74 protein-coding genes, 1 pseudogene and 1 other annotated feature (1 of these 76 running past the window's edge) are annotated in these 55,339 nt (G+C 35.4%); of the genes and pseudogenes, 15 read left to right on the top strand and 60 right to left on the bottom strand.

What is annotated here, in order from left to right:
- Positions 1-123: 123 nt before the first annotated feature.
- The 9 genes from JR050_RS09595 to JR050_RS09635 form a co-directional block, all read right to left on the bottom strand.
- Positions 124-888: a beta-ketoacyl-ACP reductase gene (locus tag JR050_RS09595; RefSeq protein ID WP_204203277.1), complete on the bottom strand. Its 765-nt coding sequence runs from the start codon at positions 886-888 to the stop codon at positions 124-126.
- A 202-nt stretch (positions 889-1,090) separates the two neighbouring features.
- Entirely contained in the window at positions 1,091-1,837 is a 747-nt protein-coding gene (locus JR050_RS09600; RefSeq protein WP_204203278.1) for a hypothetical protein, read from the bottom strand.
- Positions 1,838-2,401, bottom strand: coding sequence for a sigma-70 family RNA polymerase sigma factor (locus tag JR050_RS09605; RefSeq protein WP_239454247.1), 564 nt, complete (start codon positions 2,399-2,401; stop codon positions 1,838-1,840). It abuts the gene before it with no gap.
- Between the two features lie 20 nt (positions 2,402-2,421).
- Complete coding sequence (locus JR050_RS09610; RefSeq protein WP_204203279.1) at positions 2,422-3,444, bottom strand: ABC transporter permease; 1,023 nt, start codon at positions 3,442-3,444, stop codon at positions 2,422-2,424.
- Between the two features lies 1 nt (position 3,445).
- The gene (locus tag JR050_RS09615) at positions 3,446-4,309 is read right to left on the bottom strand and encodes an ABC transporter permease family protein (protein ID WP_204203280.1); all 864 of its coding nucleotides are present in this window, start codon (positions 4,307-4,309) and stop codon (positions 3,446-3,448) included.
- Entirely contained in the window at positions 4,306-4,821 is a 516-nt protein-coding gene (locus JR050_RS09620; protein WP_204203281.1) for a hypothetical protein, read from the bottom strand. Before JR050_RS09620 ends, JR050_RS09615 begins: the two co-directional genes overlap by 4 nt.
- Before the next feature lie 27 nt (positions 4,822-4,848).
- Complete coding sequence (locus JR050_RS09625) at positions 4,849-5,355, bottom strand: hypothetical protein (RefSeq protein WP_204203282.1); 507 nt, start codon at positions 5,353-5,355, stop codon at positions 4,849-4,851.
- A gap of 562 nt (positions 5,356-5,917) precedes the next feature.
- Positions 5,918-6,094: a hypothetical protein gene (locus JR050_RS09630; RefSeq protein ID WP_204203283.1), complete on the bottom strand. Its 177-nt coding sequence runs from the start codon at positions 6,092-6,094 to the stop codon at positions 5,918-5,920.
- 58 nt (positions 6,095-6,152) lie between these two features.
- Positions 6,153-6,677, bottom strand: a complete 525-nt coding sequence (locus JR050_RS09635; RefSeq protein ID WP_204203284.1) for a type 1 glutamine amidotransferase domain-containing protein — start codon at positions 6,675-6,677, stop codon at positions 6,153-6,155.
- A 94-nt stretch (positions 6,678-6,771) separates the two neighbouring features.
- Here JR050_RS09635 and JR050_RS09640 point away from each other — a divergent pair, with 94 nt between their 5' ends.
- Positions 6,772-7,008, top strand: a complete 237-nt coding sequence (locus tag JR050_RS09640) for a glutaredoxin family protein (RefSeq protein WP_204203285.1) — start codon at positions 6,772-6,774, stop codon at positions 7,006-7,008.
- Positions 7,009-7,052: 44 nt separating this feature from the next.
- Here the strand turns inward: JR050_RS09640 and JR050_RS09645 are convergent, their stop codons facing one another.
- Positions 7,053-7,505, bottom strand: a complete 453-nt coding sequence (locus JR050_RS09645; protein ID WP_204203286.1) for a DUF2512 family protein — start codon at positions 7,503-7,505, stop codon at positions 7,053-7,055.
- 117 nt (positions 7,506-7,622) lie between these two features.
- Here JR050_RS09645 and JR050_RS09650 point away from each other — a divergent pair, with 117 nt between their 5' ends.
- Together JR050_RS09650 and JR050_RS09655 are read left to right on the top strand one after the other, a co-directional pair.
- The gene (locus JR050_RS09650; protein WP_204203287.1) at positions 7,623-7,925 is read left to right on the top strand and encodes a hypothetical protein; all 303 of its coding nucleotides are present in this window, start codon (positions 7,623-7,625) and stop codon (positions 7,923-7,925) included.
- Between the two features lie 98 nt (positions 7,926-8,023).
- Entirely contained in the window at positions 8,024-8,776 is a 753-nt protein-coding gene (locus JR050_RS09655) for a YqcI/YcgG family protein (protein WP_204203288.1), read from the top strand.
- Between the two features lie 28 nt (positions 8,777-8,804).
- Here the strand turns inward: JR050_RS09655 and JR050_RS09660 are convergent, their stop codons facing one another.
- From JR050_RS09660 to JR050_RS09675, 4 genes are all read right to left on the bottom strand, one after another.
- The gene (locus tag JR050_RS09660) at positions 8,805-9,104 is read right to left on the bottom strand and encodes a hypothetical protein (RefSeq protein ID WP_204203289.1); all 300 of its coding nucleotides are present in this window, start codon (positions 9,102-9,104) and stop codon (positions 8,805-8,807) included.
- 97 nt (positions 9,105-9,201) lie between these two features.
- A complete protein-coding gene (locus JR050_RS09665) occupies positions 9,202-9,387 on the bottom strand; it encodes a hypothetical protein (protein ID WP_204203290.1) in 186 nt (61 codons plus the stop codon).
- Between the two features lie 12 nt (positions 9,388-9,399).
- Positions 9,400-9,927, bottom strand: a complete 528-nt coding sequence (locus JR050_RS09670) for a DinB family protein (RefSeq protein ID WP_204203291.1) — start codon at positions 9,925-9,927, stop codon at positions 9,400-9,402.
- 489 nt (positions 9,928-10,416) lie between these two features.
- Positions 10,417-10,851: a hypothetical protein gene (locus tag JR050_RS09675; RefSeq protein ID WP_204203292.1), complete on the bottom strand. Its 435-nt coding sequence runs from the start codon at positions 10,849-10,851 to the stop codon at positions 10,417-10,419.
- Between the two features lie 338 nt (positions 10,852-11,189).
- On the opposite strand from JR050_RS09675, the gene JR050_RS09680 reads away from it, so the two are divergent.
- On the top strand, positions 11,190-12,074 hold the full coding sequence (locus JR050_RS09680; RefSeq protein ID WP_204203293.1) for a YitT family protein: 885 nt from the start codon (positions 11,190-11,192) through the stop codon (positions 12,072-12,074).
- Positions 12,075-12,352: 278 nt separating this feature from the next.
- On the opposite strand, the gene JR050_RS09685 is transcribed toward JR050_RS09680, so the two are convergent.
- The 3 genes from JR050_RS09685 to JR050_RS09695 all read right to left on the bottom strand — a co-directional run bounded on the left by JR050_RS09685 (position 12,353) and on the right by JR050_RS09695 (position 14,857).
- A complete protein-coding gene (locus tag JR050_RS09685; RefSeq protein WP_204203294.1) occupies positions 12,353-12,622 on the bottom strand; it encodes a hypothetical protein in 270 nt (89 codons plus the stop codon).
- A 128-nt stretch (positions 12,623-12,750) separates the two neighbouring features.
- On the bottom strand, positions 12,751-13,398 hold the full coding sequence (locus JR050_RS09690; RefSeq protein ID WP_204203295.1) for a metallophosphoesterase family protein: 648 nt from the start codon (positions 13,396-13,398) through the stop codon (positions 12,751-12,753).
- 88 nt (positions 13,399-13,486) lie between these two features.
- Positions 13,487-14,857: an MATE family efflux transporter gene (locus JR050_RS09695; protein WP_204203296.1), complete on the bottom strand. Its 1,371-nt coding sequence runs from the start codon at positions 14,855-14,857 to the stop codon at positions 13,487-13,489.
- Positions 14,858-14,960: 103 nt separating this feature from the next.
- Between JR050_RS09695 and JR050_RS09700 the strand changes: the two genes are divergently transcribed.
- Both JR050_RS09700 and JR050_RS20305 read left to right on the top strand, forming a co-directional pair.
- Positions 14,961-15,074, top strand: a complete 114-nt coding sequence (locus tag JR050_RS09700) for a TlpA family protein disulfide reductase (RefSeq protein WP_204203297.1) — start codon at positions 14,961-14,963, stop codon at positions 15,072-15,074.
- 105 nt (positions 15,075-15,179) lie between these two features.
- Positions 15,180-15,725, top strand: a complete 546-nt coding sequence (locus tag JR050_RS20305) for a thioredoxin family protein (protein ID WP_346726736.1) — start codon at positions 15,180-15,182, stop codon at positions 15,723-15,725.
- Between the two features lie 24 nt (positions 15,726-15,749).
- Here JR050_RS20305 and JR050_RS09710 read toward each other — a convergent pair whose 3' ends face one another.
- From JR050_RS09710 to JR050_RS09755, 10 genes are all read right to left on the bottom strand, one after another.
- A complete protein-coding gene (locus JR050_RS09710; protein ID WP_239454248.1) occupies positions 15,750-16,226 on the bottom strand; it encodes a DinB family protein in 477 nt (158 codons plus the stop codon).
- Between the two features lie 418 nt (positions 16,227-16,644).
- A complete protein-coding gene (locus JR050_RS09715; RefSeq protein WP_204203298.1) occupies positions 16,645-16,965 on the bottom strand; it encodes an antibiotic biosynthesis monooxygenase in 321 nt (106 codons plus the stop codon).
- 471 nt (positions 16,966-17,436) lie between these two features.
- Positions 17,437-18,303, bottom strand: a complete 867-nt coding sequence (locus tag JR050_RS09720) for an alpha/beta fold hydrolase (RefSeq protein ID WP_204203299.1) — start codon at positions 18,301-18,303, stop codon at positions 17,437-17,439.
- A gap of 223 nt (positions 18,304-18,526) precedes the next feature.
- Positions 18,527-18,727, bottom strand: coding sequence for a hypothetical protein (locus tag JR050_RS09725; RefSeq protein WP_204203300.1), 201 nt, complete (start codon positions 18,725-18,727; stop codon positions 18,527-18,529).
- Between the two features lie 263 nt (positions 18,728-18,990).
- Positions 18,991-19,572 (bottom strand): hypothetical protein, encoded by a 582-nt coding sequence (locus JR050_RS09730; RefSeq protein ID WP_204203301.1) that lies wholly within the window; start codon positions 19,570-19,572, stop codon positions 18,991-18,993.
- A gap of 10 nt (positions 19,573-19,582) precedes the next feature.
- Positions 19,583-19,987 (bottom strand): DUF5412 domain-containing protein, encoded by a 405-nt coding sequence (locus tag JR050_RS09735; RefSeq protein ID WP_204203302.1) that lies wholly within the window; start codon positions 19,985-19,987, stop codon positions 19,583-19,585.
- Between the two features lie 252 nt (positions 19,988-20,239).
- Positions 20,240-20,416: a hypothetical protein gene (locus JR050_RS09740; protein WP_204203303.1), complete on the bottom strand. Its 177-nt coding sequence runs from the start codon at positions 20,414-20,416 to the stop codon at positions 20,240-20,242.
- A gap of 279 nt (positions 20,417-20,695) precedes the next feature.
- A complete protein-coding gene (locus tag JR050_RS09745; RefSeq protein WP_204203401.1) occupies positions 20,696-21,187 on the bottom strand; it encodes a GNAT family N-acetyltransferase in 492 nt (163 codons plus the stop codon).
- Between the two features lie 398 nt (positions 21,188-21,585).
- Complete coding sequence (locus tag JR050_RS09750; protein WP_204203304.1) at positions 21,586-22,614, bottom strand: ABC transporter permease; 1,029 nt, start codon at positions 22,612-22,614, stop codon at positions 21,586-21,588.
- A complete protein-coding gene (locus JR050_RS09755) occupies positions 22,611-23,342 on the bottom strand; it encodes an ABC transporter ATP-binding protein (RefSeq protein WP_239454249.1) in 732 nt (243 codons plus the stop codon). The genes JR050_RS09750 and JR050_RS09755 overlap by 4 nt, the downstream gene beginning before the upstream one ends.
- A gap of 216 nt (positions 23,343-23,558) precedes the next feature.
- Between JR050_RS09755 and JR050_RS09760 the strand changes: the two genes are divergently transcribed.
- On the top strand, positions 23,559-24,194 hold the full coding sequence (locus tag JR050_RS09760; RefSeq protein ID WP_204203305.1) for a TetR/AcrR family transcriptional regulator: 636 nt from the start codon (positions 23,559-23,561) through the stop codon (positions 24,192-24,194).
- A 284-nt stretch (positions 24,195-24,478) separates the two neighbouring features.
- Here the strand turns inward: JR050_RS09760 and JR050_RS09765 are convergent, their stop codons facing one another.
- The 14 genes and pseudogenes from JR050_RS09765 to JR050_RS09830 form a co-directional block, all read right to left on the bottom strand.
- On the bottom strand, positions 24,479-25,051 hold the full coding sequence (locus tag JR050_RS09765) for a flavin reductase family protein (protein WP_204203306.1): 573 nt from the start codon (positions 25,049-25,051) through the stop codon (positions 24,479-24,481).
- A gap of 140 nt (positions 25,052-25,191) precedes the next feature.
- The gene (locus tag JR050_RS09770) at positions 25,192-27,270 is read right to left on the bottom strand and encodes a DUF4179 domain-containing protein (RefSeq protein ID WP_204203307.1); all 2,079 of its coding nucleotides are present in this window, start codon (positions 27,268-27,270) and stop codon (positions 25,192-25,194) included.
- 138 nt (positions 27,271-27,408) lie between these two features.
- The gene (locus JR050_RS09775; protein WP_204203308.1) at positions 27,409-28,173 is read right to left on the bottom strand and encodes an alpha/beta hydrolase; all 765 of its coding nucleotides are present in this window, start codon (positions 28,171-28,173) and stop codon (positions 27,409-27,411) included.
- A 19-nt stretch (positions 28,174-28,192) separates the two neighbouring features.
- On the bottom strand, positions 28,193-28,996 hold the full coding sequence (locus tag JR050_RS09780; RefSeq protein ID WP_204203309.1) for a PP2C family serine/threonine-protein phosphatase: 804 nt from the start codon (positions 28,994-28,996) through the stop codon (positions 28,193-28,195).
- Positions 28,989-29,474, bottom strand: a complete 486-nt coding sequence (locus JR050_RS09785; RefSeq protein ID WP_204203310.1) for an HIT family protein — start codon at positions 29,472-29,474, stop codon at positions 28,989-28,991. Before JR050_RS09785 ends, JR050_RS09780 begins: the two co-directional genes overlap by 8 nt.
- Positions 29,475-29,478: 4 nt before the next feature.
- Positions 29,479-29,699, bottom strand: a binding site (T-box leader).
- Positions 29,700-29,764: 65 nt separating this feature from the next.
- Positions 29,765-30,406, bottom strand: coding sequence for a nucleoside deaminase (locus tag JR050_RS09790; RefSeq protein WP_204203311.1), 642 nt, complete (start codon positions 30,404-30,406; stop codon positions 29,765-29,767).
- Between the two features lie 13 nt (positions 30,407-30,419).
- Positions 30,420-30,911 carry a cysteine hydrolase family protein gene (locus JR050_RS09795; protein ID WP_204203312.1) on the bottom strand — a complete coding sequence of 164 codons (492 nt, stop codon included), beginning with the start codon at positions 30,909-30,911 and terminating at the stop codon, positions 30,420-30,422.
- A 150-nt stretch (positions 30,912-31,061) separates the two neighbouring features.
- Positions 31,062-31,361, bottom strand: a complete 300-nt coding sequence (locus tag JR050_RS09800) for a spore coat protein (protein ID WP_204203313.1) — start codon at positions 31,359-31,361, stop codon at positions 31,062-31,064.
- 16 nt (positions 31,362-31,377) lie between these two features.
- Entirely contained in the window at positions 31,378-31,572 is a 195-nt protein-coding gene (locus JR050_RS09805) for a hypothetical protein (protein WP_204203314.1), read from the bottom strand.
- A gap of 16 nt (positions 31,573-31,588) precedes the next feature.
- Complete coding sequence (locus JR050_RS09810) at positions 31,589-32,725, bottom strand: zinc-dependent alcohol dehydrogenase (protein WP_204203315.1); 1,137 nt, start codon at positions 32,723-32,725, stop codon at positions 31,589-31,591.
- An 18-nt stretch (positions 32,726-32,743) separates the two neighbouring features.
- Complete coding sequence (locus JR050_RS09815) at positions 32,744-33,112, bottom strand: spore coat protein (protein WP_204203316.1); 369 nt, start codon at positions 33,110-33,112, stop codon at positions 32,744-32,746.
- A gap of 16 nt (positions 33,113-33,128) precedes the next feature.
- Positions 33,129-33,374 carry a spore gernimation protein GerQ gene (locus JR050_RS09820; RefSeq protein WP_204203403.1) on the bottom strand — a complete coding sequence of 82 codons (246 nt, stop codon included), beginning with the start codon at positions 33,372-33,374 and terminating at the stop codon, positions 33,129-33,131.
- Positions 33,375-33,538: 164 nt separating this feature from the next.
- Positions 33,539-34,573 carry a cytochrome d ubiquinol oxidase subunit II gene (locus JR050_RS09825; RefSeq protein ID WP_204203317.1) on the bottom strand — a complete coding sequence of 345 codons (1,035 nt, stop codon included), beginning with the start codon at positions 34,571-34,573 and terminating at the stop codon, positions 33,539-33,541.
- Positions 34,574-34,587: 14 nt separating this feature from the next.
- Positions 34,588-35,953, bottom strand: a pseudogene (locus tag JR050_RS09830) (cytochrome ubiquinol oxidase subunit I).
- A 144-nt stretch (positions 35,954-36,097) separates the two neighbouring features.
- Between JR050_RS09830 and rluF the strand changes: the two are divergent.
- Positions 36,098-36,805 carry a 23S rRNA pseudouridine(2604) synthase RluF gene (rluF, locus tag JR050_RS09835; RefSeq protein ID WP_204203318.1) on the top strand — a complete coding sequence of 236 codons (708 nt, stop codon included), beginning with the start codon at positions 36,098-36,100 and terminating at the stop codon, positions 36,803-36,805.
- 28 nt (positions 36,806-36,833) lie between these two features.
- Here rluF and JR050_RS09840 read toward each other — a convergent pair whose 3' ends face one another.
- Positions 36,834-37,925, bottom strand: a complete 1,092-nt coding sequence (locus tag JR050_RS09840; protein ID WP_204203319.1) for a copper resistance D family protein — start codon at positions 37,923-37,925, stop codon at positions 36,834-36,836.
- Positions 37,926-38,471, bottom strand: coding sequence for a copper resistance CopC family protein (locus JR050_RS09845; RefSeq protein WP_204203320.1), 546 nt, complete (start codon positions 38,469-38,471; stop codon positions 37,926-37,928).
- 169 nt (positions 38,472-38,640) lie between these two features.
- Here JR050_RS09845 and JR050_RS09850 point away from each other — a divergent pair, with 169 nt between their 5' ends.
- Both JR050_RS09850 and JR050_RS09855 read left to right on the top strand, forming a co-directional pair.
- Complete coding sequence (locus JR050_RS09850) at positions 38,641-39,213, top strand: YdcF family protein (RefSeq protein WP_204203321.1); 573 nt, start codon at positions 38,641-38,643, stop codon at positions 39,211-39,213.
- A 10-nt stretch (positions 39,214-39,223) separates the two neighbouring features.
- A complete protein-coding gene (locus tag JR050_RS09855; RefSeq protein ID WP_204203322.1) occupies positions 39,224-39,625 on the top strand; it encodes a hypothetical protein in 402 nt (133 codons plus the stop codon).
- A gap of 52 nt (positions 39,626-39,677) precedes the next feature.
- Here the strand turns inward: JR050_RS09855 and JR050_RS09860 are convergent, their stop codons facing one another.
- The 5 genes from JR050_RS09860 to JR050_RS09880 all read right to left on the bottom strand — a co-directional run bounded on the left by JR050_RS09860 (position 39,678) and on the right by JR050_RS09880 (position 43,535).
- Positions 39,678-40,004 carry a MazG-like family protein gene (locus tag JR050_RS09860; RefSeq protein WP_239454251.1) on the bottom strand — a complete coding sequence of 109 codons (327 nt, stop codon included), beginning with the start codon at positions 40,002-40,004 and terminating at the stop codon, positions 39,678-39,680.
- A 120-nt stretch (positions 40,005-40,124) separates the two neighbouring features.
- Positions 40,125-40,544 carry a VOC family protein gene (locus JR050_RS09865; RefSeq protein ID WP_204203323.1) on the bottom strand — a complete coding sequence of 140 codons (420 nt, stop codon included), beginning with the start codon at positions 40,542-40,544 and terminating at the stop codon, positions 40,125-40,127.
- A gap of 359 nt (positions 40,545-40,903) precedes the next feature.
- Positions 40,904-41,656, bottom strand: a complete 753-nt coding sequence (locus tag JR050_RS09870) for an SDR family oxidoreductase (RefSeq protein WP_204203324.1) — start codon at positions 41,654-41,656, stop codon at positions 40,904-40,906.
- Positions 41,657-41,658: 2 nt separating this feature from the next.
- A complete protein-coding gene (locus JR050_RS09875) occupies positions 41,659-42,921 on the bottom strand; it encodes a neutral/alkaline non-lysosomal ceramidase N-terminal domain-containing protein (protein ID WP_204203325.1) in 1,263 nt (420 codons plus the stop codon).
- Positions 42,921-43,535 (bottom strand): Type 1 glutamine amidotransferase-like domain-containing protein, encoded by a 615-nt coding sequence (locus JR050_RS09880; protein ID WP_204203326.1) that lies wholly within the window; start codon positions 43,533-43,535, stop codon positions 42,921-42,923. Before JR050_RS09880 ends, JR050_RS09875 begins: the two co-directional genes overlap by 1 nt.
- Positions 43,536-43,643: 108 nt before the next feature.
- Between JR050_RS09880 and JR050_RS09885 the strand changes: the two genes are divergently transcribed.
- Together JR050_RS09885 and JR050_RS09890 are read left to right on the top strand one after the other, a co-directional pair.
- Positions 43,644-44,390, top strand: coding sequence for a VOC family protein (locus tag JR050_RS09885; protein ID WP_204203327.1), 747 nt, complete (start codon positions 43,644-43,646; stop codon positions 44,388-44,390).
- Positions 44,391-44,446: 56 nt separating this feature from the next.
- Positions 44,447-44,593 (top strand): hypothetical protein, encoded by a 147-nt coding sequence (locus JR050_RS09890; protein ID WP_204203328.1) that lies wholly within the window; start codon positions 44,447-44,449, stop codon positions 44,591-44,593.
- Positions 44,594-44,743: 150 nt separating this feature from the next.
- Here the strand turns inward: JR050_RS09890 and JR050_RS09895 are convergent, their stop codons facing one another.
- The 9 genes from JR050_RS09895 to JR050_RS09935 form a co-directional block, all read right to left on the bottom strand.
- Complete coding sequence (locus JR050_RS09895; RefSeq protein WP_204203329.1) at positions 44,744-45,196, bottom strand: pyridoxamine 5'-phosphate oxidase family protein; 453 nt, start codon at positions 45,194-45,196, stop codon at positions 44,744-44,746.
- A 104-nt stretch (positions 45,197-45,300) separates the two neighbouring features.
- Complete coding sequence (locus JR050_RS09900) at positions 45,301-46,140, bottom strand: oxidoreductase (protein ID WP_204203330.1); 840 nt, start codon at positions 46,138-46,140, stop codon at positions 45,301-45,303.
- Positions 46,141-46,302: 162 nt separating this feature from the next.
- A complete protein-coding gene (yiaA, locus tag JR050_RS09905; protein WP_204203331.1) occupies positions 46,303-46,773 on the bottom strand; it encodes an inner membrane protein YiaA in 471 nt (156 codons plus the stop codon).
- A gap of 142 nt (positions 46,774-46,915) precedes the next feature.
- Entirely contained in the window at positions 46,916-47,452 is a 537-nt protein-coding gene (locus JR050_RS09910; RefSeq protein WP_204203332.1) for a histidine phosphatase family protein, read from the bottom strand.
- Positions 47,453-47,464: 12 nt separating this feature from the next.
- The gene (locus JR050_RS09915) at positions 47,465-47,734 is read right to left on the bottom strand and encodes a hypothetical protein (protein WP_204203333.1); all 270 of its coding nucleotides are present in this window, start codon (positions 47,732-47,734) and stop codon (positions 47,465-47,467) included.
- Positions 47,735-47,860: 126 nt separating this feature from the next.
- Positions 47,861-48,136, bottom strand: a complete 276-nt coding sequence (locus JR050_RS09920; protein WP_204203334.1) for a hypothetical protein — start codon at positions 48,134-48,136, stop codon at positions 47,861-47,863.
- Positions 48,129-48,602, bottom strand: coding sequence for an NUDIX hydrolase (locus JR050_RS09925; protein WP_204203335.1), 474 nt, complete (start codon positions 48,600-48,602; stop codon positions 48,129-48,131). Before JR050_RS09925 ends, JR050_RS09920 begins: the two co-directional genes overlap by 8 nt.
- Before the next feature lie 99 nt (positions 48,603-48,701).
- Entirely contained in the window at positions 48,702-48,905 is a 204-nt protein-coding gene (locus JR050_RS09930; RefSeq protein ID WP_204203336.1) for a hypothetical protein, read from the bottom strand.
- 2 nt (positions 48,906-48,907) lie between these two features.
- Complete coding sequence (locus tag JR050_RS09935) at positions 48,908-49,606, bottom strand: aspartate/glutamate racemase family protein (protein WP_204203337.1); 699 nt, start codon at positions 49,604-49,606, stop codon at positions 48,908-48,910.
- Between the two features lie 136 nt (positions 49,607-49,742).
- Here JR050_RS09935 and JR050_RS09940 point away from each other — a divergent pair, with 136 nt between their 5' ends.
- A complete protein-coding gene (locus JR050_RS09940; RefSeq protein ID WP_204203338.1) occupies positions 49,743-50,513 on the top strand; it encodes a GNAT family N-acetyltransferase in 771 nt (256 codons plus the stop codon).
- Positions 50,514-50,533: 20 nt separating this feature from the next.
- Here the strand turns inward: JR050_RS09940 and JR050_RS09945 are convergent, their stop codons facing one another.
- On the bottom strand, positions 50,534-50,953 hold the full coding sequence (locus JR050_RS09945; RefSeq protein WP_204203339.1) for an HIT family protein: 420 nt from the start codon (positions 50,951-50,953) through the stop codon (positions 50,534-50,536).
- Positions 50,954-51,129: 176 nt separating this feature from the next.
- Here JR050_RS09945 and JR050_RS09950 point away from each other — a divergent pair, with 176 nt between their 5' ends.
- On the top strand, positions 51,130-52,812 hold the full coding sequence (locus JR050_RS09950; protein ID WP_204203340.1) for a M3 family oligoendopeptidase: 1,683 nt from the start codon (positions 51,130-51,132) through the stop codon (positions 52,810-52,812).
- Between the two features lie 581 nt (positions 52,813-53,393).
- Here the strand turns inward: JR050_RS09950 and JR050_RS09955 are convergent.
- Together JR050_RS09955 and JR050_RS09960 are read right to left on the bottom strand one after the other, a co-directional pair.
- Positions 53,394-54,446, bottom strand: coding sequence for a DUF4367 domain-containing protein (locus tag JR050_RS09955; protein WP_204203341.1), 1,053 nt, complete (start codon positions 54,444-54,446; stop codon positions 53,394-53,396).
- A complete protein-coding gene (locus JR050_RS09960) occupies positions 54,418-54,981 on the bottom strand; it encodes a sigma-70 family RNA polymerase sigma factor (RefSeq protein ID WP_239454252.1) in 564 nt (187 codons plus the stop codon). Before JR050_RS09960 ends, JR050_RS09955 begins: the two co-directional genes overlap by 29 nt.
- Positions 54,982-55,153: 172 nt before the next feature.
- On the opposite strand from JR050_RS09960, the gene JR050_RS09965 reads away from it, so the two are divergent.
- Positions 55,154-55,339, top strand: partial view of a group-specific protein gene (locus JR050_RS09965; RefSeq protein WP_204203342.1) — the 5' end (the start) only. The gene runs 186 nt beyond the window's last position; 186 of the gene's 372 nt are visible here — the first part of the coding sequence; it begins with the start codon at positions 55,154-55,156; its stop codon lies beyond the right edge, outside the window.

Genomic DNA, 55,339 nt, shown 5'->3' on the forward strand with positions numbered 1-55,339 from the left:
TCAGTCTTATTTTGGCAATGATGCATTTATGTATGATTTTGAAGCATATTTCCTAAAAATGAAGCATATCTACTTTATTTTGGTACTTATATCCAAAAAACGACGTATAAACAAACACACAGCTTAATTCTTCGGTCCACCCGCTACATACAACACTTGACCACTAACAAATCCTGACCTCTCATCAGCAAAAAACGCAACTGCGTTTGCAATATCTTCCGGTTTCCCGCTTCTTCTTACTGGGATTTGACTCACACTAGCCTCAATAAGTTGGACGAATGTAATTCCAAGTCTCTTTGCTGTTGTCATCGTCATATCAGTTTCTATGAAGCCTGGCGCAACCGAGTTTACCGTGATTCCATATCTTCCGAGTTCAATAGATAACGTTTTCGTAAATCCCTGTAAACCCGCTTTCGCAGCAGCATAGTTTGCTTGCCCACGATTACCTAGAGATGAGGTTGAAGAAATGTTGATCATCCGACCATATCTTTGTTCAACCATATATTTCTGCGCAGCACGTGCCATGTTAAATGAGCCCTTTAAGTGGACGTCCATGACTAAATCCCAATCCGAATCTGTCATTTTAAACAACAAATTATCACGAATGACTCCAGCATTATTCACTAAAATATCGAGCGATCCAAAAGTTGTATGTACTTCTTTTACAGCATTTTCTACTTCCTCACTTTTCGTTACGTCGACAACCTTCGGAAATACCTCATACCCCAATTCACGGAATTCACTTACCGTTTCTATTAATGCTTCCTCATTTATATCGAATAGGGCAATTTTCGCTCCTTCTTTTGCAAATCGTTCACTAATTGATTTGCCAATCCCGCGACTTCCTCCCGTAACTAATGCGACTCTGCCTTTGAACTGATTCGACATGTTCGTACCTCCTCATTTCTTTAGATCAATTCTCAACTAGGGGTTTGCTATAACATTGCTAGCATTATGCTAACTCTTATTTCACCTTTGTTTTATAACGATTGTATAGACTTGTATATTGTAAATACAACTTCCTTATCTCCTCACTTCAACAAAAAGTGCAGAAATCCTCCTGCGATTTCTGCACCTTTGTTATGTCTCATTATTTATATATGTTTGAAAAATAGTGAAAAGAATCAATATTAATTAATGAAGTTGTTTGTATTTCTGTTAAATAACTGGATCTAAGAAGACCTAACTTCTCATACACTCGGTAAATTTTGAACTCAAATTGAAAGAAGGACAAGTCGGATTCAACACCGTCTCGAGGGTAATTTAGTTCTTCATTAATTTGTATTCTCACCCACTGATCTATTTTCATAAGTTCATTACTTCTACTCATATAAGACTTCCTTAAGTAATATAAACTTTCCTTCAATTCCGGTTTATACATGTTCAGCGTTTCAGGGATTCGCATTGACCCAATTTCTTTTGACACTTCTAACGAATTTTTTGCTGCCTTAACTTTAAGTTTGTTAATCTCATCAATCGTATAATCCTTACTATTAATCTTTTCTATGAGTTCTTTTTCCACTCTAACTTGTGATTTCAATGTAGAGACAATTTCAGAATGAAGCTTTAATAATTCTACTTGTTGTGATTTTTCATTATAGCCAGATGTTTGAGAGTTGAGGATAGATGAGCCAATGACAAAAAGTAGAAATAATGCTGCTATACTTGCAAAAACAGTTTTCACATTCCACTTTTTTTGTACGTAACGTACCTGCTGATTCGTGTTCTCATTCGAGATATCTTTCAATATTTTCCCTTTCAGCTTCTGGTTCATTTGGATATCTTTTAAGACAGTATCGTCCATGCTTTCTTTTAAACGATGTAAATGCTTATCCATTCAATCAAGCCTTTCCTTTGAATAGTGAAGTTTTAGCTTTTCTCTTGCTCTCCTCAACCTTGTACGAATCGTATCTTCATTTAGTTGTAATATGTCCTTTATTTCATGAACGGAGTAATCTTCATAATAGTGTAAAATAATAACTTCACGATACTTGATTGGCAGCTGCAACACGGCATTTGCAAGATTTCTTTTTTCATACGTATCTAACACATAATCTAGTACACTAGTTATAGATGTACTTTCGATGTCCAACCTTTCAAACGTAAAAAGCCTTCGGTATGACCAGCTCCGCAAATAATCTTTACATAAATTCGCTGTAATGGTGTAAATCCATGTTTTAATAGATGCATCGCCTCTAAATTGATCAATATGTTTATAACAACGAAGAAACACTTCTTGCGTGATATCTTCAGAAATCTTTTCATCTTTCACATACGTAAACGCTAGTCTCATAACCTTTGTTCCCATTGCATCAATCAACTCAGAAAAAACTTCTTCTTTTTTGAGTTCGGATAAATCCAAAGGAACGGTATAACGATTTTCTATTTTGTTCGGATTCATTTTCTTCCCCCTAGAAGAAATTAACGAGAATGTAAAAACGCAAACGGGTTTGTGCTAGCTTGTTGCTGACTGTTACATTCTAACTTTACTTCTGATACACTACTATCCTTCCTCACCCATTGTCGATTGTACGTATCTGTGATATAACTTTGAATAGTATTTGTCATCATATTAAATGACAGAACCGTAATAGAATAAAAGATTAATGGAATATAAATCATCCATGGTGTTATAAATAAATCTCTAAAATGCTTCCCAATGTCTCCTGCCCATTCATTGGTTGTTGAATACTCCTTTGTCACTCCATCAAATATTTCGACACTTACACTACCGCCTAAGAAAACCGATAAAAATCCTAAGTGAATAATAAGCATCAATACTTCTACCGTACGCTGAGAGTATTGCAAAATGAGCCTTGGAAACATAAACGGAATAATATGTTTTTTAAATAAACTAAATCGACTTGCTCCGAGCGTTTTAGAAGCTAATATATATTCTTCTTGCATAACTTTTTGAATGTCTTTCACCAGCAGTAACACAAGTGGTGGAATCCCAATAAAGATTAAGACGACTAATTGTATTTGAATAAGTCTTAAGATTGCCTCTAAACTGCTATCCACCGAGTACATAAATCCCAGAGACATAAAGGCAACAATGGTTGCAGGTACATATAGCTGTGACTCGACGATCCCTTCAAAAAATTCCTTTAAGAATTTCGGAAAACTGAAGTAAAAGAGCGAGATGATAAACGCAATGATTACTTGTAACAAACCTATTATTAAGCCTGTCAAAATTGTATACTTCGCTCCTTGAATAATCTTTGCTACTATGGGTGTACCTGCACGATCCGTTCCAAAAGGTGGATACTGACTCGGTGTAAATGGTGTCGATACAATGACTTCTCCATTTTCATCATAGATTGTTTCCAACTCCCATTCAACATTACCATAAAATGGTTCAAACAGAAAACTTACTAACAATATCCCTACAATGAAAGTAAACGATAAGACAAACTTCCAATCTCTAAAAATATATCGAATCATGTTATACACTCTTCCTCTCACCTATAAACGATAAGACAAGCTTTTCCGTTACGGTAAAATATATGAAAAATGGCATGAAGATAATTGTCGTGGTTATAATAAATTCTGCTCCTCTTGCAATAAGTAAAAATTGAAGTGCTCCGTACATATTAAATAGATACTCGATTATTAAGAGATTCGAAAGCATAAACGAAAAGATAAGCTTTGACCGATAAAACAAGCTATATAGTACATTTCTGAAGATGTGTACAAACATAATTCGAAAATCACTCAAACCTATTGTTCTAGCTAGTTCAACATAACGTTTTGTCTCTTCTTCCTTTATAAAGAATAGCGTACTTTTGAATAAGAGAATAATAGGAATAATACTTAAACAAATAACAGGCAACAGATAAATATCATTTTGATATACGGCAATTTCAGCTAATAGAATATTTGTCTTTTTGAAAAACAAGATGATGCCTAATTGTAGGCTCACAATAATGAACACATCTGGTAGTGACTCCAACAAATGAGTGAAGGAATACACGAATTTCCTTAGTTTTTTAGGCAACAAATGAACGAAAACTAAAAAGATATACGTTACGACAATTCCGATCACGAGTGAAATCGCAAATACTTTCATTGAATAAAAATACCGTTCCCACAATATCGGGAATAATGGATACGTCTTCTGATCCATACCAGTTCCCATATAAAACTCCCAGCTGTAAGGAACAAACAGTTCTTTTACATTCACAATAGCCAATTGAAAAAACTGAATGAAATGTAAAAAACCCTTTTCACCAAGGAACAAACCAGGCGTCGCACTAATGAGAACAAACCCAATTATGATATAAATGAAGTTTCTTACAATTCTCATCATTTGCAATCCTTCCCTTGGCATGCGTTGTATAACACTTCTTGTACGCCGCCTTTTTGGTCCCAGATTTCCTCCGCTACTTTACTTAATAAAGCGTACGCTTCAACTGTAGTGTAAGTTTCTCCATCTACTTCGTATTCAACAAGTGTTCCCTGTAAGTTTTCACCGTGTTTCCCATATTTCTTCATTAATTCTTCAGTTTGTCTTCGGGGATCTAATCTAATGATTAATTGCCCCTCTTTACTGTTATCTCGATAAAACATTGCTTTAAAATATCCCCGTGGTTGAACCTTTACTTCTCGTTCAAATTCTTCTCCCTCTATTAATAGAGTAAGAATCGTTCCAGCTTCTAAATTACTTTCACCATTGATATACACTCTTTGTAGTTCTGAATGATATTGAGAGTCACCAGATATTTGGACGTTTATCTTTTCCTTTGGCATTACCATTTTTGTATTACAACCGACGATTAGAATCATGAATAAAGAGATAAATACATAACTTGATAGTTTCATAATCTGCCTCCTTTTTATTTTTAGACCCTATTTCTTGTCACTGAATAATATTTCATAAGGATCTCCTCTTTGATCCCAAAAGTTCGTTTGCTCTACACTTAGCCATGCATAGGACTCAATTGTTTTATATGTTTCACCATTGTCTTCGTACTCAATACTTATCCCTTGTAAATATTCACCATGTTCTCCGTAAATATCTTTAATCTCTTTGCTTTGTTTTTGAGGATCTAGTTGTAAAACTAACTGTGCCTGTTTCTTATTATCTCGAGGAAATATCGTCCTAAAGTATCCTTTCGGCAAAACCTCGATATCCTTTTCAAATTCTTCACCTTCTATTTTTAGAGTAAGAATCGTACCAGGTTCTAAATTACTTTCACCTCGGATAAACACTTTTCCTTGAACAATCATATACCCGACATCACCAGATATCCGCACGTTCACCATTTCCTTTTTTTCACTTTTACCTAAATTTGCACACCCTACTAACAAACTACCTATGATCACCATTGCTATTACGAAGTTTATTAATCTCATAGATGCTCCCCCTAATTTCTATCCCTTTTTTCTTTTGACGTAAGAGCCATAAATAATTGTTCAAAATAATATAAATAATTTTAAAATGTTCCTTGGGGTGGGCAGTGAGCTTCCGTATTAGTCAAACACATTCGACTACAATGAACTATTCTTTAAAATCAACATAGAAAAAAGCCTATACATACAAGTTGGAAAACTGTACGTATAAGCTTTTTTTATTATTTAGGCTCTGTTAAAGAATAATGTTGATTTCCGTAGAAGGCACTCCCTTTCATTGGTGCTACGGGTGCCTCCTCGTCGCTATGCTCCTGTGGGGTCTCACCTGTCCCGCTTCTCCCGCAGGAGTCTCGCACCTTCCACTACAATCAACATATAACTAATATCAACAATGTACTTTAACAGAGCCATTCTTTATGTAATTGATGCCATTCTCTTAAAGAAAGGAAAACCTGCTCGATATCATCTCCCCCAAAAAGTCCTATTTTCTATTATTTTCTCTAAAAAGCAAAAAACCCCTTTTTAAACCAGTACAAAAATCGAGCTTGCACTGGTTGCAAGGAGTTTATTTTTTATAGTGATCTAGAAATTGATTATGATGTTTATAAAACTGAGCATCTCCCAAGTCCTTAGAATCTGTTAGTCGATCCGCCTTAGAGTACTTGAATCGTTTCTTCTTTACGTCATGTAAAAAGGCAATCGAAATGATGAACAGTAGGATACTACCTATAAAAAACCACATAAGCACACCTCCAGTTCGAGCATGTGTAACTAACTTACGTTTTGGAAATACTAAAGTTTCAATTATTAGTTAGGACCTTAATAAATTCTCTCATGTAGTCAGGTAAATCTGGCGGACGGCGACTTGAGATAATATGTCCATCGACAACAACTGCCTCATCGTGCCAAATAGAACCTGCATTTATCATGTCATCTTTTATTCCTGGTGTACTTGTTACATTTACTCCATTCAAAATCTTTGCTGAAATTAACACCCACCCCGCATGACATATTTGACCAATTGGTTTCTTGTGTTCATCCATGTGCTGCACCATTTGAAGCACTTGGTCAAAACGACGCAATAAATCTGGTGACCATCCACCAGGAACTAAAATGGCGTCATACTCGCCCGGATCAACATCCGAAAATGCAAAATCAGACATTATCGGCACGCCATATTTGCCTATGTATTTTTCACCGGCTTTCTCTCCTACAATATCGACAATCGCACCTTCTTCACGCAAACGTAATACAGGATACCAAAGCTCTAAATCTTCAAAATCATTACTTACAAGCTGAATAATTCGCTTATCTTTTAACTTCATCTTAATCCCTCCAAAACTTTTGTTTAACCTATTTTCATGATACTCTAACAGGTAGGATGAATCAAAGTGACCGTATAGTAAGGAGGTTTTATATATGAAAAAAGTGATTGTCTACTCGATGGACGAGTGTGTGGAATGTACGTTTGTTAAAAAAATGTTAACAGAAGAAGGTATTGAGTTTGAGGTTCGAGATATTACAAAAAATGAGGACTATAAAAACGAAGTCGAGAAATATGGTTTTCTAGGTGTACCCGTTACGGTATGTGGTGATCGTGCTGTCAAAGGTTTTAATCCTGAACTGATGGAAATTGTAGAGCTAAGTAAATCATAATGGTAGAAGCGAGCCTCGGATTTAATTCCAAAACTCGCTTTTTTCTATTCTTTTTTATATTTACTTCCATTCAAGCCTTTTGTATCAAATTCTTCTGCAAACTCCGTTGCAAGTGTTGCAAGCGGCCTCGTGAATATAGGATTACGATCACGTTCACCCGCTCTACTTCCAACCATTAAATGTAAGATCACTTCTGCAGTTGTAATGATAATCGCTGAGATAATACTTCCCCATGCGATTTGTAAGTAACTTTCTAATAAGACACTGCCGAAGATCCAAACCGTCAAATAGGCTAACAGAAAATCAGCGACATTAGCTGCTCGTTTTCCTAATAAAGGTAAGATAACTCGCTCACCAACTACATAAGAAGCTAGTGTTAAAAATATACTAAAGGAAAGAATATGAGCAAAGGTTGCATCAAAAAACAAATCTAAACCAATGGCAAAAGCAATGATACACGTCACAAACTTAATGGCTAACACCTTCATCATTTTCATTGCCTAAACCTCCCTTTTTATCAATAGTCTTTGTCAAAACTGATTGTGTATACATCTAACCACAATTTGTTAGTTACGATATAATGATATTGATAACGTTCAAAGGAGATTTACATCATGCAACCAAAAGATTTAGAAGAAAAAATTATAGAAAACTACAAAAATGAAGAAAACATGATGATTCTTGTATTTGCGCAATGGTGTGTGAATCTTGATTTAGAGCCTGAGGAAATCTATACAAGAGCCTATCCTACACAAAAAGCGAACCCTGCACTAAAACAAGCGATTGAACTAACTGTTCCAAAAGAGGAAGCTGGTGATGTATCAGATGATACAGTACTTGGCGTTTTGTCGCTTTTTGGAAATGAGGATCTTGCGTTTATTGTGACAGAGGAAATAGAGAAGAGAAAAAAGAAATAGTAAGAAACACATTCATTTACCCCAGTTGCCCTCTGGACATTCACCTTCCTGACTACTCTTTGAATAGTATGTAAGAGCCTTCGGGAGGTGCTAAGGCAATGGGATTATATACAGCTGCACAACATGATGAATACTCCCGCTTGAGCTGGGAGAGAGATGCACTACAAATATTCCATCAAAAAATGACTGACAAGGAGTATTTGTTTCCGTGCATTCCTGCAACACAAGGTCATTCTCTTGATCATTTTCGATACGGATTCGTAGGTGATCCACGAAAGAATTCTACCGTAAACGAATTTGCAAAATTACTCAAGGAATACACCGAGAAATCAAAACAAATTGGTAAATATACATCTTTAATTGTATTTTTTGAAACACCTATAGAGTTGTCTCAAGAATACGATGTCGAACAATTTGAACAGATCTTTTGGCAATTACTTTCCGACATAAGTTCCATTGATGAAAAAGAATGGCCGAAAAACATCCCGGTAGATCCACATAATCCAATCTGGGAATATTGCTTTCATCACGAACAATATTTTATGTACTGCGCTACACCTGCACACAAAAATCGAAATAGCCGACACTTTCCATACTTTATGATGGCCATCACACCGAGATGGGTGTTAGAACAATTTAACGAAAACAAATCATTCGCAGCTAAAATTAAAGAAAATATTCGCAAGCGTATTGTAGCTTATGATTCTGTTCCAATTCATCCAGACTTAAACACCTATGGAAAAGAAGACAATTATGAGTGGAAGCAATATTTCCTGCACGACGATGAATCAAGCCTATCAAAATGTCCGTACCATCGATTTCTAAAATTGATTGGGAAGGAGAAAAAGTAAAAAACAGCAGTGGTTTCCACTGCTGTCCTCAATCAAACCGTTCTGTTTCTAGACCATCTACTAAGTCCTCTAACTCTGTAATGAAGTTCAATTGAACAGGATCGGGAATTTGCTGCATCCACTTTCTTATTTCAGGTAGCTCCTCAAGCTCTTCTATACTTGTCGGTTTTGAATCAAGGGTTAACCACCACTTCTTTAACTCATCAATAAATTCATAAAAATAACGTTCAAAGCGTTCTGCCCACTCTGCTCCTTCATCATCTGAAGTTTTCTGCATCATTGACCATGCTTCTATTGCTGTTTCAAAGTAATCATCAATTTTCTTCATTATAACTCCCCTCTATAAGTGCCTATTAAATTCATTTCTTACCTAAATTAATGATGTTTTACTATAGTTTAGGCACAAGATTCCACTTGCCAAACTATTACATTTGCCCTCCACCACCAGGCGGATTATGATGGCTGTGATGATTTTGGTATGAGATATGTTCACTTTGCAGCTGGTTTTGAGATTTTTCAGGTGGTTTGCTTTTAAATTTCTTTTCGAGTATAAATCCGGTAGCGATAATAGTAATAATCGCACCCCAAAAAATATAGCCTAATGCTGACATTTCATTTCCCCCTTATTCATTTGTTGACAATATCCGCAAATATCCCTTCCATGGACCAACGTCATGACGATATCGTTCTGCCATTACTCTCATAATCTGACTTAAGTGAGTTAAGTCATGAATAACCCAAGTGGAAAGCAATTCTCTTAGTTTTACATGTCCAAACTCTGGATGAATACCAGTTTTTTCAAAGCTTTCAGGCTGAATAAGTTCATGAAGCTTTCGTATATTTTTCATTCTAACTTCTTTGAATACTAGCAATCTCTGTTCAATCGAATCTTCTTTTTCTCGTTTCATATGGGCAAAACGATCGAACGAAGGAAAAGTTTGTTGTTCACCAAACTGAAGAATTGTCTCTAACCTTGGTATCCAGTTTGTATGCTCTGCTTCAATTAGATGATCCACAATTTCCTTCGCATTCCATGTATCTTTACCTTCGTTGCAACTTAACCAATCATCAGACAATCCTGTTAAAAAACTAATTAGCGTTTGTGGCGTCCGCTCTAATACTTCGATAGCTTCATCCAAGTTGAAGTTCATGTAACTACTCCCCTTAATCAAACTTCATCACATCACTGATTCTATACACTCTCTCTTCTATAACACCATTAAGATTCTTCCATGACAATGAGTAAATGACATCCTTGTATGCATCCTTTATTTCTTGATTTGTTAAACCTCTCGTAAAGATGACAAATTCATTAGAGTATTCTACAATCTCTTCGTCATTTCTTTCTGAGCTACTACCATACCAATATCTCTCATGTTCATCAATTTCATTAATTTTTCTTTTCCAATTTGACTCTGGAATGACAACTTTTAAATCAAACTCAGGTGATTGTTTAATATAAAGGGAGAAATCGACCTTTCTAAAGTCATCCTTTTTAATGTTTTCTAAGCCGTGAGTTCCGACTGAAAGTTACTCCTCATCTGTCAACTTTGTCACTTTTGCATCAATTGTAATTTGTGGTTCCTGCAAAGGGACACAACCAGTAAAAATAACAGTCAGAATGAAAACAATCATATATTTCATACACGTTTAACTCTTTTTTCTAGTAAGCTATCAAGCAAAATATAGCCAAAAAGTAATCCTGTAATCGTCGTTAAGTTTGAACTCGATACTTGAGCTAAATTAGCTGCAAAAGGCAAATAGTCACCGATTGCGGTATAGTACAAAACGGGAGAAACTGTCAAATAGAAGGCAGGTAAACCGAACGTAAGCATTTTCTGCCAATGAAATTTCCAACTTATACTTCGTTTACGGATCAACTCTTTTACAATATTTGGTAGACCTAATAACATCCCCATAAAAATAGGAAACAACATGGAGAAGATCATATAGGGTATCAAATAATCAAACGTCTCCTTATAGCTCTTTTCTAATTGCAGTTGTATCTTCATACCAATTGCAAAGAAAGTCCATATGACAATTGCCCAAATTACATAATTTAATAATCCTTTCATATAACACCTCTCAATGATCTATAGTTATTTTACGAAAGAATGTAAAAATGGTTTCAATTTACTTTTTTCTCTTTATTTACCAAGTGAAAATTGAGGAAATAAATGATACCTCCATTATAACACCCATTACCTTCCAATTCAGAATTATTTCACAACTACAGAATCCTTTATCATGACGATTTTGGCTTGGTACTTTATAAACAAGCCATTTTATGGAGTTTATTTCACGGTGCAGTTAGCAAAAAAATAGCATTGACTTACACGAGTGCAAAAATTTGTTCACAAATTAACTTTTAGGTTATGATTATATTATATAAAACAAGCAGAGGAGATATCTTATGGTAGAGACAGAAATCCAAAAAAGACAACACCGCGGGCTATCTAAATTAAAAATTATACAACGTACAATTACGATCACAATCGGTGCTTTGTTAATGGCGGTTGGGCTTGAGATCTTCCTAGTTCCAAATCAAGTAATTGACGGTGGGGTAACAGGTATTTCTATCATGCTCTCCCACATTACAGGTATAAAACTTGGTATCTTTCTATTAATATTAAACCTTCCATTTGTCTATTTAGGATACAAACAGTTCGGAAAAACATTTGCGATTTCTACGATTTATGGAATTATTATGCTAGCGCTGTTCACAATGTTTCTCCACCCAGTCCCGCCTTTCACAGACGACATTCTACTTGCTACAATCTTCGGTGGTATATTTTTAGGTATTGGGGTTGGACTAGTTATACGTAACGGGGGGGCACTGGACGGAACAGAAGTTCTTTCTATTGTTATTAGTAAAAAAGCCCCCTTTTCCGTTGGTGAAATTGTCATGTTCATTAACCTGTTTATTCTAAGTTCAGCAGGATTCGTATACTCATGGGATCGTGCGATGTATTCGATCTTAGCTTATGTTGTGGCTGCAAAGGCAATTGACATTGTCATCACAGGTATGGAAGAGTCCAAATCAGTATGGATTATTAGTGATGTAGCTACAGAGCTTGGCGATGCAATCAATCATCGTCTTGGTCGTGGAGTTACCTATTTAAATGGAGAAGGTGCATTCTCTGGAGAAGATAAGAAGGTCATTTTTTGTATAATTACACGACTAGAAGAATCAAAATTAAACACAATTGTGGATGAAATTGATCCTTCTGCCTTCCTTGCAATTGCCGATATAGCTGAAGTACGTGGTGGACGATTTAAAAAGAGAGCAATCCACTAATAGAAGCCACCTCCCATCATGAGAGGGGCTTATTTTTTATTTGATAAAAAGTATGCTATTCTTCCAAAAACCAGGCAAGCTAGTACTCCTTACACCACCCAACAACTATCCAAATTGTATAAGTAATTCAATATCCTTAATGGAATACGAGAACACCACGTTTTTTTAATCTCTTTATTGAATCATATAAAAAAGCCTTACGATGATCGTAAGACTTTGCGTATACATTCGATTATTCTTAATGAATTTCCTGCTAATTAACCTGAGGTCTAATTTAACTATCTTCTTTGTGATTCCTGTCTTTTTTTGACTAAATGTCCTGACTGATTAACAAAGCTAACAATGATAATACCGAAAAACCATACTTGGAAGTATTCCATTTCAATTGTTAGTCCCCACAAATATAAAGGTACCAATATTGCTGCTGCACCTATAATCATCAACACTTTTTGAAACGTCTTTTCACGATCAAAAATCGTTGTAATTCCAATGGACATTAACATCGAGAAAATATATACAAGCACTAAATTCCCTATCATTTCTAACACAATAATACCTCCAATAATATATGCTACTTTTAGTATAGCATGTTATAGATATTTATTGGACTATTCGAGGTGGTTCCTTCTAGAATTACGGATAAATATGACAGATCCTAGCATCTTGTTCTTTTTACTTACTTATCTCTCAAATCCGTATTTCCCCTAACAAATTCTATTACTCTACCTAGTGAATCAATCTTAACACCAGTTAAATAACCAGAGTACGCTGCAGCTGTGTCAATATTCCACGAGTTGCTATTTTCGTCGTATGAGGGATTTCTACATGGAGTATGTCCAATAATTTGTAACTTCCCTATGTTCTTTAATCGACTTCGATTCCAAATTACACTGTATTCATCATCTTCAAGAAATGGATCCGAGGCTTCTTCTGCTATTCCGGCATGACTAATAAACAAATAATCATTTTCCCAGAATAACGGCAAGTCTTTCATCCATTTCACATCACTTTCACAATCACGATTCGCCACTTCATATTGCCTTAAGGTTTCTTCGCCACATTGTCTTAACCAATTATGATTTGGTTCTTTCGTAAAGTGTTCGATCATTTCAAATTCGTGATTTCCCCTTAAAAAGAATACCTTTTCCGAGAAATTGCCATGTAATTCTCTAGCGTACTCGACCATTTGTGGTGATTTTTTTCCACGATCAATTAAATCTCCTAGTTGAATAAGTATCTCTTCGTTGTGGTTCCAATGTTTTTCTAACATATTTTTAAACGTATGAAAACATCCGTGTATATCACCTATAATAAAATATCTCATCTATTTACTCCTATGTTACTCATATTTTCACCCTGTATTATAGAGCCTTAATTTTTAAAGAAGACCAAATCACAATGGTTTTGCCGGCCTATCCTACTTCTTTCATCTCAACTGGTATAAACTTCTTTTTCTGAATATGAATTAATCTCCATGATAATCCTATTCCTGCAGCAAGAAGTCCTACCGTAAGTCCAATCCAATAACCTGAAGCACCTAGATTCGTATATTCAGCTAATCCATAACCAACCGGCAGGCAAATCCCCCAATAAGCAATAAGTGTCATCACAAAAGCAATGTTTACATCTTTATAGCCCCGTAGTGCAGCTTGAGCAGTTGCTTGAATAGCATCGGATACTTGGAAAAACAGAGCATAAATTAAAAAGTGTGCTGTTAACCTGATTACTGCATCATCATTAGAGTAAAGGCTCGCTACTGTTTCACGGAATACTATAACCATTAATCCTGTAACAAGTGCAATGATGATTGATAGATTAATTCCAAGCCAACTATACGTCTTCGCATCCTTATTCCGCCCTGCGCCAACTTCAAACCCGACTAATACGGTTAGGGACATTGAAATACTAATTGGAATCATATATAAAAATGACACGATATTGAGCGCGGATTGATAGGCTGCAATTGTCGTAATGCTAAACTTACTAATTAAAATTGTAACCACAGCAAATATACTTGTTTCAAAGAACACAGATAACCCCATTGGAACCCCGATTTTCAAGATCTCCGTAGTTTTTGCCAATGAAAAATGTTTGAAATCCTCCAAATGAAAATGAGAGGAAAAGGGCTCTTGTGTTTTGATAATATAAAACGTAATTAAGGCAATAACCCAATACGTAATTGACGTCGCATAGCCTGCTCCAACACCGCCAAGCTCCGGCAATCCAAAGGCACCAAAAATCAGTCCATAGTTTAATAGAAAGTTAATTGGTAAGGATGATAGCAAAATCACCATGACTATACGTGTTTTTCCTAGCGCATAAATAAAGGAACGAAGCACATTAAATATAAATAATGGAATCATTCCATAACTGAGACCAACTAAATAGTCAAAAGCTGTCTGTTGCACATGAGGGTCCAAATTCAGCGTAGTTAATATTACATCAAGAAAAAACACACCAAGTATTATAATAATGACTGCGATAAAGAGTGCCAAATATACTCCATGAGTTACGATCGAAGATACTTCTATATTTTTCTTTTCACCGAAACGCTGTGCTGCAATTGGAGAAACAGCAAGTAAAATTCCACTCAACCCAATAAAAATCGGATTCCAAATCGATGTTCCAATCGCTACTGCCGCTAAGTCAGAGGCATCATATCTTCCTGACATGATTGTATTAAAAAATACCATTGAAAACATTCCAAGCTGGGTGATTAAAATTGGTATTAACAGGACAAATATTTGCTTTAGTTTTTCGCTTTTCGTCAATGTTTGTTTCATAGATGTACTCCTGAAAATGTATTATTTTAAAAATATTCAGACAAAATATTTGTAATTGTCTATACTTCCTCATAAACTTATAACATAAAAGGAGGTAATGTGAATGTTACTAAAAAAAATCCCTAACTTTACCCTTACTGACCTTCAAGGAAAGCCTTATTCCTTCGAAAAGCTACGTGGACAGAATACACTTATTTTTATGTGGTCATCTTGGTGACGATGTCGTCAGCAACTGTCAGGTTGGCAGAATTTTTATAATCAGTATAAAGATACAGGCTTTTCCCTTCTTTCTGTTGCAGTGGATCTTCAGGGTGCAGATGTAGTGAAACCATTTGTACAAGATAAGACTTTTAGTACCGTCATTGATTCCGAAAATGTGTTGGCCAATTATTTCGGCTTTAAAGTTTTACCAAATGGTATTTTTATAGGTAAGGATTTATCCATTCGGTTTATCCATCAAGGATTCCACATAACGAACCCTGAACACGTTGAAGCTATTCGAAAGTTAATCTATGATGAAGCCGAAACACTTACCTTAGATCAAACTTATTATAATCCTGCACAACTTCTTACAGCTGTGGAAAAACAACTTGTAGAAACAAAATTCAAACTGGGACTTGAATATTTAAATAACGGAAAAAAAGAACTCGCTTTAAAGGAACTAGATGAAGCGTTACTAATTGATCCCGATAATTTTCTAATCCGCAAACAGCGATGGTATATTAGACACCCTGAAAAGTTTGCACCGACTATTGATATTGAATGGCAACAAGCAACGTTAGAACAAGAACGCATTCATGAAACTTCTTTAAATGGAGAGAACTGTGGTCCTGAAGGTTGCACTATTCCTGGTACGACAAAAGAGTGAGCGAGGTATACCCTCGCTCATTTTTCACTTATTTAGAACCATCTTTTTCATCGCTTTCATCTGACCAAGATGATCTGCTTCATGATACATCATGAATGCGAATAAATCATCGTATGTTTTTAAATTAAAATATGGAAAATTAAACGGAAGCTCTTGCTCGAAGAAATCCGCTTCTAGTTCACGAATACGCGCTGTTTGTGCCTCTAATTGTTCAATAAGAACAGTCAATGAGGGAACGTCTTCTTCATTCCAGTCAGCAGGACTCGATCCCATTTCAAATAACGTTTTATAGTTTTCTGGTACAAAGGTTGTTTGTGTAGGAAAACCAAATAAAAACTTTTCACCTGTAGTCAAAACATGGCCAATATGCCAACGGAGATTGTTATTAAATCCGTTTGGCTTTGTATCTATAATACTATCATCCACATTTTTCACAAAATGCAGTAAAAAATCACGTGTTAATTGAAATTGCTTTGGCATTACAATCACCATCTCCTTCATGAAATCATATCCTCTTCAACTATAATAAAATTAACTTTTTTTGTAAATTAAAATACATCTATTATTCTATAAATGGAATTAAACAATACACCGTTACGGGTACGTATTTTCCGCGGGTCAGTAAGTCCCCCAGAATTAAGTACTACGAATACAATCAACCATTGATTCAAATCAACATCCACCTTTACTGTAGCCAAGAACAAAAGGCGCAAGCGCCCCGTTTAGCCCCGACAAGCAAATGTTCCGAAGAGAATAAAAGGGTGCACTTCCCTTTTCTTCTCTTCGGGTTATTTGACCTCAGGCGGGCTGGGCGCTGGAGCTGGATTCTAACGCCCCACACATAGTTTTACAAAAGTGATTATTTTATAATTTCCTAAACAAAAAAAAAGTGACTCTACACGAAGTCACCTTGTTCACATTATATTCTTGCTGTTTTCTCAGCCATTACTTCATATAAGCCACCTTCAGAACTAATGATATATTCAGGCTTAGGCTGTCCAATTTTAGCCTTATGTCCCGCTATATGAGCATCACTCTTCTCCCATTGCTTCCAATTCTGTTCTGATTCCCAACGGATTTGAATCACTACTTCTTCCTCTCCACGTCTTACCTTTTTGACAAGTACTGTCGTATCAATGAAGCCCTCTTGCTCTTCCAAAATTCCAGGCTTACTAAAACGTTCTACTACTTGATTTGAATAACCTTCTTGCACAACCATCTTTCTTAATTGAACAAACATGTCAACATCCCCAATCCATTCATTTCTCCCATTATAGTTGATAATGATTATCATTGTCTATGAAAAAGCATAAAAAAAGAAAATCTGACAGTGTCAATCACTTTTTTCAGATTTTCTCATTTATGACCGTCTTTCTTTTCATGTGCGTGAATATTTATTTCAATCTCCTTAATGATGGAGCCCGGACATGCGCAAGCTTCATCATCAATAAACCGTAAACAATGGGAACAGTACCTTCTTTTATTCAAGGAAATCAACCCTTTCATGTAAGATATATGCACTTTCCGTAGGATTTGTGAATAATGTAGCACATTGAATTCAAAATTCTTAGCGATTTATGATTCATTTCAGATTTATTCTTCTGTAGAAGATATTTATCGGCGATGATAAAAAAACCTAATTCAAAACAAAGCCATTTCTCCAACCTCTATAACATTATATCTCTCGCATTTCATTTACAATTTTGTGTCATTAGTTTATTGCCAAAAATTCTAGTATTTCTTGATTTATCATTTCTAACTGATCTTGAGATGGAAAATGTCCCATACTCAAAGATTTGAATTTAGCATTCGGAAGGATAGTATTTATACCAACTTCAATTCTGTCTGCTGGAAAAAACAAATCTTCCTCTCCGGCAATCACGAGTGTTGGAGCATGATAATGAGTAAGCTCACTTTTTTCTGTTAACTTTGGCATATCTTGTTCAAGCTTTGTACTGTTAAAAATCTCCCCAATTATGGTTCGATCCACTTCGTTCATCGTTTTTAATGACATCTCATCTGTTAATCTATTTAAGAACTCTCTTTTACCTGTTAGTTTATATGCCAATAATGGAATCAGTACTTTTTGAATCATTATTAACTTAGACCCCATCTGAATGCCAGCTGGAGCAACTAAAACGGCTTTCGAAATTTTGTTAGGCATATAAGAAGCCATTCGGAGAACAATTCCAGCTCCATAAGAAGGACCTACAAAAGCGCATTTGTCGATTTGAAAATGCGTCATCAATTCTTGAATCCATCTAGCAAAACTTCCATCATTTGCTGACATTCTCGTTTCATCACTATATCCTGGATGTCCTATTGTATCTGGTGCATACACCCGGTATTTGCTTAATAATGGTGTGAACCATGATAACGTCATCGGATTAATACAGTTTCCTCCTTGAAATAAAAATAGAGGCTCTCCCTCCTTTGGACCACCAATGAGTACATGTGTCTTACCAAAACTTGTATTTACATACTTCTTTTCCATTTTCACGTTGAAGGTTGTTAAATACTTATTATAATAATCTAAAATTCTGTTCTTACCTTTCTCGTTCTTATATATTGATTTCATGTAAGGATATCCCCCAGGAGTTCTTTTTGCCTATATATTACCATATTTTCCTAGTTATTTCTTTTTATAAAAAAATAACAATATTCCAAAAATAATAATATATTTAGAATGAACGTATAAAGGACAAGATCATGTTGATTCTTGTCCTTTTTCATATACTATTATATAAATAGCTTCAAAACAGATGTCACCAATATACACGTTTCACTCCATATTCCACTCTTCACACAATAAACAACCATACTGCTGCCATTAGGACAACCGTAAATATTAGAGCAAAGCCAAACTGAAGTAATAATTGCTTAAATAACCTGCTATCTTCTTGTGCCTTATCACAGTCATAGAAAAAAGAGGCTAATCCAGATAGGAATACTGCATCCCATAACTTCCAATTTTTAGATTTGTCTTTCAACGGATCTTTCAAGTAAAACCTCCTAGCTTTATGATTCACTTGCAACTTTACATTTTTCATATCCTTTTCGTCCAATACAGAGAAATAATATCAACAGTCCAAGCTCAAGAAAATATCCATCATAGGCAATCATGACAATTAGCTCCCAATAATTACTTGGTCCGGAGTTAAATCCAGTATTGGAGAACGGATACTCATTAAACGTTGGAATAAGACCAATGAAAATGAATAAAAAACCTAATACGTAACATTGCTTTAATACAATTTCCTCCTAGTTAATCAAATTTCGCCTTTAATAAATATACGACATCATGCTGTGCAATTTCATCGATTTGTCCATCAACATCTTTGTAAAGTTCAGGTGACATAGAAGAAATGCCAGATTGTTTCGAATAAATAATACTAGCAAGTGCTTCGTTACATTCTAATGAAATATTTTCATTTTGATTCACACCTGTGACAACTGACGGCATTTCAATCATCTTCTCAGGTCCCCATCCAGAAGCTGATCCACCATCACTGCTTACAGTTAGTGTAAAGATTGATTCCAATGCAGCTTCATTCAATTTAGATACAGATAAGATAATTTGGCCACTTTTGTTCACTTCTGTTCCGATATCATTCACTTTACCAACTAATTTACCAAACTCGTACTTTTCAACCCAAACAGATACCTTTTTGTATGAATTCTCCACGTTAAAATCAAATACGAAGGCTTGATCTGATGTATTCGAGAGTATGACTTCTTCTCTTTCTGTAAGTTTAGTAGGATTAATCGAGTTTGATTTTGGTAGGATACTATTATCACAAGCAGTCAATACAAGCATGATCATTATAAACGCTAGCAACTTCTTCACTTCATCACTCCTAGTCTTTAATTCCACTTCGATAATCATATGATTCATCAGGTACATTTAATTCAATACCATTAATCACAACTGTATTCTCATCTTTCCAAACAATCTTGGCATCTTCTTCTCTATACTGCCAGTAAATTTTCTTTGAGCGTTTATTTTCTTTATTGAAGTTTAACTCACTTAATACCGAGTACGATGTCGTAGCCCCTCCATCTGAACTATAAGCATAAATTGTATAATTGCCATTGGGTGAAGTCGATTCCGCGATTAAATCCTGTTTGAATCTGCTCATATCAAAGAATAGCCAGTTCACGCCATAACCGATTACGGCTGTAAATCCTATTACCCAAGCAAGAATAACGATACGAGTTTTCTTGCGAATATCCATCTTTATTTTGTCAATGTCATTGTTCATAAAGACTCCTTCATTAGCTTCCTATATTTAACTTTATTGTATAACTTTTGGGATAATTTTGAAATATTTTTAATAAATGTCTATATATAGTTCAATGTTGTATTTAGCAAAAAAGAATATAGAACTCCCATTTTCATGAGAGTTCTATTTTGAGCAGCCGTAGATATTTCAGATATGATTACCCTCCCCGGAGTGAACGGAACCCCGTGGGAAAGAAAAAATTTAATTTCTTATATAAATTAACTACAGCTCTTATCTAGTCAAAACATAATATATAACGTATAACCAACTAAATATCCCGTGAATTATTGCCCAGAGAACAGATTTATGAATACTCCAAGATATTGTAATGGCTAACGCAGATCCAAAAGTAATTGCACTTTTAGAACCAACTGTAACATTAGTTCTCTTTGCTGTCCTTTCCTTCATACGCCAAACCCCCATTTTCTCTGGATCTAAATTTCCTTTTCTATATGTTAATTTATATTCTTTATTGAAAAGGTTATTCTCTTCAACTATTAATATTATGTAATTGCAATTCAACTTACCTACTCCTTTATGTGAAGAGGGGGAATATTCGTGGTTGACAACACCAAGTATTTTTTATTTCATTTTGAACTTAAAATCTTCGTGTGTAGGTTCTTTCTTTGTATACAATTTCAATATTTAATAAAGCATTTATCCTTCTCTCACATTCGTTAGTTGAATTTATAAAACTAACACCATAAGTTCATCATCGTAGTATGTGTCTTCTATTTTCAATCCGTTTTTATCAATTCCATATGTTTGAAAACCCAAAGATTTATATAGGTTTTTTGCAGGATCATTACTTGAAGTAACTGTTAAATATACTTGTTTGATCTCTTCTATTTCTTTAGCCTTATTAATTGCTGCAGTCATTAACATTCTAGCAATCCCAGATTTTCGCATGTCAGGATAAACATACATAGCAACATTGTTTGCTCTATGCTTTGTTTTACTTTTTGTTTCTAAAATTAATGTAACAACCCCAGCAAGCTTGTTTTCAACGAAAGCACCAAATGTATAAAAATGCTCAAAATTCAATCTGTTTTCAAAGCTATCAAGAGGGTATTCTTTTTCCTCCTCATAACTAGAACTGAACGCTTCAGGGTTTGCTTTTAATGCCTCTAATCTTATTTCTCTGTAAATCTCTGCATCTTCTGATCCTAGTCTTTTAATTTCTAATTTTTATCCTCCTTATCATTTATACATTTTAAATAATCAATATGAACTAATTAATCTAAATAGCAAAAAAATCCCACCTCCAAGACCGTAGTCTTTGGGACGAGATTTTATCGTGTTGCTACCCCAGTTTATTAATAATGTTATCAGATTAACTTCTGCAAGTACGGCAAAAAAGATTTTGCTTATACTATAGATCTATAACAGGAGCTCCTGTCACGCCATACTGTTTAATTAATTTTGTATATTATAACTCTTGAAGAATAATATCACAACAAAATTCTTCAACATAACTCCATTTACTTTAATAAATCTATATGATTAATAGTTTCTAAATGTAACCATTGTAATTTATCTCCTCTTGGAAAAAATGGAATCGTTAAACATTTCGCATACTAAAGTTTCCTGAATTTTTTCAATGCTTGTGTATTTATTACGTATAAAATAAATGCATATACGATTAACCCTAGAATATAACCCCAGATTTGCAAGAAACCATCACCGTACACCATGACACCTTTAATCGCTGCTGCTCCATAATAAATAGGCATAATATAACACAGATTTTCTAGTTGATAAGGAATCATGTCTAAGGGAATCAACCCTGAGAAGAACACTTGTGGAATGATAGTAAATGGAATCATTTGTACTACTTGCAGTTCTGAACTAGCAAAAATTGAAATAGTCGCCCCAAATGAAACAGCTGTCACAGCTAATAAAACCATCACGAGCAAAATCCAACCAATGTTCCCCACGGAACTTAATTGAAGGACATAAATGGAATAAAGCACAATGAGGATGGCTTGAACGACCGCAAAAACACAATACCCTACCGTATACCCAAGAATGACTTCGCCTCGTTTAATTGGTGTCATTAGCAACCGTTCCAATGTCCCACCACTTCGCTCTCTCACAAGTGCCATTCCCGAAATGATAAATACTAAGAAAAACGAGAATAAAGCTAGAAAAACATACCCAAGGGAATCAAAACTTGATTGGTCTTTTGTTCCATATACATAGGACATATTTACTTGTGCAGAATGATTTAACGAAGCCATCGCTGTTTGAATCTCACTAACAGCTTTCGCCCCTTTAGTAGAGGGCTCATACATTGTAATAGTCATATCCGAACTTTTTGACAGTGTTAAAATCGCATCCACATCATTGTGATCCTTTAAATAGTCTTTTGGGTATTGGCTATCGTGGTTTTTAACGTCTACAACAATTAAATCTTGCTCTTCCAAAGCTGTTACTAGAGAACTCGGTATAGTGTTCTTATCGATTCCAATGGTCGGCACATAGCCAGAATCCCCCAATAAAAAATAAACTAATGTCAATATTAACAGCGGAGCAACTAAAATCATCATAACACTTCGTTTATCATTTATTGTTTGACGGATGACACGTTTTGCTAAATGAATCATCGCGTTACACCACCTTTTGTAATTGAAGCACTGAAAAACAGTTCCTCAACTTTTCCGTTTTCAGTTTTTTTCAGTAGATTTGTTACAGCATCATATCCAATCAAAGAACCATTATAAATGAGTGCCGCTTTATCGCACTCCGTTACTTCATCCATCACATGGGTAGAAATAATAATAGTTGTACCGGAATTTTTAATCACCTGAAACTGGTCCCAAATCTTACGACGTAAAACAGGATCAATTCCTACTGTCGGTTCATCTAAGAACAATATTTTAGGAGAATGTAAAATGGCAACCGCAAGCGAGAGTCGCTTTTTCATACCACCAGAAAAATTTTTCACCATTTTCCTACGATGCTCTGTTAAATCAACTATTGCCAGCACCTCATCAATACGTTCTTCTAATTTACGTTTATCAATATGGTAAAGTCCTCCAAAAAAATGCAGATTCGCTTCTGCAGAAAGATCTTCATATAATGCGTCATTCTGTGGCATGAATCCTACCTTATTTAACATTTTCATATTTGGCATTTGCACATCCGCGAATTGAATTGTCCCCTGATCTGCCGTAATTGCACCAATCATTAGGCGAATCAATGTTGTTTTTCCTGAACCAGAAGGACCAAGTAAACAACAAATTTCTCCTGCTGGGATCGTGAAAGTTATATCTTTTATAACTTGCTTTCGATCAAAGCTTTTACTGACATGGGATACTAGAATATCCATCATTGTTCCTCCTCAATTACATATTGAAAAAATAACTCAAAGTAATCAATTAACACTTTCTTCATGTATTAGGCTAAAATAATAAACAACGCGTTGTTTTATTACATACTAAAAATATAATTTCTTACTAAAAACTTTTCAATAATCAAAAATACAGAAAGTGTCGGTTAACCGACAGCATTTGGAAATGTGTTGAATAAAATATATGGGAGGAAAGGTATGAGAAATCTAGGTTCGGATTTACGAGTCATTCGTACGAAAGAATCTATCAAGAATGCATTGATAGAACTAATTGAAGAAAAAGGGTTTGAGGCAATTACCGTTAAAGACATCACAACTAAGGCAAAAATCAATCGTGGAACCTTTTATAGCCATTATCAGGATAAATATGATTTAATGATCCGATGTGAGGAAGAATTGGTAAAGGAGATGGAGGACAAGATTATTAAAAACATGCCAAGATTAATTGCAGATTTAGAAACGAATGCTCCGGATACTATGCCCTTTGCCATACTTATTCCATTTTTTGAATTTATAAATCGTAATAGAGGATTTATGAAAGCTTTATTGGGTCCCAAAGGGGATTTATCGTTCCAAACAAAATTGAAAGTATTTATGAGAAAGGCCCTATTTGAAAGTAACCAAACTATTTTTAAACAGGAAAAACTTCTTGTTCCACCAGAATACCTAGTTACATATATTGCTTCAGCCCATATAGGCGTTATTCAAGAATGGCTGAATAGTGATAGAGAGGAATCACCACAAGAGATAGCCCGAATTATAATTACAATGACCATAAACGGTCCCTTCTATGCGGCAGGCTTAAATATAGGAAAAAGGGACATTACCAATTAGGTGTTGTTGTCCCTATTTTTAAAATCTTAAATTACTTACCTTATACAAAAATATGCAAAAAAGAGTGTGTCCAAGTTAAGAATCCAAAATATATATCGAGTTCAAATTACCTAACCCATTAGTTAAGAAGATAAATGCATCCTTTATAGGAAATATCAACTATTAACAAGTCTGGATAAATTCCAATTCTCCAAAACAATTTATATGTCATATTTCTTTGTTATCCATTTCACTAAATACCGCTTTTAAGGCTGCCGCACATCAGTATTATCGCTCAATACGTATCAGAGATTGTCCTCTTCATCCTTGAAAAACGACTCAAAATTACTATTATTATCAACTTTTGAATATGTTGAACGGCCAATATATAGAGGAATGGCTAGCTTTTCAAAATTTGGCAATCCATTTTCTAAAAACTTTTCATTATCACGATAAAATTGAACGATATTGCCGACAAACCAATCATGATCACCATATGAATTTCGATCGATTACTTCACATTCATAGGCAATATAGGAATCATTTAAAATAGGAGAACCAGTCATTCTACCTTTTTCATTGTCCATTTTTGCTAACTCAAATTTATCGATTTTTTCACCAGATAACATACCCGCTTGTTGTATAAAACTAGCTTTTTCATATGGAAGAAAATTAATTGCAAATGTTCCTGCTTCCTTCATCAAATGGTATGTAAATCGCTCACGTCCGATGGCCACTCCGTAGATAGGAGGATCATACGATATATACGAATGCCATCCTGCTGCCATTATGTTGTCTTTTCCCTGATTTGAAACTGTTACAAGCGCTACCATACCAGGATAACTGTGCATCGCTTGATTGTTAATTGGCAATATCATAAGTTTATTCCCCCTCATTAGTTAATTTGATTGAATCCAAAGGAGTCGACACGACCTTTGTTCAAATCGAACGAAATGAATATTCACCTCTGCTCCCATTCATAATCTGTTCTATTAATCTATCATTTTCTTAAAACAGATTACTTCTTTTGTATACCGCCTTCTTCAAATTGGATATTCACTACTTCATCTAAATACTTTGTAGTGTTATAGCCATTTATTTGGAGCTTATTCGGAATAATTTCTCCATCAGAATACTTTTTAAATAGCTCTATTTCATAATTTGTTTGATAATAACGCGGTAGTTCGTCGGAAGCATTAAAGTAATTATAATCACTTGGATCGATTTCATTTCCTTCTCGATCCACCCACACTCCATGACTTCCATAAAAGCCCATATCTATTTGATTTTCTGCTTGTTCTCTTGTCAAATCAAATTGTAAAGACTCATACTCTCTATCTTGTGGCGGGGCATCTGTAACCATTATTTTAGTTGGCTGGTCTATGGTTACTTTTTCAATCGTAATTGGATTCCCCAAATAGTGAAAAGTTTGAGGGAACTTCTCTTCTAGATTAAGATTAAATGAAACAGGGTCTTCTACAGAATAATTGATAGAACTAAAATGAATGGTAAACTCCTTTGATCTTTCGAAATAAAGTTGATCAAAGCTTTTTACATATGAACTATCTTCATCATGCATCGCATAATAATTTTGATTAATTGCTTCTTTATTTCCTCTTTCAAGTTTTTTGATATGAACATCATGTATTTGTTTTTTGCTTTCTTGAAAGCTAGTATTCACACGATATTGTAGAAGAGTTGTAGTTGGAGCAAATGTTATTTTCTCCATAATAATAGGAAACCCATCAAGTTCCATTTCGTTACTTAATTCGTATTCAATGGACGCTTCTTTTGTCACTGGAATAGTAAAGCTCCATTCCCCATCAATCAACCTGTTCTCCTGAAAGGTATCAATCATTGTACCTTCTTTATTGTCAGGGTCCTCAATTACCTCTAATAACTTTGAAAGTTTTAGATTAATTATCCCACTCTCTTTTACAAGCGGGGATAAGCTAAGTACTCCACTAAATACATTTTCGCCTTTATCTATTGATTGTAGTTTGGTAGGAGAATACATGTAATTAGTATTCATATTAAAAATCTCATAATCGTTCTCAACAGACATCCCGTCAAACTGACTAATGGCATATTTTTTATCATCGGCAGCTTCAATGTCATAAAAAATAAGTGTTTGATAATCATCCGAAACGGCGGTTTTAAATGTAATTTTAATACCATTATGTTCTGATTCAATATTTAGCCTTTCACCGACCCCATTTTTTAAATAAGTCAACATCTCCTCATCTTCCAACTGTCTCCACTCTAACCATGAATAATAAAAATATGAGAATCCGTTTGTAACAAATCCTACAACAATAGCAAGCGTTACTATCGAGGCTAAAACGACACTTACTTTCGTTCGTTTCTTTTGTACTCTCCTTTTTTCCTCCCGGATTCCCCTTTCTGTTTCTTGAACTCTATTCGTAACATCATTCATAAGATCAGGAGGTATCTCCACGGAATCTAATTCTTTTTCCAAGACTAAAAAGACCTCTTGAAGTGAGTACAACATGTTATTACAAGGTGTACACGTATGTATATGCATTTCTAATTCGATCTTTTTGTCTCTATTTAACGTCATGTTTACATAATCTATGAATCTATCTTGGTATTGTCTACAACTTGCTTGTTCAGCCTCTACTTCTCCTTCTGGAAGTAAAAACTTTGCTCCTTCATACAATCGAGAGTTCACCGTTTCAACTGGTATTTGTAATAGATATGAAACTTCTTCATTCGACAAATTCAGGATATATTTTAAGACTATTATATTTTTATGGTCATGATCCATTTTAATTATTTTATTTAGGATCTCTCCATTCGTAACATGCATTCTATCTATCAGATGACTAGGAGACATTTCACGGCAGGCTTTTATCAGAATCGAAATGACCCAGATTTCAAAATTAGATTCTTTATTTACACGATGACTTTCCTCATAAATTCTCATCATTACGTTATAAAAAACATCTTCAATATCCCTAGAATCCTTAAGATAAATCAAGGCAGTTTGATAGAAGAGTTGTTTCTTAGTATCGAACCAATTCAACATTGATTTTATATCATTTTCTTTAAATGGAGGTGTATTTTCTACTATCACTTCAGGCAGTCTCTCCTTATCATTTTGGCCATTAAAAAACCTTACATTTAAATTAGTAGGGTCGTTTATACTTATTTCGACAAATAGTAAAAATTCCCCTTTACCTTTTACAAGTTTCTTATGATTTAACTTAATAGACTATGAAGTGATATAGGTGATAATTTGTGGAACTCTCTCTTTAAACGTGGCGTAATTGTGTTTACCACCTTTGATAATTTCAACATTAACATTCGTTATCTTTTCTTTTACAATTTCATAGACTGCTTGATTTGATAACTCAAATTGATGACTAATTTCAGTATTTTCTCCCGCTTCAGTTGTTCCGTAATCAAGATAAAACTTTTCGAGTGAGGATAGATCCCTAGTTTTCAATAATTCCTCTATTGATTCTTGATTTCGATAAAACGCGGATGAAATGGCTGCCACCCTTTTAAAAATGTTTGGATAACGACATGCTGCATACGTGGAGATTAATCCACCTAATGAAATTCCAGCCATGTATGTTTTGGTTATCTCAGTTCGATACGTGGAATCAATGAAAGGTTTTAGCTCTTGGACGATAAAATCTACATAATCATTTCCTTTTCCACCAGATAGGCTTTTGTAACCGAGGACCTTCTCACTAAGTGCACCATGTCCAAACGGACAGTACTCATTGATTCTTTCTTCAGCGAATGTATTTTGGTCAATAGCTATTACAATGATTTCCACCCTATTTTCTTCCAAATACGTGTGCAAATCTAATGAGACTCCACCAATTGCTTCTTTATCATCAAAAACATTTTGTCCATCATGCATATACAAAACAGGATACTTCTTATCAACATCAGCGTAATTATGTGGAAGAAAAATGCGAATCTTTCTCTTTTGTCCAAATAGTGGTACTTCAAAATTTTCGATCATATATTACCTACCTGTTTTTTTACTTTAAATCACTTGGGAGTGTAGCTTCTTCTATAACTTCTACCTTCCAAGAAATGATTGTCGTACTGTCTCTCACGTTCTTTTCTTTAATTTCGTTTAATATTTGCAAAGTTCCTTCACTTACTGAGTGGTCTTCGAATCTCATAAATATTTCAGATGGATTCTCAAAGCTAGTATTGGGACATTCCGTTAAACCATCTGTTGTAAGGAAGATGTGGTTCTCTCCCTTTCTAAGCTCCTTCCGTCCCTCACTGTAACAAGGAACTTCTAAATCAAATGTGTTAACAAAACCAATCCATTCATAGAAGCTTCGATGATTTTGCCCATATTCATTAAGTTTGGCAAGCTCTGGATGATGCAAATGGAGAATACAGTCCCCGATTGATAACCACCAAAGGTATTTATCATTTCTAGCTACAAGTAAACAGGCTGTTTCCCCTTGTATAGTTTTACAACGCACGCTAAATTCTGTACTTTGAAATGTAGAGAGTATTACCTTTGAAAGTTGGTTGAAGCACTCTTTAGAAGGTAAAGTAAAAGAACTCTTAATGATAGCTTCTAATCCTTCAATTGTTTCCATTACTAATTCTGCACTTTCAGCTGTATTATGTGCGTCCATCAATACAACAAATTCACAATTATTCGCATCATCTACCCATACTAGGCAACCATCTTCATTCTTATATTGACCTGCAGATGAATTTCCCCCGAAACGTCCAATCGTGATATGTTCCAAGTTTGTTACATCTAGTTGATCCACGTAATGCTGTTCACTACCTACCCAGCGAAACTTCTTACTCATAATGATTCAACTCGATATGCGCTTTCATTCGATGGCAAAGCTCTATTACCTCTTCATTTGTTCCCATTCGAGCGTTTGGGGCATCATATACGTCAAAAGGACCCCAAAATTGTTCAGGTGTATGAGGATAACGAGCGATAATATGCATATGCATGTGCGGAACTGAATTACCAGAAACAACAGCGTAAATGTGCTCTGCTCCTTCTGTTTCCTTCAATGCTTTACTTACTCTCGCCATGATCATTCCGAACACTTTTGCTTCAGCTGGATTCATTTCAGCCATTGTTGGTACATGTCTCTTTAAGTCAATCATGATATGCCCTAAATAATTCGGTTTCCCATTTCGATCGATATGACCCACATACACATACTCATCTTCATAGATCATAACTCCTGCTGTATCAATTAAACCTTGATGCTTTTCACATATAAAACAACTCAATTCATTCTCCCCCTCTAAATATAAAAAGCCTATCATCTCTATAAGAGACGATAGGCTTTACCTAACGTGGTACCACTCTTTTTGGCTCGTATACATAACACAAACCCACTTTAGACTCGATTACGGAAGTAACCCGTTTAAACGATAGCTCGCTTAACCACTCATAGACAAGTTCAGAAGGTTTATTGACTGTTTTACACCAACCAACAGCTCTCTATCACAATAAATCCATCCCTACTGCTTCTACTTAATTGCGTTTTTTTATGGAAATGTTTTACTAATCTTAAACATTTCTGGTTCATCCGTCAATACTTTTCCTTAATCTCCTATCTAGCTGTTGTCATGATTTCTTCAATCAATCGTTCATACACTTGTTCAATGTTAATTTCTCTAAAATCAGCTAATCTGTTTTCTTCCACCCATTTATAGGCGATACTCACTGCCCTTGGATAATCTTTAGCGAAATCATCATGTACAGGATGAGCTTTCGTATAATCGATCATCATGTCAAAATATATATTTAACATGACGGAAAGCTCTTCTAAATAAGGAAAAGGTCCGGTAATTGTAATATTCTTTCGAGTTAAATACGGCGTTGTGTCTTTTAAGTTTGTACTCCCACCATACCGGTCTTTTGCTGCATATTCGAGATTACGAATCCCGCTCATGTAAAAGGCACTAAAGCAAAGTGGACAAGGCTCAAGCGTAGAATATAAAATATACCGATTCACCTTCTGATGAACTCGATTATCCAATTTTAATAACGCATTTACTTCTGCATGTGCAAGCTCATTATTGTAGACCACTGAATCTGCCGTCTCCTTAAATGTTGAGCTTTTCCCACTTGCTACTATTTTCCCATCTTCATTAACAACAATCGCTCCAACAGGACGTGACCCTTCTTGAAAAGACGCCCACGCTTCATGAAAACAAGCCTGCCAAATCACAGGAATATCTGACCATTTCATAAAAAAGCCTCCATTATTGATTAGCTAAGTATGAAATAACTGGATGAGAGATGACATTGCGATCGTGATACATCAATTCAACACTGCTTGTTCTTTCTCCCACTATTCCATTTTGAAGTAAAACCGTTTTAAATCCTCTTTCGTTTGCCCCGTTGTATGTAAACAGAACACAATGCTCTGCCGCAAATCCTGCTATAATAACAAGCCCCACTTTATGTTCATGAAGGAGATCTTCTAAATTCGTTTTCCAAAATGAATTAGAGTGTTCTTTCTGTACAATTTTGTCTGATGGATCAACATACACCTCTGAAATAAAATCCAATACATCGTCATTCTCACCATTTGCTGATTCAACATCTTTTACATGAACGACAAGATGATTATTTGAACGAAGTAAGTTTCCAACATAGTTTATATATTCACAAGCTCTGTCTACTTTTAGTTCCTTGATTTGTTCTTCTAAGAAAATCTTTTGCATGTCAATGACAAGTAATGCAATTTTCAATAAAATCCCACCTTTATTTTATTTCGTATCTATATATTTTCTACTAATTTCATATTTTCCCTTCCTTAGCAGCTTTTGAGTAATAAAAAAACAACCATTATCCTCGAAAATAGAGGCTTACGGTTGTTATTTGATCCATAAAGAATTATTTCATAAATTCGGTAACTTCAATGTTGTCTCTATGTTTTGTAAATTTAACTTAATTTGCTCGTTAACATCGGATGGATAATACCAGCCATTTTTTATCAAATAATTTGAGATTTGTTCATGCATATCTAGAGCTTCCTCTAAATGTTGGATGAGAATTTCTTTAATTTCAGGAGTTCCTGATTCTGTTACTGCCATGGCATAATTCCGAACTCCACTCTTTGCTGAGTTCAATAAGTCCATGGCTATTATTTGATCCGTCAGGGCGCTCATGCCTGATAAATTTTCTATAATCGAATTCATATTTAATCAACTCCTCTTAATGCTTTGCATTGGAAAGAATGGAAGCAAATTCCTGTAACTGTCTAGTAGAGATATCCACATCATGCTGCATAATTGCTTTTAGTTGAGGGTCAGAAACGAGAGCTTTCATTGTTTTAGATTTTGTTAAACAAACCGTCTTAAATGCTGTCATTTCTTGAACTTCAAGCACTTCATGTAAAGCATAATCCATTTTTAAAACTCCTTTGTTATGGTTTTAAGACGACTTTAATACAATTATCTGTTTTAGTATCGAAAATTTCGTACCCGCGCTTTGCTTCACTTAGTGGTAATACATGACTTACCACATCTCCCGGATCGATTTTACCAGTCGTTACTAATTCATACATATAAGGCATATAATGAATCATTGGAGCTTGTCCAGAACGGATATTAACGTTTCTTTGCATAATATCTCCTAATGGGAAACCGTTATATCTGCCTCCATAAATACCTGTAATCTGGATTGTTCCTCCTTTGCGTACGGCTTGTGCTGCAATAACAATAGCACTCATTGCACCACCTTGAAGTTTTAAGCCAGTAGCAAGAAACTCTAAATCCGTCATTTTACCATCCATACCAACGGCATCAATCACGACATCCGCTCCACCATGGGTGATTTCTTTTAAATGGGCCCCAACATTTTCGTATTTCTCAAAATTTATGATTTCTACATTGTTCGTCCGTTTAGCATGTTGCAGGCGATAGTCTACATAATCAACAGCGATTACACGCTTTGCCCCTTTTAACCAACAAAACTTTTGTGCAAATAGTCCAACTGGTCCACAACCAAGAACAATGACCGTATCTCCTTCTTTTACTCCAGCGTTATCTACACTCCAATAGCCTGTTGACATGGCATCAGCAATAACACTTAGCTTTTCATCAGGCTCTTCACAGCTTTCTGGAATCTTAAAGTGAGTAAAGTTTGCAAACGGTACACGTAAGTATTCTGCCTGTCCACCAGGATATCCACCTGCTGTTCCAGAGTATCCAAAATAAGCTCCTATATCTCCATTTTCATTTGAATTATCACACTGACTCTCGAGATTATCTTTACAATATCTACATTCCCCGCAGGCAATATTAAATGGGATGATGACACGATCTCCTTTTTTCAGATTCGTTACACCAGGGCCGACTTCTTCGACAATTCCCATAGGTTCATGACCAATAATATAATCCTCCTGCATATTAGGAATCATTCCGTGAATTAAATGTAAGTCTGATCCACAAATAGCTGTACTTGTTACTCTTATAATCATGTCGTCTGGCTTTTCAATCTTCGGATCCGGAACTTCCTTTACCTCAATATTTTTTATACCTTGATACGTTACTGCCTTCATGCTGAATTACCTCCATTGTTAATGTTCATCAGGTGTCCGGTCAAACATCCCTTTTCGATTGGTTTCACCAGGAAATAAATTCATCTTACTAATCATCACTGTATTATTTGCAGAAAGCTGATCTAATTTATATTGCTCGCTCAGATCATGTGGATGAAACCATTTTTTCCGAATCATAAGATCTGTAATTTCTTGATGCATCTCAATCCCTTGACGAAGTTGTTTTCGTAATGCAGCTCTAAGATCCGGTGATGATGTTTCCGTTAAAGCAATTGCTGTATTTCGGACAGCTTCCTTAGCACGAATTAAGAAATCCATTGCAAAAGTCGTATCCGCGAGCTCTGGTACATGTAACGAATTTATTGGATCTAAATAATCATTGTTCAAATCTATCACCTTTCTTTCAATTTATAATAGGTGTTGGTCTACTTTGAGGAACAGGTGCTTCGAATGGTGCTCGCTTATAGATTTCCTGTAACTCAGCGAGATCCTGTGACGATTGTTCAACGTCCTTTTGCATCAAAGCTTTAAGTTCTTGATCAAATACCAATCCTTGCATTAACTTTGATTTTGCTACACATAATGTTTTAAAGTTGATTGCTTCATGCAAATCTAACGATTCATGAGGTGCTAACTTTTGAATATCGATATCCATACGTAATTAACCTTCTTTCAACAAAATATAAAAATAGGTTTCCCGGCAGAAGTTCTTATAATCTGAGAATATTTGTATAGAGAAATGATTCATAATTATTGGTTTTTAATGTATAAAAGAAATCGACACAGTGTCAGACACTGTGCCGATCAATACCATTATCCTTTTTGTCGTAAATACCGCTTATCATTCATAAACAAACTCCAAAAGTAAATAAAACCTGGAAACAGTATCGCGAATCCAATAATATATGTGATAAAAACAGCCCTAAATGAATTAGGATCCGTAAACGCCGATTCAATAGTCACATCAGGATAGATAATATAAGGTAAATGAGCCTTTCCATATACATAGCTCGCGACTAAATATTGACCTATTACTGCTATTACTGATAATCTTGGCATACCTCTTACACCTTTTTGAAAAGGTGAAGGTGCATAGAGACCGATGCCAATTACCAAGAAGAAACCAACTGATAAAAGTAATAGCGGCAAATCGTCCATCATTCGATCATAAATCCAACTAGCCTCATTCTTTAATGTAAACATAATTAGAAATGCCATGACTAAAGAGATTGGACCTAATATCATTCCATCTCTCAAATATACCTTATACGCATCCATTTCATTTGATGCTTTTGAGTAATCTGCTAAAAGTAATGATGATAAAAACAATGTACTCGTGATTGCAAATGCAATAAATGCATATTCATTTGGACTTGTTAGAAGCTTAGATAAATTCAAGGTAGGATTACCATCAATATAGTCAACAAAATGACCATGCGTAATAGGTAAAACACTTATTAACAGACCTGGAATTAGTATTCCTGCAATCCCTGAAATATACGTCAAGGGTTTTTTATACTCCGTTGCGATATTTAAAAATACAAGAAAGGCACTTCGTAATGCTAATAATAGTAAGATTAAACTTCCTGGAATAAGAAGAATCGTACCTAATATATTGGCAGCACTAGGGAACAAACTATACACTGCTACAACAAGAGCAACAATAAATGTATTCGTTACCTCCCAGGTAGGAGATAAATACCGATTTGCAATGTTGGTAGCCTTCGTTTTTTCTCGGTTTATATAGATCATCGACCAAAAACCAGCCCCAAAATCCATCGTTGCCATTACAGCATAGATAAAAACAAAGCCCCATAAAACAGTAATTGCAATAAGAGCATCAGCCATCTATTTTCATCCTCCTAAGAGTTTGAACTGAATAAGGGAATCCCCTTTTTTTCAGCACGCTCAATATCGTCCATTTCCGTATTCTTTCTGAAGAAATATAACAACACAAAAACAACTGCTATACCTAAAATAATGTAGACAATGATAAAGGATACAAATAACGTGCTTAAATTTGTTGCTGTAGTAGCTGACTCAGCAGTTGATAAAATATGATAGATGACCCAAGGTTGGCGTCCTGTACAAGCAAAGATCCACCCAAATTCAATTGCAAGAACAGCAAGAGGACCAGTTGTAACTAGACCCCAAAGCATCCACCTGGGATAATGTGCCTTCTTTAAAAACTTTATCCAAGCTAACACTAAAATTGGAACCATAATTAATAAAGATCCAATACCAACCATCGCATTAAACAGAGTATGTACAAATAAAGGTGGCCAAAGCTCTTCTGGATAATCATTTAGCCCTTTCACAACTGTATCAAAGCTGTTTCCAGCCAAAAAGCTCAGTGCCCACGGAATTTCTATATCCCACTTCACTTCTCTTGTCTCCCGATCTGTATAGCCTCCAATAGCAAGAGGTGCATGTGACTGAGTTTCAAATAACCCCTATGTTGCTGCCAACTTTTCTGGTTGATATTTATGTAAGTATTGATCAGCAGAATGACCATTGATGGCAGTTAAGAATGCAAAAATCCCACCAATAATTAAGCTTAGCTACAGTGCCTTGTGATGAAATTTATATATTCTAGTTCCTACTTCATGTCTCCTTAAATTAAATGCAGCAACAAAGGCGACGTCAAACGCACCTACTACATAAGCTGATAAAGCGACGTGACCTGCCGTGACAAAGAAGCTCGGATTTTTAAAAAAAGGCTGCCCATGGGTTAATATCTACTATCTCACCATTTATAATTTGAAATCCAGCAGGTGTTCCTTGAAAGGCATGAACATTGGTAATTAGTAACAGCTGATGCTACTGCACCTAGTGCCACTAGCACAAGACTAACAATTCTCATCCAAGGAGCGATTCGTTCTGCTGCATAAACGTAGATTGACATGAATAAAGCTTCAATGAAAAATGCATAAATTTCAATTTGAAAAGGAAGTGGCATTACACGTCCTATTCCTCCATAAACCCTGGCCATAGTAAGGATAATTGCACTCCCGCAATTGTTCCTGTTGGAATGCCTACTCCAAGTAAGACGGCAAACGCCTTTGTCCAGCGTTTTGCCATTACGACATAATCTTGATCTTTTGTTTTTTGGTACAAAAGCTCTGCAGCTAAAATCATAAGAGGTAATTCTACCCCAATAGTTGCATAGATAATATGAAATGCCATTGTAGTTCCAAATAAGGAACGAGCGAGTAGTAAATCGTCCATGAATGTTTCTCCCTCTCATAAATAGTCTTGATAATTATTTCCAATTTCACCAAGAATATGTAAGCGTACTAGATTCACGGTTTTTTTTTATCACTTCATACGGTATACTGAGCACAAAGAATATCAATCAAGGTGGGAACGTTTTTGAGGATTAATAAATTTATTAGTGAAACAGGAATATGTTCTAGACGTGATGCAGACAAATGGGTTGCCGCTGGTAGAGTTACCATTAATGGAGTGCTTGCCGTCCCAGGTAGTCAAGCTGAACCCGGTGATGACATTCGTGTTGATGAAAAACCGATTCGTTCTAAGCCAACGCTCGTATATATTGCATTAAATAAGCCAGTAGGAATCACATCGACAACGGAGCATCATATTAAAGGCAATATTGTGGATTTTGTGAACCACCCTTTACGAATTTTTCCGATCGGTCGATTGGACAAAGATTCAGACGGTTTAATTTTAATGACGAACGACGGGGATATCGTCAACAAAATTCTTCGTTCAGAAGGAAAACACGAAAAGGAATACATCGTAACCGTGGATCAACCTATTACAGAGGCATTTTTAACCCAAATGTCTGAAGGTGTAGAAATTCTGGATACAAAAACACAGCCTTGTAAAATTTTTAAGGAATCGAAATATGTGTTTCGTATTATTTTAACGCAAGGATTAAATCGCCAAATTCGCCGCATGTGCTCTGCTCTCGGATATAATGTACGTAAGCTTCAGCGAATTCGAATAATGAATATCAAACTAGGTAATCTGCCAATCGGTAATTGGCGTGACTTAACAGAAAGTGAATTACAACAACTTTTCAGAGAGACAAATCATAAACCAAACCAAACTTAAAAAGGCTTAGCACCGTCGCTAAGCCTTTTTATTGTACAGATAACATGAATGATAAATAACTAGTGAACACAAATAATACACTAAATACTGCCGTCAACCATGGTGAAATTCTTTTCATAAATGAAATAATGATAAGTGATAAAAATAATAGGCTGACGAGTATTAAGAACACACCGTAAAAACCAAATTCTAACGTACCACTAATTTTGTCTATATCTCCATTATAGAAGAATAAAAACAACGGTGAAGGACCGTCAATTAATAATGACTCATTTATACTATGTGGAGGTGATTGTTGTCCTAATGCCGCTGTTGCAGAAAAAACGAGTAATAAAATGATACTCTCTACCCTAGACCATGGTGTTGGATTGAAGTCTTCTATTTGCTTTATCTTTTTTCTTACCAACATACTATTAATAAACGCGTAAGCAAGTAACGGCACAATAAATAAGTGCTTAATCAGTAGGGATTGACCATACGATAATGCCCATGAATTTGAGTACTCGCTAGGTAGGACAACAAGTTTCATCAAGAAAAAGCCACTTAGAAGCACCGTAAGTAAACAAACGATTGCCAAAGGTGAAAACCATTGTAAAAAAGGAAGCCAATTTTCTTTCCCTCTAGCAAACCAACTAACCACTAGCAAAATCCCAACCCAAGCAGAGACCGCCAAAAAGTGAATAGTATGCAGCGCAAAACCAAACGTTGATAGCGTACTAGCGTGGCTGGACCAACCTTGTGCTACAACCAACAATACAGAAAAAATGACTCCAATTACTATGTAAGCATATTCCTTCTTAACATCAATTAAAGAATAATATAAGAAAAAGACAATTGAAATAAAGAGAGAAAGGAGCCAAGCCTTTCCTACTTCAAAACTAAATAAGACCGACTGAATAGTAACGAACAGTTCGTAGTCCTCTGCTAATAGAATAATTAGTCGAAGAACAGGATGAAAAGAGAATATCGCTACTCCGATAATAGAACCTAGCACAACCGCTCTGGGTACTTCTAGGACTGGCCTCTGTTCGCTTGATACGATTTGCAAGAGAAAAGTACCCATTACAATCGAAATACATAAGTATAGTAATACTTCACTCAGTACACCAAACAAAAGCATCTATTTCCTCCTTAAAATCCATACGAGAAAACCAATACCGATTGCAGAAACAAGTACGACTATTACCGGTATTACAAATAATGGTGACTCTATTTCTGAGACTTTCTCTTTTACTGGTTCTTCATTTTCAACGGTTGGAGCTTGCTCTTTCTGCTCTTCTTTTGGCTCCTCCGTTTGTGGAGTACCTTCTTCTGCCACCACTGCGAACACATACTCCCCATTTATTGGATGTCCATCAGCTCCAATGATATTCCACGTGACTTTGTATTCCCCGCTTGGTAAAGGTTCTTCTACAGTTCCTGTCATCTTATTTTCTTCAATCTGTATGTTCGTAATTTCGACAGAAGAACCATCAATTTTAAAAACTTCAAACGAACTTGTTTGTTCGATTTTGGTAGCAAAAGTTAAAAGAAAGGTATCAAGGGATCCAACAACGATTTCACCATTATTAGGTTTTGAGGATTCCAATTTTGTATGTGCTTGCACTTGAATGGAAAATACTGTTACAAGCATTAAGGCAGTTAATAGAAATGATTTTTTCAACATATATAATCTCCTATCCATGATTATTAGTACCATTATTCATCATATCAAACGCAGAATCAATTATCAGAGTAGAATATTACTTTTTTGTTAACGTTTTTCTCCATATTTAACCACATATATACAATTATTGTTATACTTACTATATAAATCCTTTTTTAGGAGAATACCTATGAAAAAACTTATTAAACTTTTTCTTTCAGTAATTATCATCGTGATTGGCTTATATACTGTAACCGTACATACATTAATCGCAAAAACAGCAAAAGAAGTACCTCCTGATGATGCCGATTATGTAATCGTTCTTGGTGCACGCTTACATGGTGAAGAGATGTCACTGTCGTTACTATACCGAGTGGAAGCTGCTCTCGATTATTTGAATACTAATCCATCTACAAAGGTGATCGTATCTGGTGGACAAGGACCAGGTGAAGATATTACTGAAGCAGAAGCGATGTTACGTTTCTTTAAAGAAAAAGGAATACCGGAGGAACGCATTTTACTGGAGGACAAATCCACTACCACCTATGAAAACCTCTCTTACTCGAAAAACCTCATCGAAGATTCAACTACCGTAATCATCGTTAGTAATGATTTTCACTTATTCCGTTCAACGATTATTGCCGATCGTGTAGGATTAGAGCAAGTTTATACTCTATCCGCTAAAACACCAACTGTCGTCATTTTGAAGCTCTGGGTCAGAGAATACGCAGCCGTACTGAAAACGTGGCTAGTCGACCGTTAAGGAGGAACTTATGAAAAAACGTGTGTTGATGCTTGTTGTAATGTCCATTATTTTATTATTTGGTTTTTCTTATATCCCTCAAAAGGTTTTTAATATATCACCAACGAACGTCTCGAAAATAATCGTGTTTAATGGTACAAATGGAGAGGAAATCGTAATAGTAGATCGAGTTCATATTGAAACAATCACCAAAAACTTAAACGATGTTACCTTTCAAAAAGGAAAACCTTCTATTGGATATTTGGGCTATACCTTTCGGATGACCATCTACGACCAAAAGGATAATGAGATGGAAAAATTTATTATCAACTCAAATGATATGCTCAGATACAAAGGCTTTTTCTATATGGCATCTGATGATGAGATAGAGTATGAATATATTAACAATTTATTTGAAAAAGGCTTGGAGTAGTATCCATGCCTTTTATTGATCCTTATTCACTCTCTCTTTTATTTCGTCCATTTTATGATAAAAATGTCGATTCCACATCAATCTCAAAGTAATTCGCAAATTTCATTAAATAGGCCATGCAATCTATAATCTCTTTACCTATATTTTCTTTATATACTAACTTTGCCTCTTCAAAGGCTTCCTGATCACCCATCACGTCACTTGTCTTAAAAGTCTGGTTAAACATCGCCCGAAACTCTTCTGCAATCTCACTAACTTCTGTTGTTAAAAGCATATAGTTATTGAGTAAATCTGTTCTAGACTCTTGAAAACTATCTTTACTAATTCCCCAATTCATATCACTTTGGAACTTTTTTATAAACTCTTGTTCCTTTTTCATGTAACTCATTCCCCTTTTTCACATGTGCTGTTAATTTCATTATATATACTTACTCAGGTAAGAGACAAACGCCGTCCATTATGAAAAAGACATTCACCTGTTACACGAATGTCCTATAACTTATTTGTTTGTAGAAACCTGCCATTCTACACCAAATTGATCAGTCACACTACCGTACAACGGACTCCAAAATGTTTGTTGAAGAGGCATCCCAACTTTTCCACCTACAGAAAGCTTTTCAAAGATTTCTCTCGTTTCTGCTTCGTTATCCAATATTAGTGCTATTGTGATATGTGATCCAACTTGATAAGGGTGTCCAGGCATAGTATCAGAAATCATAAGATCCACATCCCCTACCTTTAAATGGGCATTCAATACACGATTCTTCGCTTCCTCAGGTGTTGGAAACTCTGGATTCGGTGGCATATCGCCAAACGTTTGAACATTTAAAACAGTCGCGCCCAGCGAATGCTCATAAAACTTCACAGCCTCTTGACCATTTCCGTTCATTACTAGATATGGATACATTGATTTAATCATAAAGCACCTCTTTTTATTATTTTCTCTATTCATTGTAACCACAAAATTGTAGATTTTAACTGAATTCAAAACTCTGCATAAAATATTTCGGCGAAAAGACATTACTATCAGCGATTTCATCTTATATCAGCGAAAATTAAATGTTTATCGGCGATTTCTCCTATCTTATCGGCGAAAATGTACGTATAATCGTCGATAATCATCAGTGTATCGGCGAAACGAACATTTATTCGGCGAACTATACTCGATATCAGCGAAATCATCTTCTTTTCGGCAAACACAGCAAAACCAACTTTTCCTTGGGCAAACTATGCTCGATATCCATATAGAAAATAAATTTTCATCAACCTCATCAAAACTTAACTTCGTAAAAATCCACCCTCCGAATGAATCACCTGACCCGTAATCCACTCCGACTCATTACTTGCTAGGAATGCTATCAATTTCGCGGCATCTTCCGGCTGCCCAATTCTCCCTGTTGGAAACTTTGGCAAGAGATGTTCGCGAATTTCATCATTCATCCAAGTAGTATCTGTTGCTCCTGGATTCACAGCATTAACTGTAATACCTAAATGTGCAACCTCCGCAGATAACGTTTTCGTAAAAGCAGTAATCGCCCCTTTTGTAGCAACATAAGCGAGTTCTTCTAGCATAGGTCCTAGCTCTTGGCCAGAAATCATATTTATGATTCTACCATTCTTTAAATTAGTCTTTTCAAACTTACGGACAAATTCAACTGAAAGCAACATAGCAGATCTCATATTCACCGTATAGTGAGCATCAATTGTTTGAGCGTCAAGCTGTCCATATCCATCTCTCATTGAATATGCAGCATTGTTTACCAAAATGGTTGGAACACCTAATTGAGAGGTACAAGCTTCTATTACCAATCTAGACGCAGTATGATCAGATAAATCAATATCGAAACCCTTACATGACACCCCATACCCTCGCAATTCTTCTTTGAAAGTAGACGGCCATCGTTCTTCCGATTGAAAATGTGTAAAAAAGATATGTACACCTTGGGAAGCTAGTTTTCTACAAATTGCTGCTCCAATTCCTTTCCCGCAGCATGCACCTGTGACAATTGCAATTTTCTTTTCCACTTTCATCCCTACTTTTTATATAGTTTGATTACTTCATGTACGATTCTATCTGCCGTTTCTGGAACAGGTGGCATCCACAAGCCAGTAAGTGGTCCATAAACGACTGGATTAATTTCCACTTCATATCCACCATATGGGTATTCTTCAGTTGTTGGTAAGTAGCCGATATATCCATTCGTATACCCACCGAAAAAAGCTAGTTCCGTTTGTAGTTCCTCCTTAATAGTAAGAGCTGTTTCAGAAAATGGCTCCATCGGAATACCGGAAAAAGATCCTTCATTCAATTGCAACAATTGAATCTCTAAATCTAGCGATAATTGATCTCTTCCACGCTCTTGGAAATCTAGCATTTTTTGTTTCCACGCTTTCGTATTCACGCCCCAAAGCTTTTCTGCATAATCTGCCATTTCATCTATATCTTTATCTTTCGGATTTTGCATTAGCATCATCTGTATTGTCTGTGAATTCATATGTAATAGTGAAATAGGCTGGTACTCTAGTTCAGGTACTATAGTTAATACATGTCCACTCAAGGTAAACGCCATTTTGTTATGATCCTCTTCTGTGCCTCTCCATCGTGCATTCACATTTCCAGCAGCACATTGCACGATGATGACAGGACATCCTAGAGTACTCTCCAAAATATTTCTTGTTTTCCCCGGATAATCAGCCGATAATCGTGTACTATCTCCTTTTAAAACATTGGGATGAGCTGTACAAAATACAATTACACCTAATAGGTTTTCAGAGGTTTCATGCTTAAGAGCTAAAACTCCAATTCTATTATCTACTATTCCTTCAAAGTTAGTTCCCATTATTACTTTTCCATGTGGTGTCTTTTCTCTACGATTTACCCCAATTTGTCCATATGTCACACTCCACCCAGCTTGACAAGGCTCAACTCTCTCATTTGCACAAATTGCAGCTTGAACAACTTGTTGGATCAACACTGTCTTATAGGACTGAATTATTTCCTTATTGCTCGCTGTTGCAGGACCTGAATGAGTGTGTGTGAACAATATCATGATATCTTTAACATCAACAAGAATCTTTTCGGAGATTATTTCTCTCATCACCATCGTATCTTCTACAAGCATGCCAATGTTATCCACACTAATGATTACTGATTTCTTTTCACCAAGTTGGAACACAAAAGCTGTTGCAAAAATTGATTCATCCACATTTTGAATTCCGGTTGGCCTGTGGTAACCAATGAAATCCGTTCCTATTTTCGGACTAATATTTATGGTATGAATTCCGACTTTGCTCATTACAGTTCTCCTTTAATTTCACGCACATTTCCAATAATATCCATCTTTTCACCTTGAATAAATATACCGTCACCGTCATGAAGGCAGAAAATGGTGTTTTGATGATGTTCTCCCAATAAATTGAGTTGGTCGTTCCAATGCGGCAAGACCTCAAAATCTACTAAACCAAGTGAAGTTAAATCTTTTAAATCTACAAGATTATCATCTAACAAATGAGCCATATCAATTGTTTTGGACATTAAAATACTTCCGGCACTAACGCCCATCAGGATTTTCCCCTCTTTAACAAACTCTCTTATTAAACACAACATGTTACTCTCTCGCAGCTTCTTCAAAAAATAAAACGTATTACCTCCAGATAAATAGATGCCATCACACATTTTAAGATCTTTGATAAGTGACTCATCAAACTCTTCGTCTACATCAAAGTACAATAATTCATCTACGCCAACATTCTTAAAAAAATCTTGTGCATTATCAAAGTATTTTCGTGTTTTATCAGATCGAGACGGGATATATCCAAGTTTAAAGGTTTTACCTGAGAACAAACTTTCTAGCTTGTCCTCTATTTTTTTGTTTCTTGTTAATTCACTTAATAATACGAGTGTTTTCAATATATGCTTCCTCCAACGAACGATTCTTCAATAATTATCACATAAAATTTGACTTTTGTAGCAAATAATATTCAAAATATTGGTAAGAACAATTAAGGAGCATCCAACATGATGTTAAAATTTGACCATCTCGTACACTTCTCTACTTCTCCTTTAAAAGCAGCTGAAGAATTCTCTTTACACGGATTTCAAGTGATCCCAGGAGGAAGTCATCCAAATTGGGGAACATACAATTCGTTAAGTTACTTTCCTGGATTACGTTACATTGAATGGATTGGGATTAATAAGATGTCGATTGCCTCTACTTCGGATAACCCGCTCATACAGCAAATTGTGCATGATTCTTTCAAAGGTGAAGGCTTTTCACAAATTGCATTCCGAACAGATGATATTGAAGCATTGGCTACTAATTTGACTGAAAAAGGATTTACCACCATTGGTCCGATCCAAGGAAGTAGAAAGCGTGAAGACGGTACTGTCCTCGAATGGTCCATGCTTTTTATTGATGATCAAGAGTTGCGATTGCCATTTTTCATTCAATGGGGCAAGCGGGATGAAGAACGAGATAACGATCTGCAATCTTTAATGAATCACGAAAATGGTACGCCTTCCTTCTCCTTTGTTGGTTATGCTGTAAAAGATGCACGTAACTTTGCGAGAAAACTTTGTAATATTGTTGGCGTAAAAAAGCTTGATATTTATCAAACTTATTCCGAAATAAATGTAGATGGGATTGGAGTTCGTTTTTATGAAAAAGAAGGAAGTCAAAGGCCAATGTTAGTGGGGATAACGGGTGTGAATGAAGAAAAAACAATCGAAATAGCTGGTGGAAGGTATCACTTACTCCGCGTATGATTTACTTAATTTGTGGTTAAATTTTATAAGGTAGAATGGACGAAAGGGTGAGATAATTGAAAAAAAGTGAACATGTGAGAAATTCAGTAATTATTGTATCTAACGAAGAACGCCTCAAGGAACAAAATAGACGTGATCGTGATTCGTTTATGGAAGATAAAGCAATGGATGCACAAATTCGTGGTGATTTGAATAAGTTTTAAATTGGAAAGCCGTCAAGCTTGGTGCTAGCGGCTTTTTGTTTTTAATTGGTGAATACTATTAGTTAGTTCGCAAGTTGTTCGGGTTTAGATCGCATAATTAAAAATCGGGAGCATTTCTCTAAACTAAAAAGGTGCCTACATGGCACCAGTCTACTTCAAATATTCTGTTAATAGTTCATTAACTTCATTGTCTAGCTTTTCAATCAGCTTAGGATCGTACGTTTTTTCGTAAACGGGCTCTTGAACAATTTTACCACCATAGAAAATTGCGTCTTCTACTTCTTTCACATCAACTGTAATCACACGGTACTTCATTGATTTTTCTTCTACGTCAGATACGGTTGCGATTCCTTTGATGGAATAGTAGCTTTCGTTTGCGATCACACCAAGTGTAATCTTTGGGTTGTTTTCTAGGTTTGTAATGCTTGAGCCTTTATGACCTGTTGCAATGGCAACCTTTTTTCCGTCTTCACTTGCTTGTACCCATGATACGGCACTCACTTGTGGTTCACTATCTGAAGTAACCGTTATCATTGATACGATCACTTCTTTTTTTAAGGCTTCGACAAGATAATCTGGTAATGTTTCAAAACTTTTTGGCATACCTAACGCTCCTTATGATGTAAATATTTCCTCTTAGTACTTATCTATGCATAGTATACCCTACACGTTTCTACAAAGAAACCAATTTGTCTTCTTCTATGTGTTTACTTTAGTTTCTGTAAAAATATACTCTCCCAAATTCTCCATGGGAGGCTATTTTTCAACGTAATTCCTGTTTTTACACCTTTACCGACCGGGTATCGTAAATCTGGAGAAGGAAGACTTGCAACTTTTACAATCGTACTTGCAACTTCTAGAGGATTCCCATAGTTTGCTTCATTCTGCTTTAAATGATCTTCAATTTTTTTCATTGTTTGAAAATAAGGTGACGTTTTTTGCAATGATTTTTCAGCTACCTTTTTTCCTGTCGACCAAATATTCGTTTGAAATGAACCTGGTTCTACAAGTGATACATTCACTCCAAACGGTTTCATTTCAAGGCGTAATGATTCACTCCAACCTTCAAGAGCATGCTTTGATGCGATATAAGGTGATAATCCTGGAAAGCCTATTCTCCCACTAATACTACTCACATTTATAATGTTCCCAAACCCTTGTAATCTCATTATTGGCAAAACAGCTTGTGTAACTTGTATCACACCAAATACATTCGTTTCGAATTGCTCGCGATACTCTTCTATTGGAATTTCTTCTACAAATCCTGCTCCAGCATATCCTGCATTGTTGACTAGTACATTTATTCTCTCAAACTGTTGTACATACTTTTGGAAGTTTTGAACAGACTCAGCACACGTTACATCTAATTGGGATATATGAATCAGGTCTTCTAGACCTTTTACTTGAGCCTGTTCTATCAATACTTTTCCCTTTTCCACATTCCGCATCGTCGCCAACACGTCATATCCATGTTTCGCAAACTCCAGGCACGTTAACAAACCAAAGCCACTAGATGAGCCTGTTACGATGGCAAGCTTCTTTTTCAATTAACTCTCCCCTTTATGTAAACCTCTATTCATAAACAATGTTACTAGTTCCTGATTCAAAAATGAGCCTTATGTAAAACACAAAAACATTACTCCTGACATGAAGTAATGCCCTTAATCCTTTTTTCATTTTTACAAAGCTATTTCACAACCTAGATTTCTTTACTCTCTTTCTCTAGCCCTTTGAGCATCTCTAATATTTTTTTGAACTGTTATGGCTGCAAATACACTCAATACAAATGCCATCGCATAAAATCCTTTTTCACTTAATACAATACTTCCTGCATTGTATAAACCAATTGTGATCAGTGAAATAGATACAATAAATGCGAACCAACTAATACCATAATAAATACTAGTAACCGGGATTCCCTCATCTTTATCTCTTACTGCTTTTTGTAATGATACAGCGGAATAAAGCCCGAATACTAAAACTGCAAAATAATACCCTTTTTCGTTCAATTCCATCGATGCATTAAACAAACCGATGAGATATGCAGCAACTCCTACTAATAGCGCTGCCCAAGAAGCACCTTTAAAGGCAGCAGTCGGCTCTCCTTCTTTCCCCTCTACCTTCATTTTCAAATCATTTTGTTTACCTTTTTCTATTACAACCTCATTATCATTAGACATTGATGTCGCCTCCAACTTTTCATTTATTGACTATTTAAGATAAATTTGATTTCCATAACAGGTGTACAAAATCGCAATGTAAATATTGTTACTCGATTTCCCTTCATTTTTATACACTTGGTGGGAATATTATTCTTGTTAATTATTTTGCCTTTGAGAAGTCGTACACATTATATTCACCATTATTTGAAGAAAATCGCAAAATATTTTTGTCTTCGGGTATTCCGTTAAAAAATGCACCCATGCACCCTGTTGTACATAGGTGGCCCGCTATTAATATGTTTACCTCTTGACCACAATACTCACTTTCTAAATCTTTCATAAAGTTAAATACTCTATGTAGAAAGGTTGAAATATCCTCTATTCCTTTATATACATTAGAATCAGGTAACGGACCATGCATCTTGACTTCTTCTTTCTTTAAACGATCTGCTTCTCCTAAATCAAACACATCAAGACGCGCATCTTTTATAGCATCCTTCTTAGAAATCAATTCTGCAGTTTGTACTGCTCGTTCTTGTGGAGATGAGAAAACATGGTCAAATGAAATGTGACCAAGTCTTTCTCTTAAAAGAATAGCCTGTTTTATTCCGACCTCATTTAAGGACTCGCCAAAACGCCCTTGCAATCTACCTTCTTTATTCAAATCGGTTTGTCCATGCCTTACTACATAGATCATAGGTTCCTCCTCTTATTCAAATAGCTTAATCTGATACAACAATAACTGAAAGATGAAGAAAGAAATAACAGGAATTACTGAATGTATAACTACATAGATTAAGACTCCTTGAATCATCCCCTCTGAAACAAGCCCTTGCAAACTCCCTGTCATAAGAAAAGGAATTAAGATACTCAAAGATAAGCTAAGTATTAACTTTACCCCTCTTCTTTCCACTGCTTTTCCTTCAAGAAAACACCCTACGCTGATTAACACTAAAAGTCCCATTAATATAAACGTCATGCTAACACCTGCTATTTTAATAGAATTGAATGTATGGATGGAGCCAACCTACAATCTTAATTAATGTAATTTCTTTAACCTTCTATAGATAGAGAGCTAGTAAATCCTCTATTATCTATAAAAACTTCATTCTGTTTTCCTAGCTTGTTTTTCAAGGAGTTGTTTGAATTGTTCTTGTGCTTTTGGATTATGCGTTAAACGTTTTACACGCCTCTCACTTTGCAGGTACAAGCGCACATTGCGATTAACGTTAAATAAACGACGATATCTTTCATTTTCATTGATCTGTAAAAACCAATCGTATTGTTTTAACCCTTCGATATGTTTATCTATTTTTCTCGTATCTAAACTCACTTTGCCGGAATAGGCTGCTTCTAATAAAGATAGGATAAAATCAAGCATTGTAACCCCTCGAATGAATCATCTCCATATACTCTTCTATCATTTTACGGTGACTGCCTATCATTTTCTCAGGAAATTCTTCTGGTTGGAAAAAATCAACTTTAATTGATTCCTCCAGGTCAACGACCAATCCACCCGAGAAATCCTTTGTATAGTAAGCTGTTGTTACCACATAAAATTCATCACCATTTTCAGCTTTTATAAATTGGTCCTGACCAGAATAGACATTCAGTAATTGTAGGTTTTCAACATATAATCCCGTTTCTTCAAACACTTCGCGTTTCGCTACCTCTTCGGTTGATTCTCCTAATTCCATTAGTCCACCAGGTAGTCCCCAAACACCATTAGGGAATTTTCTCTGTTGAAGGAGTATTCTCCCTTGCTCATCTGCAATGATGACAACAGAACCTACAAAAATTAATGGTCTGTGGCCGACTAGTTTTCTTAATTCTTCAATATAACCCAAACGTCTTCCTCCTATTTTCTTGGTACGTATCCCAGTATTTCTTTCGTTTCTTTGTCCATATATAGTGTTACTGGTCCTAGAAGGACATCATCACTTGTTTTAAACGAGATCACTAAAGTCCTCTTGGTCAATCATAAAATCTTCTTGTTTTTTAATCTCATAAACATTTGCTCGTTTCCAGTTTTTAATAGATACCCGAGTTGGTTCTTCTAAAGATTCATAAGCAATTTGGATTTCATCTGAATACTCGGTGTTACATGCTACTAAAATAAATAATAATAAAATGCTTATTAGCTTCTTCATACCTATTCATTCTGTCTAAACGCATGATTTACTGCCTCAATCGCATGAATCATTGTTGTATCAAACAACGGTATATCTGTGTGTTTTTGTTTTACTAACAATCCAATTTCTGTACAACCTAATATGATGCCCTCTGCTCCCTCATCAACTAGACGATTAATGACTTTGAGATAGTACTCTCTTGACGATTCTTTTATTATTCCTAAACATAACTCTTCAAAAATAATTTGATTTATTATTTCTCGTTCCTCTAATTTTGGAATAACAGAATCAATTCCATTCAATTGTAATCGAGATGTATAAAAGTCCTGTTCCATTGTATATTTCGTTCCGAGTAACCCAACTTTTTTCAAACCTGATTCGTTAATCTGTTTTGCTATTGTATCCGCAATATGTAGTAATGGGATGTTTATTTTTTGTTCAATCACATCACTCACTTTATGCATTGTATTCGTACAAATAACAACACAGTCCGCACCTGCCAGTTGCAAAGAATAAGCAGCATTTGCTAAAACCTCACCAGCACGATTCCATTCTCCTTCTAGCTGATATCTTTGTATTTCTGCAAAATCAACACTATACAATATACAGTTAGCTGAGTGTAGTCCTCCGAGCTTTCTTTTCACTTCTTCGTTCACAATTCGATAATACTCAGCTGAGGATTCCCAGCTCATTCCGCCAATTAACCCAATCGTTTTCATAAAAATCCCTCTTTCCATAAGATGTAGTTTCTACAATATTCCACATTACTTAATAGATTCCTCCTACCCTTCAAATAAAGGAAAATACAAGTTACATGTAGAATCCTAATAAAATGTCAACTTAGGAGGTATTATCTTGAATAAACAACAATTACTTGATATTTATACAAAAGAACAGCGTATAGAAGCCAATCATCCCGGATGGGAGCGAATTGTGACAGAACACACCGTTCGGAATGTCTCTATGTTTGGAGAAAAGGGATTTGTTATCTATTCAAACTTAAATAAAGAAAATGTACATGCAATCATTGATCAAGAGATACAGTACTTCAAAAGCATCTCTCAAGGGTTTGAATGGAAATGCTATGACTATGATCAACCTGATAACATAAAGGATATCTTAATTGAAAAAGGATTTACTGTGGAAGATCCTGAAGCTTTGCTAGTATTAGATATTGAATCTAAGAAAGACTTACTAGCCATGAACATTTCACCTGAAATTGTCAGAATCACTGACGACAAAGGCATTGATGGTATTGTTTCGCTTGAAGATGCAATCTGGAATGAATCACATGCCGAACTTGGAGAAAGGCTGAAGCGTGATTTGAAGGATGACCCTGAAAATCTCTTGATTTATGCTGCAATAATTGACGGAAAAGTTGTGAGTGGTGCTTGGATGTACTTGCATGAAGGAACTTCGTTTGGAAGTCTTTGGGGCGGTTCAACTCTTCCGGAATACCGAGGAAGAGGCATTTATACGTCCTTAATCGCCATTCGCGCTCAATATGCGTTGAAAAAAGGCTATAAATTACTAACGGTTGATGCAAGCCCTATGAGTGCCCCTATTCTTCAAAAACGTGGATTTGAATTACTTGCTTATTCATATCCTTGTAACTCACCAGAATAAACGATGAGTCGTGAAAGGTTTTAGTCCATTTCACGACTCTTTTTACGTTCATTTACATTACTTTTAAACAAATGACGAATTCCTTTTCCCGCTAACGGTTCATCCTCGAATCTAGGAATGACATGGAAATGGGCATGAAATACGTGCTGTCCAGCAACATCCCCACAATTCCACCCTAGGTTATAGCCTTGTGGTTTATGGGATTCATCAATGTATGCCTTCACCTCATGAAGAAGTGAATATGTGGCATCCCATTCCTCACGTGTTAAATCAAACGCTGTTTCTCGATGTTGCTTTGGAATAATTAAACCCGAACCTTCTAAAATACTCCCTTTTATTTGAACTGAATCAAGTTGAATAAATATACAATGTTCATTGCTAAACAGAATATTTTGGTCAGGAACCAGCTCTAAATGACAAAAAACACAATCTTTATGCATGATTTTCTCCTTTGTTTTGTTAAAAATATAATTCTATTAAACTCTCTACATTCCTCCTTTACCCAGACAATTACTTTTGGGAGTAATTTATTGTTAATCCAAGAGTAAATAAACATTGCTTTATAACGGAATTATATTTACTATTAAAAGTAACAATGAAGAAAAGAGGGATTATAATGTCTAGTTTGGAGCATTCTTTAGCATTAGATATGAATACATATGAAGATGAATTTACACAATTACTTCAGAGGTTTGAGTCCTCAACGTCCTACATAGAGCAACAACAGTACTTCGAAGAAATAAATCGTCACCGCTTTTACTTCGAAGCTTCACTAAACTTTGCGAGATTACAGTATTACCTTGAACTAACTAATGAAAAACACAAAGAAACATACCTATACCTTACAAAATTAGAACCACGCTATTTACAGCTTGTGACGTCATATTACCGTACAATTCTTAACGCTACCTACCGAAACGGATTAGAACAACACTATGGCAAGCAATTATTTCTACTAGCAGAAATTAAACAATCCTCCTACTCCAAAGAAGTCGAAAAAGAAATTAATAAAGAAAATCAATTACTACTAGAATATAACCAACTACGTGCTAGCGCCAAAATTAATTTTCAAGGCAACACTCTTAATCTATCAACTATTACACCCTACTTAACCAACAATGATCGCGAAATCCGAAAACAAGCTCACCTTGCTAAAAGTGAGTTTTATAAAGAAAATGAAGATAAATTTGATCAATTATTGGATGAGCTTGTTAAAATAAGACATTCGATTGCAACAAAGCTTGGTTACTCCTCCTTTGTCGAACTAGGATACCATCGAATGAATCGTACAAGTAATAATTCTGAGGATCTAAGAATTTATCGTAACGAAGTGAAAACCGTTGGAGTCCCGTTTATTTCAAAACTAAAGAAAATGCAGCAACAACGAATTGGAGTAAAGCAGCTCAAGTATTATGATGAGAATTACGTCTTTCCTAATGGATTACCCAAGCCACAAGGAACAGATGAAGAAATTATGTCTCTCCTCCATAGGATGTTTACAGAGTTATCACCTGAGACAAAAGAATTTTTTGAATACATGATAAGCAAAAATTTAATGGATACAGAATCTAGAGAACATAAAATAGGCGGAAATTTTGCGACTTTTATTAGCAAGGATCAATTACCTTTTATTTTTACGAACTTTCATGGTACTTCAAATGATATACGCGTTTTTACTCATGAAGCTGGTCATGCCTTCCAGTTTTATATGTCTATACATTGGAACATACCAGAATATTTGATACCTTATGACTCATGTGAAATTTTTTCGTTTGCTATGGAGAGATTGACATGGCCGTGGATGGAGCTTTTCTTCGGAGAAGAGACAAATCTATACAAATTCTCACACTTAACCAATGCCTTTATGTTTATGCCAGTTGCTAGTGTAATTGATGAGTTTGAACATTACTTGTATGAAAATCCAACAGCATCCATTACTGAACGCAAACATACATGGAGGAAATTTGAAAAAGAGTACCTCCCAGAACGAGATTATGATGATAATGAATTTTGGGAATCTGGAACAAGTTTTTACGATTTTGCTCATTTATTCTTATCACCGTTCTATTTTATGGATTATGACCTAGCTCACTTTCTCTCTGTTCAACTATGGGAAAAATCTCAAACAAATCCAAATGAGGCGTGGAAATGCTTCCTAGAAATGTGCCATCACGGTGGTCATCATTCTTTCAACGAACATATAAAATCTGCAAAACTATACTCTCCTTTTGAAGAAGGTAGCTTAAAACAATTACTAAGCTCCGTGGAAAAATGGATCGAGCAAAATAAGATAGATTAAAGAAAAAAACTGGGACATAACTTAATAAATCATCCTCAAAGGGCAATAATATCTAAATTATTCTACCCATTAAATAGTATAATTTTTTCCGCATACTTTGATTTATTAATTAGTTAAGCTGGAAGAACAAGTTCGTTCCATTGCGCTACAGACACTCGCTTTCCGCGGGGAGGAAGCTGATGGTTATTTTCACTATCGTGAAAAAACCTACCTCCTCGCCTGCGCCTGCGGGGTCTCAGCCTTTCCTCTACTTCCCGCAGGAGTCGAGTGTCTTCCACTCCATTCCACTAGTTTTTAAAAATAGTAAGCAAAATCAAACAAATCTATTGAAAGCAACAAATAAAGACCCTAACGAATAGCTGAAAGATTCATTAAAATATCACCTAATCGTTCCGGTTTATCAATGGCTGAAATACTTATGTTCCAACCTCTTTTTGCTACAAATTGCACTCGTTTGGTTCAAAATATTAGCATTACATCAAACTTAAATTTGTATTCTAACCCAAGTCTAGTAACACGAAATGATTAGTAAGGTTGGGGACCTTTTTTATTTCACGTATATAGACAAGTTTAGGAAAAGTTTACTTAAAAGACTCAGCAATTTTTATCATCGTTTCTTTTGAAAGCCTTTCATTTGAAGTGAATAAATAGGAAACATCTTCTTCAATCCATTTTACGACTACACCTTCCATATAGAGGCCTTTATTACCATTTATACTAATTACCTGATTACTATTTCTCCCTTCATCATGGAAAAAAGCATCAGGATCTGCAGTATCCGCACTTATGGTAAAAAGCACACCATCCTCTCCATTAAGTTGAATCACTACGTTTTTTGGGGCATATGGATTATTTGGATTACCTTCAACTATTTCATGTCCAATAATTTTAACAGGGAGTTTACTTGGTAGTTCATGTTCTATTCCTCTTTTCTTCAATTCAACAGCTATACCCTCATTATCATAATCTACCAGCTTTAGATTACTATCCAGTAAGTAATCCTGATTTTCGTCCGTTGGTGCATCACGAATGTATAGGATGACATCACCATAAACTTTTTCATCTAGTACGACTTTAAATTTCCAAAAACCACTGAGAGGTGCACTAGCAAATAAAGTATATCGTTGTAAACTATCGTAACCAGAAGAAGGTTGAGTAATAGTAGTGGGAGGCTGAATGGTTATCTGTAAACCACTATCTTTATGGGTTGCATATATGGCCATTTTTTTCCCGTTAAATGTTTCAAATGATTCTGTGAAACTGAAGATATATCCGTATGATTTTTTGGCAGTAAGTGCAGGATCTGGCAGGATCTCGAATAATACCTTATTTTCCTTCACAAACTCATTTCGCGGCTCCCAATCTTCTTTAACTGTTTCTAAATTTGTTCCTCCATGAGAGGATTCCGGATTCGATGTGAGCTTATTTATTTCAACGATTAAGAAGATCATGGCTAACGAAATGGTTATAGGAGTAATTGCAAAAATCAAATACCTTTTCACCTTACTAGGCATCATCCGGTCTTTCGCAAGTATAGCTTTTTTTATCTTAGATTTTTGAAATTCAGTGAAATGTCTTCCCTTATGTGTTGTAGAATTCATTGATTTACGTAAATTTATTAGCTTTTCCTCCATTGCCTTCACTCCTTTCCATTATTACTTTCAATTTTTCTCTACCTCTATTTAACCTAGTTTTAATAGTATTTTTATTTAACAGCAGTAACTCACTTATTTCCTCAATTGATAATTCCTCATAATAATAAAGTGTAATCACTTCCCGATATTTAATTGGCAACGATAAAACACTTATCGATAAAAGCTCTTCATCACTTTGATAAATCAAGCTCATTTCTGGTGTTAGTTCCTTTGCATGAAAAAAACGGAACAGATTTGAATCGTGTATCACTCTTTTCATATATAAACTCTTTAGAGTATCTTTACATTTATTAATCGTAATTTTATAAATCCATGATTTAAAATAGACAATCGTATCCATATTTTCAAAATGATGATAGCAAGTAATAAATACATCCTGTACAACATCCTCAGCTAAGTTCCAATCCTTTAAGTAGTTGTACGCCAGCTTGGTAAGTCTTTCCCCATACTCATCCATAATCTGTTCTATCCATGCATCCTTTCTACCAACATACTCACTATTGGTTTCTTTCAATAGAACTCACCTCTTTTCTGTTAATGCTATGACGATTGAGAATTAAATCGGTTTCATTTTTTTTAAATCCTCCTGACAGTTTACTAGTGTTAATAAGTGAAACTACTCAAGTGAACCTTTCACCCGTCTCATTTGTATAGTTAGTAAATATGTTTAATTGGAGATGGTACAAATGAACACAGGATGGATTGTTTCTCTAATTGTTGCAGGTTTCCTAATGATTTTTATTTTAGCAATTGCGATTCCAATGGATCGAAAGCACATTGTGCGTGAAAATGGTAAAATTAATTATAAAAAAACGAAAGTATATTTAAGATGGAATGTGTTTGATACACTTACGATTGTATTAGCAATCTAT

Source organism: Bacillus suaedaesalsae, from assembly GCF_016890225.1.
Taxonomy (GTDB): Bacteria; Bacillota; Bacilli; order Bacillales; family SA4; genus Bacillus_BS; species Bacillus_BS suaedaesalsae.

What these genes read in the sequence shown, in the direction of transcription:
- JR050_RS09595 (WP_204203277.1), bottom strand. Translation starts at nt 888, where the DNA reads ATGTCGAATCAGTTCAAAGGCAGAGTCGCATTAGTTACGGGAGGAAGT.
- JR050_RS09600 (WP_204203278.1), bottom strand. Translation starts at nt 1,837, where the DNA reads ATGGATAAGCATTTACATCGTTTAAAAGAAAGCATGGACGATACTGTC.
- JR050_RS09605 (WP_239454247.1), bottom strand. Translation starts at nt 2,401, where the DNA reads ATGAATCCGAACAAAATAGAAAATCGTTATACCGTTCCTTTGGATTTA.
- JR050_RS09610 (WP_204203279.1), bottom strand. Translation starts at nt 3,444, where the DNA reads ATGATTCGATATATTTTTAGAGATTGGAAGTTTGTCTTATCGTTTACT.
- JR050_RS09615 (WP_204203280.1), bottom strand. Translation starts at nt 4,309, where the DNA reads ATGATGAGAATTGTAAGAAACTTCATTTATATCATAATTGGGTTTGTT.
- JR050_RS09620 (WP_204203281.1), bottom strand. Translation starts at nt 4,821, where the DNA reads ATGAAACTATCAAGTTATGTATTTATCTCTTTATTCATGATTCTAATC.
- JR050_RS09625 (WP_204203282.1), bottom strand. Translation starts at nt 5,355, where the DNA reads ATGAGATTAATAAACTTCGTAATAGCAATGGTGATCATAGGTAGTTTG.
- JR050_RS09630 (WP_204203283.1), bottom strand. Translation starts at nt 6,094, where the DNA reads ATGTGGTTTTTTATAGGTAGTATCCTACTGTTCATCATTTCGATTGCC.
- JR050_RS09635 (WP_204203284.1), bottom strand. Translation starts at nt 6,677, where the DNA reads ATGAAGTTAAAAGATAAGCGAATTATTCAGCTTGTAAGTAATGATTTT.
- JR050_RS09640 (WP_204203285.1), top strand. Translation starts at nt 6,772, where the DNA reads ATGAAAAAAGTGATTGTCTACTCGATGGACGAGTGTGTGGAATGTACG.
- JR050_RS09645 (WP_204203286.1), bottom strand. Translation starts at nt 7,505, where the DNA reads ATGAAAATGATGAAGGTGTTAGCCATTAAGTTTGTGACGTGTATCATT.
- JR050_RS09650 (WP_204203287.1), top strand. Translation starts at nt 7,623, where the DNA reads ATGCAACCAAAAGATTTAGAAGAAAAAATTATAGAAAACTACAAAAAT.
- JR050_RS09655 (WP_204203288.1), top strand. Translation starts at nt 8,024, where the DNA reads ATGGGATTATATACAGCTGCACAACATGATGAATACTCCCGCTTGAGC.
- JR050_RS09660 (WP_204203289.1), bottom strand. Translation starts at nt 9,104, where the DNA reads ATGAAGAAAATTGATGATTACTTTGAAACAGCAATAGAAGCATGGTCA.
- JR050_RS09665 (WP_204203290.1), bottom strand. Translation starts at nt 9,387, where the DNA reads ATGTCAGCATTAGGCTATATTTTTTGGGGTGCGATTATTACTATTATC.
- JR050_RS09670 (WP_204203291.1), bottom strand. Translation starts at nt 9,927, where the DNA reads ATGAACTTCAACTTGGATGAAGCTATCGAAGTATTAGAGCGGACGCCA.
- JR050_RS09675 (WP_204203292.1), bottom strand. Translation starts at nt 10,851, where the DNA reads ATGAAAGGATTATTAAATTATGTAATTTGGGCAATTGTCATATGGACT.
- JR050_RS09680 (WP_204203293.1), top strand. Translation starts at nt 11,190, where the DNA reads ATGGTAGAGACAGAAATCCAAAAAAGACAACACCGCGGGCTATCTAAA.
- JR050_RS09690 (WP_204203295.1), bottom strand. Translation starts at nt 13,398, where the DNA reads ATGAGATATTTTATTATAGGTGATATACACGGATGTTTTCATACGTTT.
- JR050_RS09695 (WP_204203296.1), bottom strand. Translation starts at nt 14,857, where the DNA reads ATGAAACAAACATTGACGAAAAGCGAAAAACTAAAGCAAATATTTGTC.
- JR050_RS09700 (WP_204203297.1), top strand. Translation starts at nt 14,961, where the DNA reads ATGTTACTAAAAAAAATCCCTAACTTTACCCTTACTGACCTTCAAGGA.
- JR050_RS09710 (WP_239454248.1), bottom strand. Translation starts at nt 16,226, where the DNA reads ATGAAGGAGATGGTGATTGTAATGCCAAAGCAATTTCAATTAACACGT.
- JR050_RS09715 (WP_204203298.1), bottom strand. Translation starts at nt 16,965, where the DNA reads ATGTTTGTTCAATTAAGAAAGATGGTTGTGCAAGAAGGTTATTCAAAT.
- JR050_RS09720 (WP_204203299.1), bottom strand. Translation starts at nt 18,303, where the DNA reads ATGAAATCAATATATAAGAACGAGAAAGGTAAGAACAGAATTTTAGAT.
- JR050_RS09735 (WP_204203302.1), bottom strand. Translation starts at nt 19,987, where the DNA reads ATGAACAATGACATTGACAAAATAAAGATGGATATTCGCAAGAAAACT.
- JR050_RS09740 (WP_204203303.1), bottom strand. Translation starts at nt 20,416, where the DNA reads ATGAAGGAAAGGACAGCAAAGAGAACTAATGTTACAGTTGGTTCTAAA.
- JR050_RS09750 (WP_204203304.1), bottom strand. Translation starts at nt 22,614, where the DNA reads ATGATTCATTTAGCAAAACGTGTCATCCGTCAAACAATAAATGATAAA.
- JR050_RS09755 (WP_239454249.1), bottom strand. Translation starts at nt 23,342, where the DNA reads ATGATGGATATTCTAGTATCCCATGTCAGTAAAAGCTTTGATCGAAAG.
- JR050_RS09760 (WP_204203305.1), top strand. Translation starts at nt 23,559, where the DNA reads ATGAGAAATCTAGGTTCGGATTTACGAGTCATTCGTACGAAAGAATCT.
- JR050_RS09765 (WP_204203306.1), bottom strand. Translation starts at nt 25,051, where the DNA reads ATGATATTGCCAATTAACAATCAAGCGATGCACAGTTATCCTGGTATG.
- JR050_RS09775 (WP_204203308.1), bottom strand. Translation starts at nt 28,173, where the DNA reads ATGATCGAAAATTTTGAAGTACCACTATTTGGACAAAAGAGAAAGATT.
- JR050_RS09780 (WP_204203309.1), bottom strand. Translation starts at nt 28,996, where the DNA reads ATGAGTAAGAAGTTTCGCTGGGTAGGTAGTGAACAGCATTACGTGGAT.
- JR050_RS09785 (WP_204203310.1), bottom strand. Translation starts at nt 29,474, where the DNA reads ATGATAGGCTTTTTATATTTAGAGGGGGAGAATGAATTGAGTTGTTTT.
- JR050_RS09790 (WP_204203311.1), bottom strand. Translation starts at nt 30,406, where the DNA reads ATGAAATGGTCAGATATTCCTGTGATTTGGCAGGCTTGTTTTCATGAA.
- JR050_RS09800 (WP_204203313.1), bottom strand. Translation starts at nt 31,361, where the DNA reads ATGAATTCGATTATAGAAAATTTATCAGGCATGAGCGCCCTGACGGAT.
- JR050_RS09805 (WP_204203314.1), bottom strand. Translation starts at nt 31,572, where the DNA reads ATGGATTATGCTTTACATGAAGTGCTTGAAGTTCAAGAAATGACAGCA.
- JR050_RS09810 (WP_204203315.1), bottom strand. Translation starts at nt 32,725, where the DNA reads ATGAAGGCAGTAACGTATCAAGGTATAAAAAATATTGAGGTAAAGGAA.
- JR050_RS09825 (WP_204203317.1), bottom strand. Translation starts at nt 34,573, where the DNA reads ATGGCTGATGCTCTTATTGCAATTACTGTTTTATGGGGCTTTGTTTTT.
- JR050_RS09840 (WP_204203319.1), bottom strand. Translation starts at nt 37,925, where the DNA reads ATGCTTTTGTTTGGTGTACTGAGTGAAGTATTACTATACTTATGTATT.
- JR050_RS09845 (WP_204203320.1), bottom strand. Translation starts at nt 38,471, where the DNA reads ATGTTGAAAAAATCATTTCTATTAACTGCCTTAATGCTTGTAACAGTA.
- JR050_RS09850 (WP_204203321.1), top strand. Translation starts at nt 38,641, where the DNA reads ATGAAAAAACTTATTAAACTTTTTCTTTCAGTAATTATCATCGTGATT.
- JR050_RS09855 (WP_204203322.1), top strand. Translation starts at nt 39,224, where the DNA reads ATGAAAAAACGTGTGTTGATGCTTGTTGTAATGTCCATTATTTTATTA.
- JR050_RS09860 (WP_239454251.1), bottom strand. Translation starts at nt 40,004, where the DNA reads ATGAAAAAGGAACAAGAGTTTATAAAAAAGTTCCAAAGTGATATGAAT.
- JR050_RS09865 (WP_204203323.1), bottom strand. Translation starts at nt 40,544, where the DNA reads ATGATTAAATCAATGTATCCATATCTAGTAATGAACGGAAATGGTCAA.
- JR050_RS09870 (WP_204203324.1), bottom strand. Translation starts at nt 41,656, where the DNA reads ATGAAAGTGGAAAAGAAAATTGCAATTGTCACAGGTGCATGCTGCGGG.
- JR050_RS09875 (WP_204203325.1), bottom strand. Translation starts at nt 42,921, where the DNA reads ATGAGCAAAGTCGGAATTCATACCATAAATATTAGTCCGAAAATAGGA.
- JR050_RS09885 (WP_204203327.1), top strand. Translation starts at nt 43,644, where the DNA reads ATGATGTTAAAATTTGACCATCTCGTACACTTCTCTACTTCTCCTTTA.
- JR050_RS09895 (WP_204203329.1), bottom strand. Translation starts at nt 45,196, where the DNA reads ATGCCAAAAAGTTTTGAAACATTACCAGATTATCTTGTCGAAGCCTTA.
- yiaA (WP_204203331.1), bottom strand. Translation starts at nt 46,773, where the DNA reads ATGTCTAATGATAATGAGGTTGTAATAGAAAAAGGTAAACAAAATGAT.
- JR050_RS09910 (WP_204203332.1), bottom strand. Translation starts at nt 47,452, where the DNA reads ATGATCTATGTAGTAAGGCATGGACAAACCGATTTGAATAAAGAAGGT.
- JR050_RS09915 (WP_204203333.1), bottom strand. Translation starts at nt 47,734, where the DNA reads ATGACGTTTATATTAATGGGACTTTTAGTGTTAATCAGCGTAGGGTGT.
- JR050_RS09920 (WP_204203334.1), bottom strand. Translation starts at nt 48,136, where the DNA reads ATGCTTGATTTTATCCTATCTTTATTAGAAGCAGCCTATTCCGGCAAA.
- JR050_RS09930 (WP_204203336.1), bottom strand. Translation starts at nt 48,905, where the DNA reads ATGAAGAAGCTAATAAGCATTTTATTATTATTTATTTTAGTAGCATGT.
- JR050_RS09935 (WP_204203337.1), bottom strand. Translation starts at nt 49,606, where the DNA reads ATGAAAACGATTGGGTTAATTGGCGGAATGAGCTGGGAATCCTCAGCT.
- JR050_RS09945 (WP_204203339.1), bottom strand. Translation starts at nt 50,953, where the DNA reads ATGCATAAAGATTGTGTTTTTTGTCATTTAGAGCTGGTTCCTGACCAA.
- JR050_RS09950 (WP_204203340.1), top strand. Translation starts at nt 51,130, where the DNA reads ATGTCTAGTTTGGAGCATTCTTTAGCATTAGATATGAATACATATGAA.
- JR050_RS09955 (WP_204203341.1), bottom strand. Translation starts at nt 54,446, where the DNA reads ATGGAGGAAAAGCTAATAAATTTACGTAAATCAATGAATTCTACAACA.